Below are 47,359 nucleotides of genomic sequence, written 5' to 3'. Positions count from 1 at the left end.
CAAGGTCGAGCGCGATCAGGTCGAGGATTACGCACGCCGCAAGGACATGCCATTGGCTGAGGTGGAGCGCTGGCTTGGACCGATCCTCAACTATGTTCCCGCGCTCTATGCCGAGGCGGCGGAATAGAGTCGAGAAACACTGTCGTCTTTTGCTTCGGGCAGCGTCGCTTTCCTATGAACGGCAGCCAGGCATCGGTGAATCTAGGCGACCGCCAGTTGCGCGATGTTTCGGATGCTCGGCGGCCGAGGCTCGTCGCTGCTGTCTGCGCCATCATTACGGACGCCGCTAAGGCGGCCATCGCGAGGATTAAGTCCGCGAATTCCGACCCTATGTGATCGGGACCGCTCGCCGCCACAGTTATCCAATTGGGTAGTTGCGTATGCTCGATCGGCCGGCTGACAGTCAAATCGTCGACTTGAGCGGCCCGGCAAGGCCGAGAGCGTTTTTCACCAGCTTCGCGCAAGCCCGGTTGAGGCCTTCGATCGAGCGCGTGGGCGAAGCCCGACGGATATCGACTATCCGCCGGGCGAGCCGCCCTTCAGTGGTGATGGGCGGAAACGCTCTTGACGTATTCGGACACAAGTTCCCTCGGCGCCGACTGACCGACGTCGCCGACGCTGAGGATGCCGACCATCCGCATACTCTTGTTGATCACCGGCAACCTGCGGATTTTCAGTTCCTCCATGTGCCGCATGGCCTTGGCCAGATCATCGTCTTCGCGGCAGCAGTGAATGCCGGTCGTCATGACATCGCGCGCCGTCGCGGTGCGGCTGTCGAAACCATCCTCCGCCAGTCCTTTGCAGACAATGTCGCGGTCGGTCACCATTCCGATCAGCCGGTCGTTCTCTCCGATGGGAATCGAACCGATATCCTCGGCTCGCATCAATTTCGCCAGTTCGGTGACAGCGATTTCGGGGCTGACCCAGTCGACACCCTTGTGCATTGCGTCTTTGACTTTCATGGCGCACCTCCCTTTCTGAGGTTGTGCATGTCCCCTCTGTCTCATGTTACCGCGGACTGGATTTTCTGGAAACATGAGAAGGCTCGATGGCACTGAACCGGTGGAGCATCGACGAGTAGGTTGAGTGCGTGCCGATCGCCTTTCTCTTCGGACGGTCCAGCCGCTATTTCTCCTTCGGCACCTCTCTATGCTTCCGGTTAGAAAAGTTCCGCACATTCGACACCTGCCAGTGACCGGCCCGAGTGGCGCGGACGCGGCGTTGGTTCAGCGCCATGGCGATGCTTCGAAGGTTTGTGATACCGGATCGCAGGATGGACGGGACAGCCGGCCGAATGGCTTCGGCGAAGCGGCAGGTTAACGGAAGGAGACGGCGCGCCCACGTGCAGCCGCGTTGTCTACACACGGTCTGGCACTCAGGGTGTTAGAGGATGGCACATAGTTAAGTCATTCTCCGAAGGACCCAGAGCGACCGGCCGGCATGGGCGATCCCGGACAACAGTCGAAGGCGAGGTTCATCTTTGAGCCGCTCAGCCTCGACCACATCAAGAAGCAGGACCTGCTGATCGGTCTCGTTGGCGTTAGGCGTAATCCACCAGCGCCGATCCTCGCAGCAAAGCCCGGCCTCCGGATGTTCCTGGAGGTATTCAATCGCATATTCGGCGTCCACTTTTCTCGGTGCCGCATCCACGGACATTTGCTCTTTCCTCCGCCGTCGGCGATCGCTTAGGGACTATACCCTGATGATGGAGTCTGTTGCAGTGAGAACCCATCACGTCCGGCGGCCGGATGGATCGGGCGCACTATCAGCTGCTGCCCGGTCGGCGCCCGGCGCCATTGCCGTGAAGGAACTACCGCGCCGGCAAAGCACAGGAAGACTGGGTTCCATTTCGCGGAGAAAGCTTCTACTCGAAAAGCGGCCCATGGAGCGGTCCCGGGGCAAGAATCGGGAAAAAATCGAAATGAAAGGCATGCGAGTGCCCCAGGTTCCGTTTCCGCCAATGATTGGTGGCGCCGCCCTGCCTTCAGCGCTCGGTTACCGCAGGGGAAGAAATTCATGGTGCGGCGCACAAAAATATTGCTATTGGGTTGTGTCGGTTTCATAAATGAACGGGGCGTTTGGGGTGTTCACTGAAGGATGGAAACTATGCCCACCACTGAAAAAACCCCTGATACCGCCTTACCGACCTTCGATCCGTCCAAGGCTACGGCCGAGTTTCGCGCTGCCGCTGAAAAGGGCGTCGAAAAGTCGAAAGAAGTTCTTACCAAATTCAAGGCCGACTCTGAAGACGCCCAGAAGGCTCTCGAGTCGAGCTTCGAAACCGCCAAAGCCGTTGGCAGCGATCTGTCGCTGAAAACAATTGCCGTTCTGCGCGCCAATACTGAAGCCGCCTTCTCGCACTTTGAAGCCCTAATCGCCGCTAAGTCGCCTTCCGAATTCGTTGAGCTGCAGACCGCCTTCGTTCGCAAGCAGGTTGAAACGGCCGTCGAGCAGGCCAAGGAGCTCCAGGCCGTCACGACCAAAGCCGTTGAGGACGTATCCAAGCCGATCAAGTCCGCCTTCGAGAAGGCGGTCAAGGAACTCAAAGTCGCCTAATTTTTTTTCGGGCGGAGCCTTGGTCGTTAGCCGCACTTGATTTTCCGCACCTGGTGGTCGTCGCGAAAACTGACAGAAAGGGCGGCAAATCGGCGGGACGCACCCTAGGCTGAATCAACCCGGCGCCGCCGCCGTTCTCGGGGATGCACTCGACGCCGGCGACTGAAAGCGCCGCGCGGATGACCGCAAGGGGGGAACCGTTCGGGGCTGTCAGATTCTCAGGCAGATCCGGCAGGCGCCGCTCGGGGCCGAGGTGGCCAGCTCGGGCAAGGCGTGAAGAGCCAAGATCAGCGAAGGCGAGAAGCGGGCGGCGTAGGCATAGGGCAGGTCACAGGCATGCCTCAGGACGCGCGAGGGGGGACGGCGGCCGGCAAGAACGCGCGCTGGCGAGGCTCAGTGGCCGGTCTTTTACGATCCCGGCTGGATCGACTTCGCCTTCCCAAGGACTTCCATCGTCTCTTCGACGGTCTCGCACGAGCTGAGCGCTCCCCCCGCACCGATGGCAAGCACGACCGATGCCATCGACACGTTGTCTGGCGCCTCCCAAAGATTCCAGCCATCATGCCCTCCGAAAGCATACCAGAACCCGTGCAGCTTTCCGCCCACCGACTCGATGTACGAACGGGCCGCCTCGCGTCGATCCTCGGGGTTTTTGATCATGCGCGCCCAGGCAAGCTCTGGCGGGGAGGGATTGAAGAGGAAACGGGCTTGAACTCAACGCCCGGTGATTCACTCAGCCTTCAGCACCTGGTGCCTGGTCAGCCAGTCACGAATGATCAATCGAACGGCTTCAGGTCGCGAAACGTCATGTTCGGCAACAAATTGATCGACGCCAGCGAGCATGTGAGACGGGTCACCCGATCCCCAGGCGAACACTTAGTCTTGCAGCTGGCCCTTCAATTGGGTTTAGTTGCTACTCACTAAAGCTTATGGCGCTGATGCCCGCGAACTTGATATGGTTGGTCCGAACTGACCGGTGGCGCGATCAGTCAAACTGGGGGGCGATGTGGCGGAGTACGAATCATTACCGTCTCATAACGCGTGAGCGCATTTGAATCAGCTGCGGACTGCTTCACCTTGGCCGTCTCCCTCCAGCGCAGCCGTCGCCGTCACGTCGATGAGCGACAGTACGTCCGTCCTCCAATGGTCGGCAGCCGCCTATGACGTTACCCTCAGGCGTCCTAGACCCGGAAAACGCTAGGGTAAAGGAGATTCCGATGGCTGGTACCAAACCCGTCATCACCAACTTCAGCGTCGATTCCAGCATCAAAGGTGACCGGCTGACCAATGACAGGTCGATCACGCTGATCGGAAGCGCCGATCCGAGTGTGGCGGTGCGTCTTTATGCCGATGGCGTCCTCTTGGGGACGACAACGTCGGGCGAGAGCGGCGCCTGGAGTTTCACGACCCTTGAGCTTGCCGACGATCGCCATAGGTTCACTGCCGAAACTGGCGAAGGCAGCGACCTGCAGGCCTCAGATCCGTTCGAGATCACGATCGACAGCGTCACTGCCGCACCGGAAATCACCTCGATCAATCCGGCCGAGAGCGGCTTGCGACTCGTCGGCACCGCCGAGGCGGGAGCCAGTATCGATATCTATCGCGATGGCGCCTTGCTCGGTATCGTGACGGCGACCGCCTCCGGTCTGTGGGAATATCTGGACACCGACTATGGAGGCGGTAGCGTCGCCTACAGCGCCCGGGCCACCGACGCGGCCGGGAACACGGCGGAGACGGCGGCTGACTATGCCTATCCGCCGCCAAACGAGGCGCCGGTGCTGGATTTGGACGGCTCGGCAGACGGCACCGGCTATGACGTCACCTTCGCCCCAGGCGGCGCGCTGGTCGCGATCGCTGACACGGATGCCGTCATCAGCGACGGCGACGACACGCATATGAGCGGCGCGACGGTCACGCTCACCAACCCGCAAGCGGGTGACGAACTCATCGTGAATACCGCTGATCTGCCCGCTGGCATCGCTATCGATCCGGCCTCCACATCGACCACGATCATCCTCACCGGATCGGCGACACGCGCCGACTATGAGGCCGCCCTGCGGCAGGTCCTGTTCAACAATGCCAGCAAGGATCCCGGCGCCGAGACGCGGACGATCGAGGTCGCGGTGAATGACGGCGCGGCTTTATCCAACATTGCTGTCACCAGTGTCACCGTCGACAGCGCACCCGCGACCGCCGCGATGGCGACCACCAGCAACACGCCGATAATCTTCGAGACAAGAGTGGCCGCCGCTGGAGATGACGTCGAGGAACGAGGCACAGGCTCGATGTCAAGCAACGTTTCTGATCTGGAGTTGGGCTACGACGGCAGCAGCCGTCAGACAGTGGGGCTTCGCTTCACCGGTATCGACCTCCCCCCCGGCGCAATTATCACCAACGCCTACATCCATTTCACGGTCGATGAGGTGAAGACCGGGGCGGTATCACTGCTGATTCAGGGGGAAGACACGGACGATGCCGCCGCCTTTGCCAGCGTCCAGTTCAACGTGTCCTCGCGCACCAGGACGGCCACGTCCGTGACTTGGGAACCGGACCCTTGGACGACGGTGGGCGAGGCCGGCCTTGCCCAGCGCACGCCGGACCTTGCAGCGATTATCCAGGAGATCGTCGACCGTGCCGGCTGGGCGGCCCTCAACGATATGGTGTTCCTGATCACCGGCACCGGTACACGCACGGCGGAATCCTTTGAGAGCAGCGCCGCAGGCGCGCCGCTGCTGCACATCGAATACTATGTGCCGCTGTCCAGCGATCCGGTCGCCTTCAACACCCCGGCCGACACCGACACGGCCGCCAACCAGATCGCTGAACTCGCTGCCGCAGGGACGCAAGTCGGGATCACCGCCTCGGCCAGCGATCACGATGCCGGCGATACGGTCACCTACAGCATTGACGACCCACGCTTCGCCGTCGACGCTAATACCGGCGTCATCACGCGCTCGGGCACCGGCATCATCGACTTCGAGACCGAGACCTCGATCACCCTCACGGTGAAGGCAACCTCGTCCGACCAAAGCAGCGCAACCCAGACCTATACCCTCAATATTCTTGACAGCCCGGAATCGATCGCCTTCAATACCCCGGCCGACGCTGACCCTGACACCAATCAGATCGCCCAGGACGCGGCTGAAGGCACAGAGGTCGGAATCATCGCATCGGCTACGGATCCCGATGCCGGCGATACGGTCACCTACAGCCTCAACGACAATCGCTTCTCCATCGATGCCAACGGCGTCATCACGCGCTCGGGTACCGGCACGCTTAATGCCCAGTCCCAGCCGTCCATCACCCTTACCGTCACGGCGAGCTCGTCTGACGGAAGCGGTGCTACCCAAACCTTCGACGTGAGTGTCACGACCGGCACGAACAATCAGGTGCCGACGTCGGTGACCTTGGTGCATACCATCTTGACCTCACAGTGGTCACCGTCGAGCCCCGACCCTTCGGGGATCGCCTATATCTCGCATCTCGGCACGCTGCTGGTTTCCGATGGCGAAGTCGATGAAATGTCGATATTTACGGGCAAGAATCTCTTTGAGATGAGTCTGAGCGGCGAGCTGGTGAGGCCGCTCACCACCATCAGTTTTTCGGATGAGCCAGCCGGACTTGCCTACAATCCAGCCAATCGGCATCTCTTTTTCGCGGACGACACCGGTACAAGGAGCGTCTACGAGCTCGACCCCGGCGCGGATGGACTTTACGACACGTCGGACGACATCGTGACCTCGTTCAAGACAGCCGCATTCGGCAGCAAAGATCCAGAAGGGCTAGCCTATGACACCAAGCGTGGGGTCCTGTACCTCGCGGGTGGGGCAAATGACACCATCTACACGATCGACCCGGGCTCGAACGGCAAATTCGACGGTGTGCCGTCCGTAGGCGGCGATGATATCGTGACGAGTTTTGTCGCGACTTCACTGGGCGTCCACGATCCGGAAGGCGTCGAGTATGACCCTGTCCACGACCTGCTTTACATTATTGCGTCGCGCAAGTCGGTGGTCATGGCGACACCGACGGGGGATTTATTGGGCACGCTGGATATTTCGGCGGCGGGTGCGCGCAAACCGGCGGGATTGGCGCTGGCGCCGAGCAGCGAGGATCCGAACCAGATGAGCCTTTATATCGTCGATCGCGCCGTGGACAACAACTCGAATCCGAACGAGAACGACGGCAAGGTGTACGAGTTCTTGTTGAATTTCGACAATCTATTGCTTGTCTGATCGGCAAGCTGAACAAACAATTGGGCAGCAGCCGAACGCGTGCTCCGAGCGAGCGCCGTTTCCTGAGCTGAACGACCTCCTGCACGGGCTGCTGAAATAATGGGACAGGCCAAACAAAGGAAGAGCCGCTACCAGCAACTGCTGGAGGACAACCCGCTGTGCTGCCTTTGTGGAGGCGTGACCAAGTCGTCCACGGTCGACCACATCCCGCCTCAGGCGTGCTTCCCGCGTGGGTTCTTCCCGGAGGGTTTTGAGTTCCCCGCGTGTGGGGCCTGCAACGGCTCGACCAAGACGGGGGACCAGATATTCGGCTACTACATGCAGATGGGAAACCCCGACCTGTTCACCAAAGACTTGTGGTCGATGTGGCGGCTGCAGGATGGCATCAAGAACAACTATCCGGCCGCGCTCCTGAACACCAAGCTCAGCAATCAGGCTAAGGCGGCGGCGCTGGCTGAAATGGGGATTCATGTGCCAGCGGACGCCGATTTGTCGAACATGCCGTTGGCTGGTGTGCCTGCAGAGTTTCCTGCGGCGGCCACGACGATCGGGCGGAAGATGGCGTGTGCGATCTACTACAAGGAATCAGGCGGCAAGTTCCTTACGAAGAAGCACTACATCTGGACCGCAACGGTTCACAGCAGCCATCCGCGCGCGTCGCAGCTAACCGACTACGTGAATACAATGTTGCCTGAAAAAGAGGTTGGCGGCCGGGGCAACATCAAGGATTACGGCAGGCGGTTCGGTTACCGTTACGGGTACAAGGAGAAGGAGGACTTTATGATCTCCACCTCCCAGTTCGGAGTCGGGTTCATCACGATCTGTACCAGTGGCATCCTTGAGAAGCGCAAAGAGCGGATACCACCCGAGGAGCTTCAGACCATTTTCCCGACGCCCAAAGAGCGGGCAGCTGCCGCTGATGCAAAGGAAGCGGAGAAGTCCGCAGCTGCCCCAAAGGCTTGATTGAGCCTAGTCCTCTACGCTGACGCTCACTTTGCCCGGTCCGTCCTCGATATGTCGGCGTATGACCTGCCCGATGTCCGACCTGCCCTGCATCTCAAATGACAACGCGAGCTGTGGCAACTGGTGAGCATTGCCGTTATCTTTCATTGCAGCGGCTGCTGAAAGTCCTGAAACCCGGTGAAGTTGTCCATGCCGTCGTCAGCGACCGGATGGCGCGCGATCCTTTCGATATGCTGCAAATCGTTAGGACGGCTACTTCACTGGCGCAGAGCCTCGCTTGTTGGATGAGCCCTTTATCGACACCACCTCGGAATAGTGTTTCTCGTCGGATGGGCCGCCAAATGGCAGCGGCGCAGGTTCCTGGAGAACACTTCGAACGGCCGCGCTCGTGCCATGGCCAGAGGTGTTAAATTCGGCCGCAAGCCGAAGCTCTCTCAGCAGCAGCGACGGGAGGCGCTGGCGAGTTTGGCAACCGGGGAGGCGATGCGTGCAGTCGCCGAGCGCTACAATGTCAGCAAGAGCACGATCTCGCGGCTGTACCCGGCAGAGTCCTAGAGACGCACTAGCGCTCTTGGTGCCGTCGAATTGGGCAGAGATGTCCGGCGCGTGCGTTGCCGCAAGTGAGACGGGGTCTTACAAACGAGTGTGGCGAGCAATTTCGAGCAGGGGCTAAATGGGCATCGGTAGGGGACGCAATGAGCCGTGCTGGTGCGGCAAATACAAGCACTGCCACCTTCATCGCACCAGTTCGTTGACGGACCGCCGCGATACTTGCTGTCCTTCCGTTTCGACACCATGCCTTGGAGGCCGGCCTGATCGACCAAGTGAAAGATCGACTTGTCTTCGACGGGCAGCGCCTGGCTAAACTGGATGCGGATGTCAGGCGGGATCATGCTCGCCAATATCTCGCGGCGATCCTCCAGCGGCATGTCGCGCAGATCATGGCCGTTGAGGTGCGGCAGATCGAAAGGCGACGATAGGTCATGCTGGCGCTTGGTTATCGCCTTGCGGAGCGCAGCAAAGTCGGAAAGACGCGCATCGTCAGAACGACCACCGTCGATGATGGCGTTCTGCATGCTCAGGCTTTTGGCGGCGTCGGCCAGATCGCGGTACTTCGCCGTCCAATCGAGGCCTCGCCGCGTTAATATCCGAACGGTGTCGCGTCGATGACGATCTCGGACCGGTAGCCGTCGAACTTCACCATGAATCCAGGCGCCCCCCCTCGGGCGGTTCCTCGACCAGGGTTGGCATCAAAGGCTCGATGAACTCCAGCCGGCCGGTGCCGGCGCCTGCCCGCTTGCGCATGGAACCGAGTCTAGATCGCCAGCGTATATTAGCCAGAGCATACATAAAATTTTCTGCAAATCTTAAGGAGTTGCGGAAGCCTGACATGACCAAAATCTCGGACCTCGGCCCACCAATCGTCGGCACGCGACACGAAAAACCGACGGGCGAATATCCGGTTTGCCATTTCTACTTTTGCCCGCGCTGCGGCCAGCCAGTCGACTTGCGGGATCTGCGCCAAGTCATATGGCACCAAAAGCCCGAGCATGATCGGCTCGAGATGGACGCAACAGAAGCGGACAATTGATGTGCTACCAAATCAGACAACTTGATTAGCTACCGACATTGATGCCAAAGAGGCGGCGGCCGAGCCCGTCAACGACATCGACCGAGGAACTTGGAAATAGGCATTATGTGCGGGGCATCGAGGACGGCACGGTAAGCATCAAGGGCTTCCGTTCCCAGGCAGATGCCAAAGTCTTCGCCCAAGGCGAACAAGCGCGGCTCGGCCAGGAAGACTAGCCCGGCCTGTTTGATGTGACACAGGGTTTGCCTCACGCCAGCGCTTGTGGAGATGAGCGCCGGTAGACTGGCAGCTTTTGGGGACTTCCGTATCAACCGACGCTCACCGGCGCGATGGAGTAGATCGCGCCGGGTATCAGAATAGCACTAGTCCGCGAAGGGCTACCCCGATCGAGATGTACGACACGGCTTCATCTATATTGGCTACTGGCGGCATGCACGGCGCGCTCGCTCATCAAGAAGCTCATTCGCAGTTCGTAAGGCGAGCGCGCGACATCCTGTGAAAAGGCTGGTGCAGCCAACCTACCCCCCGAGACACCCCCAACTGCACCGGCCATGCGAGTCCAGGAACCCCGCTCTGATCCCAGTTTATAGCAGATTAGCAATCCCTCAAATGAGACCGAGGGCACAAGCCGCTAGGCATAAAGACGTAAGGTGAGCCAGCGGCTAGCCAGCCGTAGGGGCCAAACTAAAAAGCCCCGGCGCTTGGGTCTGCACCGGGGCTTTGGGCATGTACGAGCTACCTAGCATGTCCACTTATGAACGTGCGCTAATATGGTAAAGGAAAGGTGAAGCGCATCTTCGGCGGATGCGCCGGCGCCCTCTGATTGCTGAATTAGCAGCCTGTAACGTATTAACCAAAATTTAGACCGCGCTGTCCTATTCTGAGACAGCGCGGTCAACTACTACCCCTGGCTGCGCAGGCGGCTCCGGCTAAACCCAGCCCCCAAAGCCGGTCGGAGCCGCCACTCTGCTAATTACTAGCAATGGTTGAATCAACGGTTACCACACGTGCTTTCTAGTGCGCTGTGCAGATCGTTAGACTTTGATTGAACCGCCGTCAGAGAAGCCCGCCAGCGCGCGTTCCCGCTGGCCGCTGTCCTACACCGCCGATGCTCCTCGCGGGTCCTGCCGAAGCTCTGCCATCGCCTCTACACTTTCGCCTTCCGCCAGCCAGCCCACCAAGCTTCCCATTGCGAGCAGAACCAGAGCTCGCCTCGAGATGGATTGACGCGCGTCGCCAGATAATACTCCTGGCCTGGCATGTGATAGATGTGCTCGCCCCGAGATAGCCCTCCTTGGCGAATTTGAAATTCGGCGAGATCGCCGCGGCCGCCTTGTCGCTCTTTTCGGTATGGATGCGGCCTGGCTGCTCGGGGGTGAGATCGAATTCCGCCGCTGAAGCGACGGCGGTGAAGGCGATGGCCGATAGGACCGCGCCGAAGGCGAGGGATAGCGGCTTCCTGTACAATGTCATGGGTTTCTCCTTTGGATGATGGACGTGCGGGCTCGACGCTCCCGGCAGGGAGCCTGGAAAAGCCGGCGGTTCGCACATGTCGCCGGCCAGATAGCGGCTAGAGAACCTTGGCGAGGAACTCGCGCGTGCGTTGGTGGGTGGGTGTGGTGAAGACCCTGGACGGCGTTCCGACCTCGAGGATCTTGCCGCCTTCCATGAAGACGATGGTGTCGGCAACCTCGCGGGCGAAGCCGATCTCATGGGTGACGATCACCATCGTTGTGCCTGACGTCGCCAGTTCCTTGATGACGTCAAGCACCTCGCCGACGAGCTCTGGATCGAGCGCCGAGGTCGGCTCGTCGAAGAGCAGCACCTTCGGCTTCAGCGCCAGCGCCCGAGCGATGGCGACACGCTGCTGCTGGCCGCCGGAGAGGTGGCGCGGATAGGCATCGGCCTTCTCCGGCAGGCCAATGCGGGAGAGCAGATCCCTTGCCAGTTCCACCGCCTCGGCGCGCGCAACGCCCTGCACCAAGACAGGCGCCTCGATGATGTTTTCGATCACCGTCAGATGTGGGAACAGGTTGAAATTCTGGAACACCATGCCGATCGCGGCGCGCCGCCGGCGGATGGCCGCTTCCTTGAGCTCGTAGAGCGTATGCCCGTTGCGATGGTAACCCACCAACTCGTCGTCGATGGTCACGAACCCCGTGTCGGTCCGCTCCAGGTGATTGATGGTGCGTAACAGTGTCGACTTGCCGGCGCCGGACGGACCGATGATCGCCGTTACAGAACCGGGCGCCAGATCGAGATCGACGCCGTCGAGCACCGTCAGCGCGCCGAACCGCTTGGAGACGTCACGGATTTCGATGCGCCCGACGCCGCGCCGCGCCAGCCTCTCGCCCGCGCTGACCAGCGGCTTGCGAACCGCGCTCGCAAGTGCGGGGGCGACGTGCGCTGGTGTGACCACCGGTGCGGCGCCGCGGCCGGACAGGAAGGCAAGCACGTTGGGCAGGAGCGGGCCGGACGGCGTGCGAACGGCGCCGCGCGAGAAGCGCCGCTCGATGCCGAGCTGGACGATCGAGAGCACGCTCATGATGATGAGGTACCAGGAGCGGGATCACTTCCAGGTTGCGCTTATAGATGACCTGGACGGTGTAGAAGAGCTTGGGCAGAGCGAGCACGTAGACCATCGAGGTCGATTTGGCCAAGCCGATCATCTCGTTGAAGCCGCTGGGCAGGATGGCGCGCATGCCAGCACCAATCCGGGCGCGATGCACGCATGCGGGCACGATGGCCACACAGCGATCCTGCTGGCCGCCGCCCACCATCTGAACGCGGCAGAGCCGTCGCGGCATTCTTCGTCTCTCTGAGATCTGACCTTCGTGCAAAAAGCAGCGACGGGATGCCTTCTGTACCCCGTCGCTTTGATGTTCATTCGCTGTGCGACTTGAGGAAGTCGACGGTCCTCGTAATCAAGGCGTCAACTGTCTTGGCGCTCTGCTCGACGCCGAAGCCATGATCGACCGGTTCAGCCCACAGTTCTTCCGGGCCGTCGTGATAGGACAGCAATGAATTCGCGAGAACCGGTTGCGGAAAGACGATGGTATCCTTGGTACCAACGGCCAGCAGCAGTGGACCGTGATAGCGTGCAATCTCGCCGGCGGGTTGCACAGCGTATAGGCTCTCAAAGAAGCGACCTTTGAGCGGAATTTCCTTGCCATCGCCGACGCGCTTCGCCGGATAGACTTTATCGCCCGCTTTCAAGGCTTCAGCCATCTGCTTCTCGCCAAAGATAGAGATAAACGCCGCCGGAAGATTGATGCCGGGGTTCCAGAGCACGACGGCCTTCAAGGGTGTTTTTGTCCGGCCGGCGACCGCGGCCGAGACCGCCCCGCCCAGGCTCATCCCCATCAGCGAAATACGCTTGCCATCGACACTTTCAATCGTGGATAGGAAGTCGAGCGCGGCTTGTGCGTCCGTTATCTCGGTTTCGACGGTCATGTCTTCGAACTTGCCGTCACTGTCGCCGCTGCCGCGAAAATCGATACGAAGCGAAGCTATGCCATTCTTTGCGAGCACAGGCGCGGCACGCCCGAACAGCCCTTCCTTCACCGCCTCCGAACTCCATTCGTTGCGGCTGCCGGTGAAGCCGTGGAGCAAAAGCACGACGGGGGGACGCGTGGCGTCATCTGGTGTCACCATCGTGCCCACTATTGTCTGCCCTTCGACCTGGAACTTGACGATGGTCTCCTTGGCTTCGGCCGAAGCCAATAAGACTGTCATGAGCATTCCCACTGCCGTGGCAATGGGTCGGTGTAGCTGTTTCATAGCTGCTCTCCCTTTGGTTGATTGGCTGAATTTGAGAAAAGCTCGGTGGCGTGGCCGTGTTGGACTGGCATCGCACGAAAATGTCTTTTCACCGCCGCCGGGGGCTGGACTTCAATGAAGTTCGTCAGTGATGAATTGAGCGCGTCCGAGCCCGAAGGACCAGTCCGCATCGCCATTGTCGACCACGCTGACTACGACATCCGCCGGGTCGATCGTACAGATATCCGAAAGCCCCGCAGCAACGAAGCGATAGAAGGCCTGCTTGTCTTCGGCGGACCTTTCTCGTGAGATCACCTCGATGATGATCAGCTTGTCGCTTCGAAATAGTCCAAGACCGGTGTCCTCTGCGCGGACGTGCGATCTCTCGTGTTCAAAAAGGATCTGGTACCGATCGGCCGTTGGCACATGGAAGGCCCTCACCACCGCCTCATGGATGCAGTCGAGGATCTTTTCGTGTTCCTCCGGCGATCTGCCTTTCAAAAGGTTGATTTTTATCAGCGGCATGGGTCGTCCTCGCGAATGGGAAAGAGAGCGGGGAAGCGCACTCGGCGTTCCCCGCGAACATTTAGTTTGCCTTCGCCAGTAGGCCGGTTGCGGCAGGCCCGGACTCTTCTGCCAGGGCACGGGGGAAGCACAGCAGGTTAACCCCTGCGCTTATGGCCGCGATGGCTATCGGATAGGTCAAACCAGCGTAGATGTTGCCCGTGTAGGCAACGAGCGACAGGCTAATGAGGGGGACAAAGCCACCGAACACTCCCGTTCCGATGTGGTAGGGAAGCGAGAGCGACGTGTAGCGCAGCTGTGCCGGGAACAACTCGACCAGGAAGGCTGCCATGGGCCCGTACACCAGTCCGACGAATACGAGCTGCACAACGATCAGGGCGGTGACAAGGACAAAGTTCTGGGCAGCGACTGCCGCGGTGATGCTCTGATAGATCGGAATGTAAAACGCGGCCGCAAGAACAAAGCCCGTGACTATCAGCTTGCGACGGCCAATGCGGTCGGACAACGCGCCGAAGAAGACAATGAGCGGCGTTCCGATCACCAAAGCGGCCGCCAAGCAAAGGTTTGCCGTCAGGAAGTCTAATTTCAGCACGCTCTGCAGGAAATAAAGCGTGTAGAACTGTCCCGTGTACCAGACGCAACCCAAGCCGGCGGTGGCTCCGAAAAGGGCGAACGCCGCATATCGAAGGCCATGGCCAGTGGCAAAGCTCTCACGGATCGGGCTCTTTGCGGTCTTTCCACCCTTGCGTAGTTCCTCAAACACCGGCGACTCGCTCAGCTTGAGGCGCAGATAAAGGGACAGGACGATCAAAACCGATGACAGCAGGAACGGAATTCTCCAGCCCCACTCCTTGAAGAGTTCTTCGCCAAGCGACAGCCGGCACGCAAGCACGACGACAATCGCCAGAAAAAAGCCGACGGTTGCCGTTGTCTGGATAAAGCTCGTGAAGAACCCGCGCTGGTTTGCCGGTGCGTGTTCTGCAACGTAAACGGCGGCGCCACCGTATTCTCCCCCGATCGCCAATCCCTGGATCAGCCGAAGGACCACAAGAGCGATCGGCGCGAAATACCCGGCGGTCTCGAAGGTTGGCAAGACGCCGACGAGCGTAGTCGCAATGCCCATCAGAATAAGCGTCATCAAAAACGTTCTCTTGCGTCCCACGCGATCGCCGATGCTGCCGAACAGCAGGGCTCCCAATGGGCGCACGACGAAACCTGTGGCAAAGGTTGCGACGCTGATCAGAACAGCTGCTGTCGGTTCATTGGCAGGGTAGAAGAGCGTCGAGAAAAAGATCGCCAGACTCCCGTAAAGATAGAAGTCATACCATTCTATGACCGTGCCTGCGCTTGATGCGAGAACGACGGTCCAGATGCCTGGTTTGCGGACGGACCCGTCCCTTTCTTGTAGCTGTTGCATACTGCAGTCCCCTTTTATTTTTGAAAGCAGTCGGTCCTGTCTTCAGGGCGTTCCAAGTCAGCTCGCGATGCGCTGATCGAACGCGTAGAGACCAAGCCTTTCGCTTGCCTCGCGCACGGTTCGGCGGACGATGTCCTTCGCCGACGGCAGATCATTGATGAGGCCCACCGCCTCACCGACAGTCACGTTGGCCGTGTCATAGTCACCAGAGACCCAAGCCGCCTCGACCTTCGACAGTTCTTCGGAATGCAGCGCGCGCAGCTCGTCTTCCCGGCCCTGCCATTTGTCGATGAAGCCGTTTTTGAGCAAACGCCCGGTGTATCCTTCGGGCCAGGCTTTCTTGCGGACGATATCGTAGATGGAGGTGCGGATGGTTTCGTCGCCGGTCGCGGCGACTACCTTGTCCTTGGCTGCCGGATGAATCAGCGACTCGCGAGTAGCCCAAAACCTGGTCCCCATGAGGACGCCGTCGGCGCCGAGCATCAGCGAAGCGGCCAGTCCTCTGCCGTCGGCGATGCCGCCCGCCGCTACGACAATGACCGAAGGGGCGATCTTTGCCACGAGGTCCGCGACCGCGGGTACGAAGGGCATGGTTGACCGCGCCACCAAGCCATGGCCGCCGGCTTCGGTACCCTGAACGATGAGAACGTCGGCGCCGATATCAATCGCGCGCCGGGCGTGTTCGAGGGTGTGGACCATGCAAATGAGCGGGACGCCAGCCTGTTTGACCCGTGCCGCGAGCTTCGCTGGATCGGAAAACGAAAGCATCATCGCGGACGGACGCTCCGCAAGCGCACGGTCAAACAGCTCAAGGTCGGATTCGACCGCCCAGGTGATGAACCCACAGCCCACGCGCTCATTGGTGATCAAGGCTGATTCCGTTTCGTACCACTGGCGGTCGGCATATCCGCCGCCCAAAAGGCCCAAACCGCCGGCGTCGGCGACCGCGGATGCAAGCGCGCCACCCGCAGCCGGGGTCATCGGGGCAAGGATGATTGGATTCTCGATTTTGAAAAATTCTGTCAGACGCGTTCGTATCGTCATCGATCCTTCTCCAGTTTGAGGAATGTTCCCGGTAAGTTTTCTTTGGAAGCTATTGTGACGCTTGACTTAAGACAAACGATTAGATCAGATGTTTTTCATCTGAAAAGGAGATGGCTGATGAACAGCGTCGACCTCAAGTTTTTCCAGGCGGTAGTGCGGGCAAACAGTATCGGAGGGGCGGCCGGTGCGCTGAACACGGTGCAATCCAATGTCACCGCGAGAATAAAATCGCTCGAGGAAGAGATCGGCGTACTGCTTTTTCACCGTTCGCGCCGGGGGGTGACGCTGACAGCTACCGGCATCCAGCTTGTTCCTTATGCCGATCGTGTGGGAGAACTTCTGGACGAAGCCAAGCGCGTCGTCACGGATCGCGGGACGCCGAGCGGGGTGCTCAGAATCGGCTCGATGGAAACCACCGCCGCGCAACGCCTGCCGCCGATCCTGATCCGCTATGCTGCAGACTATCCTGACGTGGATGTGCAGGTCGAGGCTGGCCCGACAGAACAACTCGTCGGCGAAGTGGTCGCAAGGAAACTGGATGGGGCTTTCGTGTCCGGCCCCATCGCCCATCCCGAACTGGAGAGCATCCCGATCATCGAAGAGGAGTTGGTGGTGATCTCCTCACCGCGGATCCGCGACCTAGCAGACTTGAAAGCGATGGCTGGATCACCTGCTCTAAAGGTTCTCGCGTTTCGATCGGGCTGTTCTTATCGGCGACGCATGGATGCCTTCCTGGCGACGTGGGGTGTCACAAACGTCCGATGGATGGAACTCGGAACGATGGACGGAATCGTCGGCTGTGTCGCCGCCGGGGTCGGGGTGGCGATGTTGCCTCGTGCCGCTGTCCAGGACGCGGCAGACTCCGGGCAGGTCATCGTGCATCAGCTTTCTGACAATCTCCGACTGGCAGCCACTGTTTTCGTGACGCGAAGCAATGAGTATCTCTCCGCGGCGCTTCTGTCTTTCATGACAGTTGCGTCTGAGGCGCATTCAAGGCCTGCTCAGGCACAGCCGGTGCCAATTCGGCAGTTGCAGAATGCGTGAGGCGGGCTTGGCTCCAGTACATTATAGGGACATCTGTGGACGCCCCGGTGACCGCAAGAAGAATCTTTGAAGGGCGGTACCGCTGCGCGTAGTCGGGCGCTGACATTTGTCCGGCCTCCGATGCGGCCTTCCATTTGCCGCGGGCCCGTATGGGAGTTCGCGGATCAGAGCCAAATCACAGATGCGCGCTCGTGGCGCTGCCCCAATATCTGGCTTTCCGATCCTGTCTCTCATCGACTGTTGCGCCATACCATCCTTCGACCATCCTACGCTCTCGACGACCTCAAACGGGCAGCTATGCCGCCACGGTCGGGCCCTGTAGATTCCGCCCCTCGCCGTGAGCGCCCAGACGATACGGGCCGGCGCGGCGGATAGATACCAGTAGGTGTCGCGAACATTGGCGTGGCCGAGAAAGGTCGAGAGGACCGGCAGTTTCCGCTCGACACTTCGCCCGCACGATACCAGTTGGTCAGGGCCTGGACGGCGAAACGGTGACGAAGATCGTGAACCCGCGGACCATTGCGCTGCCCCCGCTGCCGCAGACCGATCTGTCGCGACAGCTGCCAGAACACCCGGTGCACATATTGGTGCAGCAATCTGCCGCCCTGCTCGGCGACAAAGAAATAGGGGCTACGAGGCGCGACGAGATGCGCGTCGCGTCGCGCGGCATAGTCCGACAGCACGGCGACCGTCGTGGCATGAAGCGGGACCAGCCGCGACTTGCCGAACTTCGTCTCTCGAATGGTGAGGATACCTTGGTCGAGATCGACGTCGTCCCGGCGCAGGTCGAGCGCTTCGGAATGGCGTAGCCCGGCGACCGCTATCAATCCGAACAGACAATGATATGTCCAGCGACGCAGGGCGTTGGCCGGCGGCAGCGATAGTGCCGCCGCCAAAAGCGCCGTGATCTCAGCATCGTTATAGATGTAGGGCTTTGCACGCCGCGCCGGCGACACAGCGTCTTGAGGTGGCACTTCCGTCATGGGTCGAAATGAGCGAGGTGCTGAGCGAAGCAGCGCACATCGGTCAGGCGGATGGACCAACTCGGTTGCCAGCCGATCGACGTCACCCACTTCATTGCCAGCGCCGTGATGATGGTCTCGGCGCCGCGAGCCTCCATGAAGGTGACGAAATCCGACAACCGTCGAGCGGGGCCATGATACTTGTACCCCAATCCCTGGCGCATACCCACATAGCGCTCGAGCGCTGTTTGAAGACGGCTCATTGGACACCTCCCGGCCAGGGCAGGCTGGCAGGCGAGTTAGCTATGCGGGAGGTCTGGCCGCGCTGGAACTCGGATCGTGGCTATTGGAACGTCACTATTCCGCTATTGGCGCCGACGTTCCTGCACCGCAAGAGCTTTCGGCCTCTGCGCCCGAAACCGATCAAAATTGCGGAACGAGAGAAAGTGCACTCGATGCTAGAGTGCTCCGGGCGCTCAAAATCATCGAAAGAAATCCGGGACGGTCGTCGAAGGTTAAATCGCTTGCGTCGTCCTTGGGAATTTCTAAGCGTCAGATGGAACGTCTGTTCCAGCAGGAAATGAAGCAATCTATCCAGCAATACTGTCGTTAGCTTCGACTCGGTTATGGTTATTGGCTTCTTTTGAATACCCCAAAGTCAATTGCCGAAATAACCACTGTAACCGGTTTTTCCGATAGTTCACACTTCAATAGGTGTTTCCGGATGCGATTTGCAACAACCCCGTCACAGGCACGACAATCGAAAGTTTGCGTGGATGACGCCATATCACCGGAATGGGCTTCGCTCTACGAGAGAATTGTAAAGAGCGAACAGGACTTGGACTTAGCCCAATCGAGGAAGTCAGTTTACACAAATCTGGCTCACTCAGTCGTTGGCACTTCGCGACTTACCCGTCCGGAGTTGGCTTTCACTGAAAACTGATGGCGTGGAAGCCCTCTCCGTAGGTGCGGGTTTCTCCGCACATTGAATCGCGTATAGAATCTGCCACCGTCTGTAAGGGGGTCTGCGCGGAGATTCATGCCGGGGTGGGGGATCGATTGCTCGTGGAAGCTTTCAATGCTTGGCCACATTGGGTCTCGGTGCCCGGCACATGAATTCGCGGCATAGCAGCTTGCGACCCGGCCGGCTCGGGACTTCAACCCCGTTCGGACTTGCTGGCTGCGGCCGCCAGCATCGCCTGACCGACGCCCGTGTCGCCCTGGGCGACAAGCACTTCGCCGGCATTGCGAATATCGCGCGGCTCTTTGGTCTGGCTCAGCTTGGCTTTGCCGACCAGACGAGTAATCTCGATCTCCAGCCCGACGATCTCCTTGACCAGGGTGTCAATGAAGTTTCTCGGCGCATCCCCCATCTTCCACGGGACAGGCTGGGTTGCCTCATGCCGACGGGTCAGCTTCGCTACATTGCGACGCACAAAGCGCTCATCGTCGTGAACGGTGATTCGTCCGTGTGCATGTACGACGAGGTAGTTCCAGGTCGGCACCTGCTTGTGGAACTCGTGCTTGCTCGGATACCACTGTGGAGAAATGTAAGCGTCGGCGGCCCGGAACACGACGAGGACCTCATCGCCGGTCGACACGTCCTGCCAGACCGGGTTGCTGCGCGCGACGTGACATCGAAGCGTGCCGAAATTTCCTGCCGAGCTGTCGAGTTCGAAGGGGATGTGATTGGCGTCGAGTCCACCTGGTCCATGTGTGATCAGCACGCCAAGTGCGTTGTTCTGGATCAGATCAAAAAGAACCTCTCGGCTGGGCTCTTCGTTGTGCGGCGGAACATACATGGTTGTTACTTTCAATGATCTCGAAATTCGCGGCTCACGACACGGCAGCTGCTCGCAGACGTGCCAGTGCGTCGGCTACCTGGTGCTTCGCCGCGATGGGAAGCGGCATGATTGGAAGCGGGGGCTTGGCCCGGCAGATGTCGAGGAATTCAGCGAGTGCATAGACGACGCGAAGGCTCGAATACGCTTTGAAGAGTTCCCATAGCGGAACCAGCGCGCCGTCGATGCGACGCGCTTCCGCGTGGTCGCCCCTGTTGAGCGGCCCTGACGATCCTCATGCAAGGTTCGGGCAAGATGCCGCCCAGCACGCTGTACCAGGTGTCGGCGCCGGCAATCATGGCCTGGGTGGCGTTCCAGTCGCCGCTGTAACCGATCGAGAATTCTTTCGGCGCGATTTGCCTCTGATCCGCCAAATGGCCTGGGATCGCATCGCCCCCGTCGGTCGGGTTCTTGATGGCGACGATGCCAGGCACCTGCGCCAGACGTCCGACGAGCGCGGGCGTAAAGCGAAAATGCGTCGTTCCAGGATTGTCGTAAATGATGATCGGCAGTCCGCTTCTGCGCGCTACCGAGGAGAAATGCTCGAACACTTCATCATCAGTGAGCGGGGCATAAGAGACGGCTGCGAGCAAGCCTGCGGCCGCGCCGAGGGCCTTTGCGTCTCTTGCGTGTTTTACCGCCTCGTCGGTGCGCAATGCGCCGACGCCCACAATGACCGGGATACCTCCGCCAGCCTCGTCTAGCGCCTCGGCAAGGGTCCGGCGTCGTTGCTGTCGCGACAGATACATGTAAGTGCCGGTGCTGCCAAGAAGTCCGATGGAATCCACGTTTGCTGTGCAAAGCCTTGCAATCAGCTGGCGCAGCGCCAAGGTATCGACCCGGCCGTCAGTGTCGGCAGGCGTTATTGGGAAGGCGCAAAGGCCGCTCAAGAAGGCCATGTTCAAGCTCCCATGGTCTGATTGGTTGCGGCGCTGGGCATCAGACCGCGTCCAGCCCCTGCCGCAGATCGGCGATCAGGTCGGCGGCGTCTTCGAGCCCCACTGACAGGCGCATCAGGTCTTCGCCGACACCATCGGCCAGATGCGCATCCTTGCGGATTGCCTTGCGCGCGCGGGTCAGGCTCGCAGGATGATAGATGAGGCTGTCGGCGTCGCCGAGGCTGACCGCACGAGTGATCAGCTTGAGCTGGTTCATCATCTGGCGAGCGCCCTCGTAACCCGCGCGCAGGCCGAAAGCCATCATGCCCGAGCCCTGCGACATCTGTCTGCGCGCGATCACCTGATCGGGATGAGAGTCGAGAAATGGATAGCTTACCCAGGCCACGGCCGGATGCGCCTCGAGTGCCTGTGCGACCACAAGGGCAGAGGCGCTGTGACGTTCCATACGCAAGGTGAGCGTTTTCAGCCCGCGCAAGATCAGGAACGCTGACATCGGCGAAAGCGCTGCGCCGGTAATATAGCGCAGGCCCGTTTCATGCAGGATGTGAAGTGTTTTCGCATCACCCAGGATTGCCCCGCCCAGAGCATCACCGTGGCCGTTGATATACTTGGTCAGCGAGTGGATCACGATGTCGGCTCCGTGTTCCAGCGGCCGCTGCAGGGCGGGCGAGGCAAAGGTGCTGTCGACCGCGACCTTCACGCCGCGCGCATGGGCGTGTTGGGCAATGGCCGCGATGTCGAGGATGCGGCTCAGCGGGTTGACCGGCGTCTCCAAGAAGACAAGCCGCGTCCTGTCAGCGATGGAGCCATCGAGATTGCTGGGTACGGACAGATCGACCGCGACGACCTTGATGCCAAACCGCGACACCGCCTGTTCGACCATGGCGAGCGTGTTGGCATAAAGCGTCTTGTGGACGATGAGTTCGTCGCCTTGCGACAGCAGCGACAGGATCAGCGTGCCGAAAGCCGCCATCCCTGAGGCAACGACCAGCCCCGCTTCGGCACCTTCGAGATTGGCGAGCCGCTTTTCAAGAATGTCGGTCGTCGGATTGTATTCGCGTGCGTAGAGTCTTCCGCCCCCTGCTGCCGCGGCCTCGTTTGCTTCCACACTTTCGAACCCGTAGGTCGAAGTCAGAAACACAGGCGGTTGAACGGCATTGGAAAAGCTGGCCGGATCATAGCCATGATGGATGGCCCGTGTAGCGAATGCGAAATCGGCGTCGTGAGGGGACGGCGTCGGTGCCCCGGTTTCGGATTGATTTGTGGTGCGGGGCATCGATGTTTTGAAATCCTTTTGGTTTTGAGAAGATTGCCGCCAAACTGGCTTGGATGTAACGTCCAGTTGGTGATGAAACAAATGGTCCAGTCTTCTCGTGTCGTGTCGGCAGGTCCCGCGCCGGGTCTGGGCGCGCGCCAGATCTACGAAGCTCTTCGCGAGCAGATCCTCCGCGGTGTCTATGAAACCGGCAGTCAGCTGCCGTCGTCTCGCGGCCTCGCAAATGACCTTGGCGTTTCGCGAACGACGGTCACCGTCGCCTACGAACAGTTGGTCGCGGAAGGTTTCATCGAGGTCAATCAAGGCGCACGGCCTCGCGTTGCAGCGTCGCTGGTCCGTCGCGAGGCCAGCAGCGCGGTCCCAAAACGGACTGGCCCGATCCATCTTTCCAGCTACGGCGAGCTACTGCGTGGCAGCCCGCCATGGCCCGATTACCTGCCCAACCGGTTGAAGGTCGATTTCCGTTATGGCGACCTTGCGCCATCTGATTTCCCAGCGCTGACCTGGAAGCGTGCGATGAACACGGCGATGTCACAACGCCCAGGAAGGCTGGCCTATGACGATCCACGCGGGTCGCCTCGCTTGCGCCAGGCTCTGCAGGGATATTTGTGGCGCGCTCGAACACTAAGCTGCGAGGTCGAGCAAATCCTCGTCGTAAGCGGCTCGCAGCAGGGCCTCGACATGTGCGCGCGTTTGTTGCTCGATCCTTCAGACAGCTTCGTCATCGAGGACCCGTGCTATAGAATGGCGCGCCAGGTGTTTGCCAGTACAGGGGCGACGCCTGTCTCTGTTTCCGTCGATAGCGACGGCATGAAGACGGAGCTTCTTGAGGGGATCACGGCGCGGCTGGCCTACGTGACGCCGTCGCATCAGTTCCCGCTCGGCGGCGTCTTGCCGATCTCGCGGCGGTATCAGCTCCTCGAATGGTCTCGGCGCAACGACGCCTATGTGATCGAAGACGACTACGATGGCGAGTACCGATACGACATTCGTCCGGTTCCCCCACTGCACAAGCTGGAAGACCGTAGTTCCGTCATCTATCTCGGCACGATCTCCAAGACGCTGTCGCCGATGCTGCGCATCGGCTACCTCGTGGTCCCAGCGGAATTGCAAGACGTCTTCGCGACGGCCAAGCAGCTTCTGGACAGGCATTCTCCGGTTGCGGAACAGGAGGCCCTGGCCTCGCTCATCGAGAGCGGCGGCTATGAGAGCCATGTGCGCCGCGTTCGCCGTCTGAACGGCGGGCGTCGAGGAACCTTGCTTGCCGCCCTTCGGCGCGCGTTCGCCGACCGCATCGTCATCGAGGGTGCCGACGCCGGGCTGCATGTCGTCGTCTGGTTCAGGGATCTCTCTAGGTCATTGGAAGACGTCTTGGTTGAAGAGGCACGACGAGCCGGCGTGGGCGTCCATCCAATATCGCCGCTCTATGCCCGGGAAACGGATGAACGCCGTTCCGACCGGATCGGACTGGTGATGGGCTATTCCGCCTTGACCATGCGGCAGATCGAGAACGGCGTCCGGCTCCTGACCGGCGTTGTCCAACGGGTAAGCAGGAGCTTGCCCCGTCAGTTCAGCAACAAGCTCCGCAAGGACAGCGACTGACCGGGTGCTGCCGCCGAGCCAACAGGTTATCGTCGACTGGAGTAGCAAGACTCGCGAAAACTGGCTCTGTCTGTCGGGCCAGTGTCCGGGCAGAGGGTGATGCCGGACCGGGCTGCGACGCTGCCCCTGAAGCGTGGAAGCAGACATGGCAAATGGATATCATCTCGATGAGACCCTCGCATCCGGCCGGAAGCTGGGCGCCGCGACGGCGGTCTTGGAGGGCGAAGCATGACCTGGAATGGAACGCTGCTCCACATCCACGTCGCGCCGGCAGCCTCCTACGAGATGGAGGAACTGGCTCAGGCACAGCTCGTTCCCGGTCGCGGTATCGTCGGAGATCGATATTTTCTGGGTACGGGGACTTACTCTCCGAAGCCGGACGTTCGCGAGGTGACGCTGATCGAGGTCGAAGTCCTGGAAGCGATCGCTCGCGGTGAGCCGAAGATCCCGGGCCTAAGAGCCAGGCTCGCGCCGGAAGACCATCGACGCAACTTGACCACCCGGGGCGTGCCGCTCGGCCACCTCGTCGGGAAGCGTTTCCGCGTTGGCGAGACCGTGCTGCGAGCGGCGCGGATGAACTTCCCCTGCAAATACATCGAAGAGCTGCTTGGCATTCCCGGGCTCTACGAGGGCCTGTTGAACCGTTCCGGTCTGAATTGTGCAATCGAGCTCGGCGGCGTGATCCGCCCGGGCGATCCGATCCTTCCGATGGATGAGTGAACCTTGCATGGCTGCGCCCCGCATCATCATGAAGTTGACAGTGACCGCCATCCGGAAGGAACCCGGCGACGTCCTCGTCATCGATTTGAAGCATCCGCGCAAACCGTCGCTGCCGCCCTTCGAACCTGGCTCCCATGTGGATGTCCATCTGGCCAACGGGAAGGTACGTCAGTATTCGCTTTGCGGCGACCCGACCGATTTGAGCCGCTATACGATTGCGGTGAAGTTCGAGCAGACGGGTCGTGGCGGATCAAGCTGGCTCCACGGGACGGTTTGCCCGGGGTTCACACTGCCGGTCTCCGTTTCGCGCAATCATTTCCCCCTCGGCGAAAGCCGCGGGCCGGTCCTGCTTCTGGCGGGAGGTATCGGGATCACTCCGATCCTGGCGATGGCGCGGGCGCTGGAGCGTCAGGGCAGACCTTACGAACTGCACTACTTCACCCACAGCCTCACGCTCACTCCCCTCTTGTCGGATATCGAGAGCGCCCTCGACCCAGCCAATGTGCGGCTGCATTTCGACGATGAGCCCGAAACCCGGCAAGATCTTCAAACCTTGCTATCGACGCGTTCGTCCGACGCACAGCTCTACTATTGCGGGCCACCCGGTTTCATGGCGGCCGTGGACCGGGCGAGCGCCCACTGGCCGCAGGACACGGTGCATTTCGAAGCCTTCCAGCCGCCGGAGCGCGACGACACGCCGCCCGAGCCTTTCACGATCATGCTTCGCGACGGGACATCGGTCCCTGTCGCGGCCGACACCACGGCGCTCGCGGCGCTGCGGGGGGCGGGCGTACTGCTCATGGCTTCGTGCGAGAACGGCGTTTGTGGGACCTGCGAATGCGGGATGCTGGAAGGCCAGCCGATCCACCGCGATGCTTTCCTGTCCAGCAAGGCTCGGGACCGCCGGTTTATCCCATGCGTGTCTCGCGCGAGAGGTGCGCTCAAGCTCGATCTTTGAAGGTGATCCCCGCGATCTTCCTTCTCAAACCACTTAAGGACGTTTTCAATGCACATAGAAACAAAGGCAATACATGCGGGTCGGGGCGTCGATCCTTCCACCGGGGCCGTCACAATCCCCTTGCACCCCAGCACGACCTTCGAGCGCGGTGCGGACGGGCCCTTCCCATCCAGTTACGAATATATCCGGGACGACAACCCGACGCGGCACGCCTTCGAGACGGCTATGGCGGCACTCGAAGGGGGCCGCGCAGCTGTTGCCTTTTCCTCCGGCATGGCCGCCATCACCGCGGTGTTCGAGGCGCATCCCAGCAGGGGCAATCGCATCGTCGTGCCGGATGATATGTATTTCGGCATCCGGTCGCTGATCGATGAAACCGACATCGGGCGCCGGTTCGACTTCGTCCCCGTTGACATGCGCGACATGGACGCCTTGCGCGCGGCGGTCGTTGCCGCACCCACTGGCCTCGTCTGGATCGAGACCCCCTCGAACCCGCTCATCCGTGTGGTGGACATCAGGGCGGTTTGTGACCTCGCGCACGATGCCGGTGCCCTTGCGGTGGTGGACAACACCTGGGCGACGCCGCTCCTTCAGCGGCCGCTCGAGTTCGGGGCCGATGCCGTCATGCATTCGGCGACGAAATACATAGGCGGCCATTCCGACCTGATGGCAGGGGTCGTCGTCCTGCCGGGCGCGTCCCCGCTCGAACGCCCCCTGCGCATGATCCAGCGGCACAAGGGCAGCGTCGCCGCTCCCTTCGACTGCTGGCTCGCCCTTCGCGGGCTGCAAACCTTGCCAATTCGCATGCGGGCGCATTGTGACGGCGCGTTGAAGGTTGCGGAAGCTCTGAGCAAACATCCAAGGGTCGAAAGCGTTCTTTACCCGGGTCTACCAGGTGATCCCGGTCATACGCTCGCGAGGCAGCAGATGGCCGGCTATGGCGGCATGCTTTCGTTCATCATTCGCGGGGGCGCCGAGGCAGCGATGACGGTTGCCGGTCGGCTCGAGCTCATTGTGCGGGCCACAAGTCTGGGCGGTACGCACTCGCTCATCGAGCATCGCGCCTCTGTCGAAGGGCCAAAGTCGATGGCGCCGGCCGGGCTCTTGCGTATCTCGGTAGGGCTCGAGCATCCACAAGACATCATTGACGATCTCCACCAGGCTTTATCGGCCGTCGAATGACAGAACAGTCTGGTGCATTGCGCAAATTGAACCCAAAACAACTTATTTGACCGGCTAACAGGTGGCTGATGGTCGCCGCAGCTATCGCAGGCTGGTGCGCACGCTTAACTTTGCGCTGCGCTCATTGATCGTTTCGGTCGTGTGCTGAGGGGTGCCAGTCCGCGACGGGCCGTCCTCCCGCGGATACATGACGCATCTTCTTGCTTCCTCCGTAAGCGTCCGGTCTGAGGCGTCTCCGCGCGGAACAGGTCGGCAGGGGCCATGACCTCAACCGGCAGTGTTCGACCCCTTTGTGGACGTTGGAGGGTCCGCTATCGGGTCGCTGCTCCAGCTCGCGCAATCACGATCCATACGGAAGCCAAGAGATGCACCCTGGAGGGGTCGTCCAAGGCAGCCAGGGCCTCACGCAATAGAGGCTCGGCAGTCGCTCGCAGTGCGGGGTTCTCGCGAACGATCTTTCCGAGCGGCCCCACGTTCAGAACCACCCAAGTCATCGCGTCGAGATCACCGCTAGACACCTTTTCATCGTGCGATTGGATGATGATCTCGCTGAACCCAGTCGCCTCAAGGGTGCGGCATATATGTTCGGGGTCGGCGAAGCTGAAGGGACTCTCGTCGACAGGCAACTGGAATCCCGCCGCGGAGAGCGGAAGGTAATCCAACTCGTTCTCCTCAAGGGAACGCCAGCAACTGAACGCCAGCGCACTTGACGGCTTCAGAATTCTACGGAAGTTGGCGAAAGCCGCGACCGTATCGTTGAAGGTCATCACACCGAATCGAGAGAACACGGCATCCGCACTCTCAGACGGCAAGTCCAAGGACTGAGCGTCTGCCTGGATCAACCTCACCTGGCTGAGCGGCTCGGTCCTCCGTGTGGCGATTTCTAGGAGCAACGGGGCCACGTCCACCCCGATTACCTGCCCTTCAGTTCCGACCCGCTCGGCGAGTTGGAGAAGGGTCTGCCCAGCTCCGCATCCGATATCGAGAACAATGTCTCCCGAACCCAGCCCCAGGGCTTCGATGGCCCTCAGCCCCAAGGGAGAAAGCTGAAGGTCAATTAGCTCATACGCCTCGGCCCACGCCTTTGCGTGGAGGAGCCCTGGAGACGAGATGTTCGCTGAACCTTGGCCAAGCATTGGAGGTCCATAGCAGGCGCGAAGGGCCACGTCTGCACCCCATCAAGTTGGGGTCAGAACAAGAGCAGTGCGAAATCGTACGCTAACGGGGAACGGAGCGTGAACCATGCCGTAGTGTGGAAACCGGCGCATACGATCCCTGTGGACTGCCGTCGCATCGGGTCAGATTTGATTTCTTCGTGCGCCCGACTCGACAAAGCTCCCGGCCCATTGGTCGTGCACGGAGTCGGGCGATGGGTAAACGGAGGCTTCTCAAGGCTCAAGAACGACTGAAGCTCTTCGATGTGCCGGCTGACGAGGACAGCCTAATCCGACACTATTCGTTGTCGCCGGCCGATCGCCTTGAAGTTGGACTGCGAAGGCGAGAGCACAATCAGCTTGGCTTTGCCGTTCAGCTCTGTCTGATGCGATATCCAGGCAGAGTGCTAGGGCCCGCCGAAATTCCGCCTCGCGCAATGCTCAAGTACGTTGCTGAACAGATCGGCGTCGACCCGGGGCACTTTCGCACTCTATGCGCGCCGTGAAGAAACCCGTCGCGAACACACGGCGCTTGATGGTGTATCTGGGTATGAGAAGCGCGACAGAACAAGACCGTCGAGCTGCTCTATTGGCCGGGATTCAAACGGCCACGATGTCCGACGACGGTGCTGCGATAGTCCGTTCCATTGTTGCGACGTTTCCTGAACGTGGGTCTCTTCTGCCCGCCATCGACACGATCGAACGCATTGGTCTTGCCGCCCGTGCCATTGCTCGTCGACGGGCAGAAAGAGCGCTGATCGAAGAAATTTCGGTCGATACGCTTCAATCATTGGACAGGCTGTTGGAGGTTGATCCGGCGATCGACCAAACCCGCTTTCATTGGCTGCGATCGGCGCCGGATGCGCCTGGTGCGTCAAACCTGGTCCGGCTGACAGAACGCATTGCCTTTCCTGCGTACATTGGAGATCGATCCGAAATTGCAGATGCGCATATCATCTGGACGGTGGGACCAGATGATCCGTGAGGGTAACGCCACGCCGGCATGGTTGGCCAACGATTTCAATGCCAGTCGCCGGCACGCGTTGATAATGGCGCAGGTCATCAAGCTTGATGACCCGAAGCCGTCTAGAGAGGCTAGTGTCTATGAGCCGAACGGCCGTCTTATCGGCGAGGAGTCCTGACGAGGAATTCAGCGTGCCAAGTAGCCGCTCGTGCACCAGAAGCAGACGTCAGGCGCGGCCTGTTGGCGACCTTCATCAAGGGCCGCCGCCGCCAATATTCGATCAGGAATCCAGCCTCCGCTCGGCAGTCGATCAGCCGGACTTACCGCAGCAAGCTCGATCTCTTGTGAGAAGCCGATTCGCTGCGCCGCGGGACGCCCCGCACCGTTGAGCCGATGACTTTCAGTGAACTGTCTGGTTAGCGCTTCCGCTTTGTTGCTCTGTCGCTAAAGGTCGTCGCCTACATCGGGTATAGGCATTGGGACTCTTCGCAATGACATGGACGGGCGCGGGCGCGCTTTTCATTCTCGTGCTCACCTATGCGGGCGTCGCGGTTGGACGCATTCCCGGACTCAGGCTCGACCGCGCCGGCATCGCGCTGCTTGGCGGCGCCGCTATGATCGCCATCGGCGCGATCGGCATCGAGGACGCTTACCGCGCCATCAATTTCGACACCATCACGCTTTTGCTCGGCATGATGATCGTGGTCGCCCATCTGAAGGTGTCCGGCGCATTTCGGGCGCTCGGCGGCTTCGCCATCGAGCACGCGCACGCGCCTTTCATGCTGCTCGTCATGGTGACGCTACTGACCGGCGTGCTCTCCGCCTTCCTGGTCAACGATGCGATCTGCCTGGTGATGGCGCCGATCGTCGTCCACGTCACCCGTGTAATCAGGCGCAATCCGGTGCCTTATCTTATTGCTACCTGCACGGCCTCCAACTGCGGCAGCGTCGCCACCATCACCGGCAACCCGCAGAACATGGTGATCGGCGCGCTGTCCGGCATTTCCTATCCGGCCTTCACCGCAGCACTTGCACCCGTCGCGCTGTTCAGTCTTCTCGCCGTCATCGTCATCATCCGCATCGTCTACCGCGCCGAATTTTCGCGCCCCGCGGAGCTCAGCCCCGAGGTCAATCGCGGCCGCATGCTGCCGGGACAGGTGCTGAAGGCGGCCATCGTCTGCGTGGCGCTTTCTTCGCCGGCGTGCCCGTCGCCAAGGCGGCGCTGATCGCCGGCGCCTTCCTGCTCGTCACCCGCGCGATCAAGCCGCACCGCATCTACCGCGAGATCGACGGCCCGCTGCTCTTCATGTTCGCCGGCCTTTTCGTGGTGGTGGCCGGGGCCGAGCGCACGCTGCTCACGCCCGACATGATCGACTGGGCAAAGACCATCGGCCTGGACGATATCTGGCGGCTCTCCGGCTTCACCGCGGTGCTTTCCAACATCATGAGCAACGTGCCGGCGGTGCTGGCGCTCAGGCCCTTCATCCCGGGCAATCCCGAGCGCGCCTGGCTGGTCGTGGCGATGAGCTCGACGCTCGCCGGCAATTTCACGCTGCTGGGTTCCGTCGCTAACCTGATCGTCGCCGAGCAGGCGAAGGCGGCGGGCAAGGAAGTGTCTTTCATCGCCTTCTTCAAGGTCGGCTTGCCGCTGACGCTTGTGACCCTCGCCGCCGGCACCAGCTGGCTTGCGTTCGGGTTCTAAGATCGACCGATTCCCCGCTCAAACTGGCCCCAAGCTTCTAGATCGTCAACTCCTTAGCGGTTTTGCCGCGCCCCCACATGACGACATGTGGTGTCCACCTTCGGAGTCTAGGACAATAGGAGTCTATTGTCTAATCTACGCGGGTGCACGAAACAGTCCGCTGCGCTCATCGTTAGACACAAAAGACAGCAGCCTGCGATCCATTTGTTCGGGCTGCAAGTTAAGGGCAAATCCTGTCCCCGCAACCAAATACCAAAACGGCCCGCCTCGTGCGGGCCGTTTTGGTATTCGGCTGTTGGTGCCGGTTGATTTTAGCCCTCATCAGGGGCCTGCAAGGAGGCGAAGCCGACGCCGCGGGACTGAAAAAGTCAAATCCTGTCCCCGCAACCAAGTTTCGAAAACGGCCCGCCTTGTGCGGGCCGTTTTCGTTTGTGAACATGCAAGAAGGAAACTGCGCAATCCCAAGTGGAGCAGGCGACAGTTCCCCGTACGCATGCAGACAGGAGCCGTCATGGACACCAGACGCAATTCCCCTGAAGGCCGTGACATACGCTATCATCTGCATGGCTATACCAATGCTCGCAAGCATCAGGAATCGGGCCCGCTCGTCATCGAGAAGGGCGACGGCATCTATGTCGAGGATGTGGCCGGCAATCGCTACATCGAAGCGATGGCGGGCCTGTGGAGCGTAGCCGTCGGCTTTTCGGAAAAGCGCCTGGTCGACGCCGCCACAAGGCAGATGTCGAAGCTGCCCTATTATCACGACTTCGGTTCGAAATCGCATTCGCCGCTGATCGACCTGGCTGAAAGGCTGGTCCAGATGGCGCCGGTCCCGATGAGCAAGGCGTATTTCACCAATTCGGGTTCCGAGGCCAACGACACGGCCATGAAGATGATCTGGTACCGGTCGAATGCGCTCGGCCAGCCGGCACGCAAGAAGATCATCAGCCGCAAACGCGGCTATCACGGCGTGACGATTGCCGCGGCAAGCCTGACCGGGCTGCCTAACAACCATCTGTCATTCGACCTGCCGATCGCCAACGTGCTCCACACGTCGACGCCGCATTACTGGCGCGAGGCCGCGCCGGGCGAAAGCGAAGAACAGTTCGCGAGCCGTCTTGCCGGGGATCTCGAGAAGCTGATCCTTGCGGAGGGACCGGAGACCATCGCCGCCTTCTTCGGCGAACCGATCATGGGCGCCGGCGGCGTTATCGTTCCGCCTGTCGGCTACTGGGAGAAGATCCAGTCGGTGCTGTCGAAATACGACATCCTGCTCGTGGCCGACGAGGTCATCTGCGGCTTTGGCCGGACCGGCGAGATGTTCGGCTCGCAGACCTTCGGCATCAGGCCCGACATCATGGTGCTGTCCAAGCAGATCTCGTCGTCATACCTGCCGATTTCTGCCCTGCTCATCAATGAGGGGGTGTTCGAGCCGATTGCGGACGAGAGCGAACGCATCGGCACGTTCGGGCATGGCTTCACGGGCGGCGGCCATCCCGTGGCCGCCGCCGTGGCGCTGGAGAATCTCAAGCTGATCGAGGAGCGCGACCTTGTCGGCAATGCGCGTGCGGTCGGTGCGCACCTGCAGGCCCGGTTGCGCAGGCTCGCTTCGCATCCGCTCGTCGGCGAGGTGCGCGGCGTCGGTCTGATCGCCGCCGTCGAGCTGGTCGCCGACAAGGCCGGCAAGGCGCCGTGGGGGAAGCCCGGTGCGCTCGGCGCCCAGGTCAACGGATTGCTGCAGCAGAATGGCGTCATCTCGCGCAACATGGGCGACGCGATCGCCTTCTGCCCGCCGCTGATCATCACCGAGGCCCAGGTCGATACGCTGGTCGATGCAGTCGAGCGGTCGCTCGCCGCCGCACTCCCGCAGGTCCGGGCGCAGGGCTGAACAAGTCTGCGTTGCCTCCGGGTTTCATGTGACCGACCGTCGGCGGTGCGAGGCAATGCGCCGGCTAGGGGCGCTGTCGCGCCCATTTTGGAGGGCCGCTCGCCGCATGTGGTCACGGCCGGGGCTTTCGACGGGGGTGTTCAGCTTCCTAGTGTGGCACTCGACGGTGCAATGTAAGGTTGTCATCCTTTCGGATTACATTAGTCACCTAAGATATAATTACCAAATTGTTAACCGGGATTAATGCGAGTTTTCCACAGCACCCTTAGTATGGATTTAGGTAGGTCGGGCTGGGCTACCTAAACGGAGCGTGGCGGGTGGCACCGTACGTCGAGCGTTGGATCGGCGTTTATGCCTACTCCTTGAGATTTACTCCCAGTGAACGTGCAGGGCTGATATGCCGTGGATGAGGCTTATCGGTTCACACGCACGAGAAGCTTTGCGTGGAGCGCAATGCAAAGAAAAAGAGAGGATATAGAGAAAGTAAATCGGCAACGGAGAGGAGGAGTAAGGCTATGGTGTACTCTCAAAATCCCGATTTCTCGAATGGTGCCACAGGGGGCGCAATACACAATGGACATAATGGGCATCTGGCGGATAGCAGTGGTGTCGGCAAGATTGGGCTTGAAGGCGGGAACGAAGGTCTTGTCGTAATCATCGACAAGCGAGCACTTGAGCGGGAATGCCTCGCTCGCGGCCTTGTCGAACACAATCCTAGTTTACGGGTCAGTGCCGTGGGATCGCTCGACGAATTCCACAACATCGCCGACGCGGCCGAACCATCAGCTTTCCTCGTGCTCCTGGGAGCTAAAAGAGTCACCGACCAGAGCGTTCGGGCGGAGCTCTTGCACTTCGTTTCCGAGGTCGGCGCCGTGCCCGTCATCGTGGTCGCGGATTCCGATGAGCCAGGCGAGATTCTCGCGGCGCTCGAGAGTGGTGCTCGAGGCTACATTCCGACAAGTGTGACAGTGAAGGTTGCTGCCGAGGCCACTGGTCTCGCTCGCGCCGGAGGAATCTTCGTACCCGCCAGCTGCGTGCTGGCGCTTCGGGAGATCATCCACGCGACCGCAAGCAGCGCCCGTCCACTCACCGGCATGTTCACCACGCGCGAAGCGGCTGTCGTGGAGGCGCTCAGAAAAGGCAAGGCGAACAAGATAATCGCCTATGAGCTCAACCTTTGCGAGAGTACCGTCAAGGTCCACATCCGCAACATCATGAAGAAGCTGAAGGCTACGAACCGCACGGAGGTAGCCTACAAGCTCAGAGAGATGATGCTTTGAGGCCTACTGGGCCGGCCTGCCAGACCGGCCCCAGGTGATCTGACGCTGGACATTGTCGCCTCGATTTTGGGGCGGTCATCCTTGAGGTCCGGATCGCAGACCTGATGCTCGGAGGTTCCCTCCGGGCCCTCCAACTCTTTACGCGATTCCGGACGGAAAACCGCGACGCACTTTTCCTGGAATCGCCTTAGCGCAACAGATGTGCGCTGGCGCGTGTCCCAGCGCGTCCCCGCTCGATCGTCCCGGACCTTGCCTTCACGATAAATCCGACGCTATCGCGTCCCAGCGCTTCGCCGCGATATGCGGCTTCGGCGGCCTTCAGCCCGCCTGTCAGCTTGCGGATTGCCGGCGCCGCTCCGAGCACGTCCAGCGGCAGGCCCAGTTGACCGCGGGCGGGTCGCTTCGGCGGCCACACCCTCAGGCCGAAGTAGCTGGCGGCCGAGCGGTCGATCTCGCCGCTGAACTGCACCAGCAAGGCGTGGCGCGAGGTCTCCGAAATGCGGCCCAGGCTTTTGATATCCATTGGCGGTCTGTCGGAGGGCCGCATCGCGGCAACGATCACATCCCATTTGCTGTCGGTCAGCAGCGACGGATGTGCAAAAACGCTCACTCTCGCTCCACGATCGCGCAGAGCCTGCTCGATGAATGGTGCACAGGGCGTATCGCAGACAAGAGCGAGTCTTGCGCCGGCTTGCTCGACGCCGGCCTCGTCGAGCATGATGCAGCATAGCCGTGCGAACTCAGGCAGCAGGTTAATGGCCGGATGGCCGAGGTTGGGAGCCACGACCTTGATGCCGGCGTCATCACAGCTGTCGAAGTCCACAATGCCTGGCCGAAGCTCCCATGGTTCGGCCATCAGCGAAACCACAGCATGAGGGGGCAGGAGCTCGATGAGCGATCTCGAGATCGGCCCAACCTGGAGACCGTTGACGAGGAGATCGACGTCATGCCATCCGCGGCTGTCGATGCGGTTCAGCACTTCGACGCGCTTGGAGACGTTGGTGTACTTGGCAAATGCCAAGGTGGCGTCGGCGGCCGTCGCCAGGCTCGGATGTCTTTGGAATTCGCCGGCGAGCGCTATGACACGGCCGGCATCGGCCAGCGCAGCGGCTGTCGCGGCTACCGCCTGGTATCCCGTCGCGGTCCCAACGACCACGGTGAGCCCGGAGAGATCGAGATCGAGCAAGGCTATTTGCTCGCGGACGATGGCAAGTGCTTCCGCGTGGTCGATATCGGGAACATGGCGGGCGACCGGTCTTGCGGGGAACTCAAATGATGAGGGCATGAAGCTGTCCGTCACGTTGCGCGCTCCCCATAGTCAAAATCGGCCGGTAGCGTCCTTTGACGCAGGAAGCCCTGCTTCACAGGATTTCGTCCTGGCGCGGTGCGCACGCCTTCACGCATTGCGTTCACTGACCACCTTAGCCGGCCTGCGCATTTGCAAGCACGGTCCCCCAGGTTTCCTGTCTGCGGAGGAAAGTGATGGCCTGTATCAGGATGGCACTCTCGGCCGCTTCATGACGGATCCAGTTTCAATGCGTCATTCCTGCAAGTAAGGCTAAATTTGCCCGAACCGCTACCACGGCAATCGGATGCCGGTGATACGCCGTTTGGTCGGAAGACTTAACGCCGCAATGGCTGCAACGCACGGACCTGTCCGAACGAATAGGGAGGCGCCATCGGCGCCTGGCCGGCTACCGGTATTGCGCTGGCCGCGTCCGCGCAGCGGCAACAGTCCAGGCCCAGTTTGAGACGGTCACCGTCAGTATTCGGCTGTGCGACGCGGTTCTGGCCTCTCCTGAACGTTCATCTGCGCCTCCCAGGGTGTTGCATCGGCAGACGGCTCTCTACGGCTTGGCTGCCTCCACGGGGCTGACCGCCGCATGACATCGGTTGCCTTGAAATAAGGCTAAGGGGGTAACCGGCAACCGTTAGCTGGCTACCTCCTTTGCGGCTCTTGTCGCGGATGATCCGTCGCTGTGAAGTTGGGCGTTGCAACAGCACTCAAGCTGCAGCAGCACTCAAACAGCGTTCCTGGGCGAAACCCATGACAATCAGTGCATTCGACATAAATCCCCGCAGACCCGGCCTGCACGTCGGCCGGAGCCGTCGTCCACTCGGAGGCCGACGCAAGAGGATGATGGACGTAACGGTCGCTCTGGTCGCGCTTGTCCTGGCCGCTCCGGTCATGCTGATCGTTGCCCTTCTGATATGGGTAACCGATGGCGGGCCGGCGATATTTTCCCACACCCGTGTCGGTTTCAACGGCAAGCGTTTCGCCTGCTACAAGTTCAGGACCATGGTGGCCAACTCCCAGCAGGTTCTGGCCGACTATCTGGCGAACAACCCCGAAGCCGCCAAGGAGTGGGAGCAGAACTGGAAATTCAAGAACGACCCGCGCATCACATTCCTGGGGCGCATCCTCAGGAAGTCGAGCCTGGACGAGCTGCCGCAGCTCATCAACGTGCTGCGCGGGGAAATGAGCTGTGTCGGTCCGCGCCCGGTCGTTCCTGACGAGCTGCAACGCTACGGCGCCTGTGCGGCCGAGTATTTGCAAGCCCGCCCAGGACTGACCGGCCTGTGGCAAGTGACAGGCAGAGACGCAGTAGACTATGCCAGTCGCGTCTCCATCGACAGCCGCTACATCCGAAACTGGTCGGTATGGGCCGATGTCGTCATTCTCGTACGGACGATCTTCGCCGTGATGAGATTCGACCATGCGTCTTGATTGAAGGCGCGTCGCGTCTGAACGGCTTCATGTGGGGCGCCTTGCGGATGCCACGCTCCGTCATTGCTCATGGGTCACGCCACGACGCCATATGGCGCCGAGCAAGAGGCCGAGCACATAGGCGCACTGCAGCGTGGCAACGAGGAGCAGGATCGAAAGCAGGCGCTGCCGATCAAACGGATCGTCGGTACCGCTTGCCACGGCGCTGATGACGACGGTCACGGCCGTGACAACGATAAGTGCAGGTGCGCGAAAGCGAAATCCCAGCAAAATGCCAGTCACGCCGACGGCGACAAGGCTCCAAAGCACGGCGATCTCCTATGAGCGGAAGAACCAATGTGCCGCGCAAAGTCTCCCACATTTTGCGAAGCCGTACCAACATTCAATCCGGTGCACGCCTATCGTCTGTGGTCTGCGCGCCTGGGGCTGCCCTACGCAACCCTCCTCGTGGCAATAAAGGCCTCGGGAAACCGCGCCTCCGTCCCTTGCACAAAAGGCGTAGGTCACCTTGCACCAATGTCACCCTTTCGCTCATTTCCTTGGCTGTCGGCTGAGCCTACGCTGCTTGCTGAAGATATGCGGAGTATTCACCCGCAGTGCGGCAGCATGCCTTGAATTGTTTTACTCGAGCGAATGCTGAGCCACGAACGACCCCTCTCATGGACCGCCAAAAAACGCAGGAAGTAGCGCTTTCGGTGCGACATTCCGCAGACCAACATCCCTTGCTGCAGGCATCCGTTCTGTTGCTTATCGTGTCAATCTGGTTTCCTGGCGCCACGCGGATTGCCGGAACCGATGGGTCGCTTTCCTTCCTGCTGGCTCTGTTCTGCGCTCTGGTAAGCGTCGTCTGCTATGGCGAAACGGCAAGGCGCCTTCATCAGACCGAAGCTGCCCTGGCGGCTGCCGTGCTGACGACATCTGCCTTCATCATCGTTCTTTCCCTTCTATCGATGCTCTATGCAGACAGTCCGCTCCGGACAATGCGCGCAGTTTTCGCGCAGATATTCGGATTTGCCACTATCCCGGCGGTTGCAGCGATCTCTACCAGACCAAAGGGTTTCGAGGCGGTCGACAGACTTGTGATGGCGATGATCATCATGAGCGTCGCAACATCGTGCCTTGTGACGATCGGCCTGGGCGACGCCAAGTTCGCCGACCGGGCTGAAGGATATTTCAAGCATTCGAACCAGTTGGGAATTGCGCTGTCGGCGGGGCTGCCGCTGATCGCCGCGCGGCTGGTCACTGCTCGCAGGCACCGGATTCTCCTGCTGGGCTGTCTTGCGGCGGTGCTGCTGGGCCTGGTGAAATCAGGTTCAAAGACAAATTTCGTTGTCGGCGTGGTCGGTCTCGGAATTTTCTTCGCGCTGTACAGTATCTATCTGGTGATGCGAAAGCAGAGGCCGATAACGGTTATCCTTGGCGTGGTTGCGGCTCCCGTGTTGATCCAGGTGTGTCTGGTCACATTGCAGTCCCTCAATCCACGGGCTTACAAGCTGCTGTCGGTTCAACTCTCCGGAGGTGAAGCGCATTCGATCGTATCGCGGCAGCGATTGTGGTCGATGTCCATCGATCTCGGCATGACGCATCCCTTCATCGGGGTCGGGGCAGGGCAGCCGGTGGGCGACATTGCTCCCCATAGCCACAATCTGTTCATCGATTACTTCAGAACGCTCGGGGTGCCCGGCGTCGCGCTGGTAGCGGTCATCGCCCTGCTGGTCACGGGATATCTGGTCACCGCCGTTCTTTCCACACTGTTCGGCAATGACAGGAGTGAGGACGCGACGGAAGCGAATGTGATGGTGCTCGGTTCATCGGTTTCGGTGTGGAATTACCTCGCCGCAAACCAGATGAGCGATTCCTTCGGCCCATCAACCGCGCCATTCTTCTGGCTGCCCTTGGCGCTGCTCATGGCCTATCGCGGCATGCAACGATCGCTGCAGACCGGCTCTGACGGGCATACAAAGCTCTACGCCACCACTGCGCCGCAGCTATTCGAACGCTGAGGAACAGAAGAGTGGAGGCCTTTTTCCCTGTTTCGTCGACCTTCCAAGAGTCAACTTCACCGGCTGAATCCAAATGACTTCGCATCGTGACCTGGCGGCAAGCCTCCCGCCAAGCGCTGAGGCACGCGCGCTTCTGACAGACATTCGATTTGTGGAATTCTTTGGTCTCCCCGGGATTGGAAAGACAACCGCCTCCAGCCTGCTGGCAAACAGCCTGCGACGGTGCGGTCCGCTGATAGGTGAGGTGCAAATAGCCTGGGGGACAAGAACATTCATCCGCCGGCAGATCTACAGGATCGGCATTGTCGCTCCAAGACTCATGAATCGTGAGTTTCGCTCGTTGGTTGTGCGAATTGCACGCTTTGTCTTCGAAAGCGGGCAATCATCGATCATCGACGCAGTCAAGGTCATCTGGAACTTTTCGGTTCTGGTTGCCTATGTCGAGAACGAGAGGCCAAGAAAAAATACCATCATCATCATGGATCAGGGACTGCTGCAGGGGTTCTGGTCCATCTTGCTGAAGAGCAAGCATCGGGCAACATCCGAGAAATGGCTCGATATCCTGTCCGCCATTGGCGTGCATGACATGGTTTTTGTCCATCTGCGCGGCGAGGCCGGCGTTGCACGCGATCGGCTCCTGACGAGGGGCGACCGGACTTCGCGGATGCAGAGGACGTCTCCCGATCGCGACCTCGATCTCTGGTCGTCGGCCGACCGTGCCTGCCGCGAGATGGCGGCCGTTCTCGAGACGGGAATGCGGACGGAAGATCACGTATTGGCGGCAGTCGACGTGGACAGGTTGGCCTCGCCCGAAGACGTGGCAGAAAGGGCACTTGAGGTCGTGCTTTTGGCCTGCCTCGACAGGCATCGGCTATGCGGTTCGGCTGGCCAATGAGCAGGAGGATGGACCGCCGTTCGTTCATGAGCCTTGCCGGCATGTCGCCCGTATTGGCCCTGTTGCCGCGGTCGTCCAAGGCAGAAGGTGGGCAGGCGCCTCTCCAGTCGGGTGGCAGCGGTACGCAGGTCGTGCTGAGAGGTGAGTACGGCTACGAACAACAGTCAGTTCGGGACCTACAGGCCGGAGCAACAGTCGACGCGCGGAATGCGTCCTTCACAGTCGCCAACAGCAGAAACAGCGACCCAAGTGCTATCATGGGCTGCGATGCGGGGGCGCTGCCGGTCAATCGCTATCCATTTGTCATCCGCAACTGCCCCGACGTCCACTTTGTTGGCGGGCGCTTCAACGGCGAGGTGCCGCTCACGTCGGACTGGCAGGACACCTACTGCAACAGCGCGGCCCTACTTGTCAGGGACGGAAGCACCAATGCGACGATAGAAGGCGTCCGTGCACGCCGCTGCTGGGATGGCATTCGCTTCGCCGAGCGGGCCGACGGTTTTCTGCTCAAAGGATGCTGGCTCAGCGAAATCAGGGATGATGCGGTCGAAAACGACCATCTCTCCAGTGGCACCATCGACGATTGCCTGTTCGACGGTTGCTTCTCGGGGATCAGTCTGGATCCCGCATCGAACGAACGCGACGGGACACAGGAGATCGTGCGGATCGACGGGACACTGATCCGCATGCACGCCTATCTGGCCAAGGGCGACATCACACATCAGGCACCGGTCAAGGCTTCCGACATGTCGCCCAGCCTGAGGATCGCTGGATCGGTTTTTGCGCTGGCTTCGGCAAACATGCGGGGATTTCGCCGCCTGGAACGCACCTGGAAAAAGACCATCGAAAGCCGCGACAATTTGTTGTTGTGGCTGCCCGACGAGCCAATCCCGTCCGCGCTGCCGCTGCCGCCGTCCGGTTTCAGAGTGCTGACGGGCAGCGACGCCCGCGCACACTGGGACAAGGCTCATCTCCAGTGGATCACGGCGCATCAGGACGTGGCCCGGTTTTCCGACGAAGTGCTGTGAGACCGTGCGCACCGTCGGCAGAACCGCGTGCCTGGTCCGGGCCGGTTCACCGTTTCATCAAGTGCATCGCGCAACAGTGAAGACAAAGGTGGGGAGCCATGAAAGCCAGGGAAGTCGAGCTTCTGTGCACGCTGGGTCCGGCGTCGCTCAATGACAAGGTCATCCATTGGTTGGACCGGGTCGGCACTTCGCTTTTGCGCGTCAATTTATCACACACGAAGATTGAGGACCTCGAGCGGATCATCACCTTCATCCAGAAGCGGACGCGCATTCCGATCTGTCTCGATACCGAAGGCGCGCAGGTTCGCACCGGTCCGCTGGTCGAAGGCAAGGTCATGGTGCATGAGAACCGGTTCCTGACCGCCCGTGCGCGGCCGGTGGCGGGCGACCAGTTCAGCATCAGCTTCTACCCGGCATACATCGTCAACAAACTTCAAGTCGGCGATTTCATCAGCATCGATTTCAACGCTGTCCTGACCCAGGTCGTGGAGAAGGACAACGAGGCAGTGATCCTGAGGGTCCTGAACGGTGGGGAGCTCGGTCAGAACAAGGCAGTAACGGTGCAGCGCACGCTCGATATGCCGCCCCTGACCGAAAAGGATGTGGCCGCCATCGCGATCGGCCGCCGGATGGGGATACGCCATTTCGCGCTTTCCTTTGCGCATCGCGCTTCGGACGTCGATGGGATCCGGGCCAAGGCCGGGCCCGGCGCGATCATCATCTCCAAGATCGAATGCCTGAGTGGCTTACGCAATCTCGCAGCCATAGCCGAGAAGTCAGACGCAATCCTGATTGACCGCGGCGACCTGTCCCGGGAAGTCCCGATCGAGCAGATCCCCGCAGTTCAGAAGATGATCATCCGAAATGCGAAGGCGCATGGCGCGAAGGTCTATGTCGCAACGAACCTGCTGGAGTCGATGACGAGCGCGCCAACGCCGACCCGCGCCGAGGTCAACGACGTCTACAATACATTGGCGGACGGCGCCGACGGCCTCGTCCTGGCGGCGGAAACAGCCATCGGTCAATATCCGGTAGCCTGTGCCAGGATGGTCGTCAAAGTCGCCGAGCAATTCCGGCGGAATATGGCCGGCGGCGCCCACGCCATCCGAGTGCGTCCGTCATCGCTGCACGCCGGTGTCGAGCCTCATGGCGGGCGCCTGGTCATTCGGACGCTGGGACCGGCGGAAGATCTGGAAATCAATGACTTGCCGACGGTCACGGTCGCAGATGAGGACTTGACCGACGTCGAGCAGATCGCCCGCGGCACCTTCTCGCCGCTGTGTGGCTTCATGGACAAAGGGTGCCTGGAAAGCGTACTTGAACACAACCGGCTTCCCTCGGGATTGGCCTGGACGATGCCGGTTGTGCTGGCTGTTCCCAAAGAAACCGCAAGCCGATTTTCGAATGGTGACCGCGTTCTGCTTTGCAGCAAAAGCGGATTGTCGCACTCCGTTCTCGACATCTCCGAAACCTACGAGTTCGATCCGGAGCTGCTCGCGCGCAAATGGTTCGGCACGGACTCGCGCGAGCATCCAGGTGTCGCCCGCGTGCTTGCGCGCGGCGGACATTTCCTCGCCGGCGGCATCACCCTCATCCAGCCGCTGCCTTCGCCGTACCGGCGCTACGACCTGACGCCGGCCCAGCTGCGCACGGTCTTTGCGCACAAGGGCTGGACCCGGGTGGTGGCCTTCCACAGCCGCAACCTGGTCCATCGTGTCCACGAAGTGATCCAGATGGCCGCCCTGGAGCGCACCTACGCGGACGGCCTGTTGATCAATCCCGTGGTCGGAAATGCCAAGCGCGGCGATTTTATGCCGCATCTTGTCCTCGACGGCTACCAGGCCATGCTCGACTACGGCATTTACCCGCCGGGCAAGGTGGTGCTCGCAAGCTTCATCACCTACCCGCGATTTGCCGGTCCTCGCGAGGCGGTTTTCACCGCCCTTTGCCGCAAGAACATGGGCTGCAGCCATTTCATCATCGGACGGGATCACTCGGGTGTCGGCGGTTTCTACGGCGCCAACGAGAGCAGGGAGCTGTTCGATGAACTGGGCGACATAGGCATAGAGCCGATCTTCTTCGATGCCATCGGCTACGACAGCCAGTCCGAGAGCTATGTCGACCTGAACGCCTGCAAGGCCGCGACGCCCATCAGCGGCTCGGAGATTCGACGCGCCTTGCGGGCGGGAGAAGCGCTGCCGAACTGGATGATGCGATCCGAGGTGCAGGAGGTGGTGCGCGCCGAGGTGATGATGAAACACGCGCTGTTCCAGGAATAGGATGGGAACGATGGCCAACGGAGTGAAGCATTTCGGGCTGCCGCGGCCGGACCGCGAATATCCTGAACCGGGAACGGTGCTATGGCTGCTCGGACCAACCTCCGCCGGCAAGACGACGCTGGCGATGCGCGTCGTTGCGGATTTGCGACGGCTCGGGGTTCCGGTCATTCTCTTTGACGGCGACGAGGTCCGCGGGTTCTTCGGAGCCGACCTTGGGTTTGGCACAGACAGCCGGTTGCGCGTGGTCTCGGTGCTGGTGCATCTGGCCAACAAGGCGGCCGATGCCGGCCTGCACGTCGTGGTCGCCGCGCTGACCGCAGGGCAAGATGCTCGCGAGCATGTTCGCGAAAATGTCAGAAACCTGACGATCGGCTACGTCGCCTGCTCCGTCGAGACCTGCGCGCAACGGGACCCGAAGGGCCTGTATCGCAAGGCAATTAGCGGCGAGATCGATACCCTCATCGGCTACAACAGTGAATATCGGCCGCCAGACAGCCCGGACCTCGTTCTCGATACCGAGGCGCATTCCGTGGATGAGCTCTCAGCGCGGATCGTTGCCTCGTATGTCTGGAACTGACCCCGGTGTGCCGGCCAGTGGCATCCCATCTTCATCCTCTGAGCGCGTCGGCAACTGAGGCGGCGGCATGAACGATTCCGAACTCGCGCGTTTCTTTCTTTCCCTGGTTCTGCTGCTCATCGGCGCATTGGGCGGTGGCCTTGTGTTCGAGCGACTGAAGCTGCCGCGCGTGATTGGCGAAATCGCCGGCGGAATTGTGCTCGGCCCGTCCGTGCTGGGGCTTGTCTCGTCCGAAGCGCACAAATGGCTGTTTGCCGGGTTCCCCGCGCAGGGTGCCTTGCTCTCCGCCTTCTACTGGCTGGGCCTGGTGCTGCTGATGTTCACCGCCGGCTTCAAGATGCAGGCGGAAGGCATGGAAGGATCGGGCCGCATCATACCGGCGCTGGTGATCGGCGCGCTCGTGGTTCCGTTCGCGTGTGGCTATGCGGGCGCGCCGCTGTTTGCGGACGCACAGGCGGGCGATGACCTTGCGTTCAAGCTGGTGATGGGTATCGCTGTGGGCGTCACGTCGATCCCGGTCATCTCGCGCATCTTCCTCGATCTTGGCCTGATGAACAGCTCCTTCGCGCGCAACATCATCGGCGCCGCGACCATCCAGGATCTCATCCTCTGGAGCATGCTTGCCATCGCCACGGCGGTGCAGAACGGTGACGCCGCCGACGCGGGCGGCATCGGGCGTGTGATCGCCGTCAATCTCGCCTTCGTGATCGTCTCGCTGTTCTTCGCTCCGGCAGCGGCACGTGCGATTCGTCGAAGCGTCTTCGGCAAGTTCAGCGAAGCGTCTCTCACCGGCTACACCATGCTGCTGTGCCTGGTCTTCGTCGCGGCCGCGAGCCTCTTGAAAGTGAACGTCATCTTCGCCGCGCTTCTGGCGGGGCTCGTGATGGCGCGTTTTCCCTCGCGGCATCTTGCTCCGGTGAAACAACATATCGCCGACATCTCGATATGGTTTTTCGTGCCGATCTACTTCGCGCTGGTCGGCTTGCGGCTCGATCTGGCGCATCAATTCGACGGCCTGCTCACGCTCTTCTTCATCGTTGCCAGCACGGCCATCAAGCTGGTGAGCTGCACCATTGCCGCCAGAGCAGCGGGTACCGACTGGGCCAGGGCTTTCGACTACGGCGTCGCCATGAACACGCGTGGCGGACCCGGCATCGTGCTGGCGAGTGTGGCGTACGCCGCCGGCATCATCGACGAGCGCATGTTCACCGCGCTGGTGCTGGCGTCGATACTAACCTCGCTTGCCACCGGGCTCTGGTTGCGCTGGCGGCTGGCGCGTGATTCCGAAGCGTTCGTCGAATTGGCGAGACCATCACCTGCCGGCATGCGCGGGGCGGCGAGCCTGGCATCGACGATCGCAGACTTGCTGGTCCGGTTTTCCCGGTCGTCGTCAGGCCGAGACCGGCACGCCGCTGCCAACCCTTCCGGTCCGGGACCGGATGGACCTGAGCTTTCAAAGCAATCGAATGAGCGAAATGAACTCCTGCCGAAAGGGCGCTTCGCCCATTGAATGCGCCTGCCCAGCGACAGATCAGATCGTCGCATTGGTTGACTGGAGGACGACCACCCGATGAATCAGCACCAGGCGGTTGACAGAACCGTGGCGTCAGGCGCCACCGATTACAGCGCGGCCGCGTTCGTGATCCAGGGGCGCCTGACGCGCATCCGTGGGCAAAACATTCTGTTCAGCTCCTGCCGGCAGGCCATTTTCGCCGTCAACGATACGGCTGCCGACATCTGGCGCTCTCTGGAAGAAGGCATGCCACCGCACGCCATCGCGTTCGAGATTGCGCGGAGCGGCGTCGACAGGCGTGAGGCAGACAGGCATGTCGAGGCGGCGCTCGAGGATTGGCAGCGGCTGGACTTGATACGGCCCTGTGCGCCATTGTCTCCACCATCGGCCCGCGAGCATATAAGCCAGGTGGTCGGCGTTGCGGGTCTTTATGTACGCATCGTCTATCCGGCAGCCCGCGCCTTCCCCGCGATCACCGCATTTCGCCATCTCGAGGTTGAAAGAGAGGCTGCCGACGTTCTGCTCCGGGTCGTCGAGGGCGAGGGGCGGATTCACCTGTTTCGGGATCGCGACTGGATCCTGTCCTGCTCGCCCGACGAACTTCCCGTTATGCTGAAAGGGCAGCTGCTGACCGAGGTTCTCGATCACGGCGCCTATGAACTTGCTGTCCATGCGGCTGCGCTTCTCCGAAATGAACGTATCGTGCTTCTTTGTGGCAATCCGGGCGCGGGCAAGACAACGCTGACCATGGCCTTGGTCCACTCGGGGTTCGGCTTCGCCGCTGACGATGTGACGCTGCTTGACTCAAAGGGCCATGGCGTGGGTCTCCCGTTTGCTCCCGCGGTCAAGGCCGGAGCTTGGCCCCTCCTGGCCGAATACTGCCCCGATCTCGGCGCTGCTCCAGTCTTTCGCCGTCCGGACCGCAGACGTGTGCGCTTTGCCGTACCCAGGGAGTTCGTCCCGGCACCGGCTTCTCCTCTACCCATCGGCTGCGTGGTGCTGCTCCGGCGAGGCCGCGACTCGAAGGCTTGCCTCGCGCCGATCGACCCAGCCAGCGCATTGCGTGGCTTGCTCAACGGCGCCTTTTCGCCCGGCGGGGATTTGAGCGGCACGGCGTTCGACGTGCTGACCCAGATCATCGGATCGGCGCAGACCTATTGCCTGACCTATTCGAGGCTCGATGATGCAGTCGAGCTGATCACGAAAGCCTGCCGATGATGATGCGCAGGGGCAACGCACTTGAGGCATTGATCGCCGGGCTTCGCGGTTGTCCGGCCGACAAGGCCGACTGGCAGGCAGTGATTGCGCTGGCAAATCACACTCTGCTCACACCCGACTTGTTCTCGTCCCTCGCCCGTGCCGGCCAGATCCACCGGCTGCCGCAGGAGGTGCGCGAATACCTGGAGTTTGTTCACGACTGCAATCGGGAACGGAACCTGCGCCTGCGAACCCAACTGAGTGAAGCCGTTGCTGCCCTCAACCGCCGTGACATCGTTCCGGTCCTGCTCAAGGGAGCGGTTCCCCTGTTTCTATCCCCGGCAGGACAGGTTCCCAGCAGGATGACCAGTGATCTCGATCTGGCTGTGGCGCCGGCCGAAGAGGCAGCCGCGCAAGCCTGCCTTGAAGAGCTAGGATATGTCCAAGTTCCGGGCGATCGAGGCGCGACCCGCCAGCAAGATGCTGGAATGCTGGAGCTTCGGCCGAGCCGACCAAACCACCTTGAACGCCCCAAGCCCGTCCAGCGAGACGGTCTTCGGGTGGAAATTCCTCCCGCGCAGTCGCGGGCCTTGCACTGGATCGTGCACGATCTTCTCAAGGAGGGGGACTACTGGCGCGGACGGATTGATCTCAGGCACCTTCACGATCTGGCACGATTGGCGGAAAGCGATCACGTGGATTGGACGGCACTGCAGGCATCGGTGTCGGATCAAAGCGCCCGCAATGCGCTCGATACTCAGCTCCTGGCCTTGCACCATTTCTTCGGGACCGGGATTCCGGCAAAGTGTGCGCAGCGCCCGATGGTCCGTTTTCAGCACTGGAGGCGCATCTTCACGGCGACACACCCCATCATTGGCGCGCCCTTGCGCCTGGCCGGCAATCTGGCGTGGGGCGCATGGCGGCTTTCGCGTGCCGACGGTCTGGCGCGACTTGGTCCGTTCGATCTCGCGCGCCGCATCGCTCGCACGCTCTTGGAGGCGCGCACGAAAATCTAAGCCTTTTGGAGAGCTTGTGCCTCTATTCTGGAATTCCTAAAGTAAATTCGTCAAAATACGGGGTTATGACATGGCACCCGAAAGTAAAGGGCAATCGGAACGGACGCAGGAGAGCCTGGTCTCAGAAGCTCAAGCGCGCCGAGACTTTCTCAAGAAGGCAGGGCGTTTTGCTGCGGTGACGCCGCCGGCCATAACACTTTTGCTCGGCACAAGCTTGAACTCCAAAGCGATTGCCAAATCGGGTGGATCACGCCCGGGTCATGGCTGGGGGGACAAGAACCACGTTCACCTCGGCCCTCCGGGCCAGCTCCGCAAGCTCTTCAACCGTCGTGGTCATGGTCACGGAAAATAGGGATTTCGAGGTAAGGCATTAGAGCGGTTCATCGTTTCACGGAACCGCAGAACCGCTCTATCTATTTGTTTTGACGCAATTTCGGACGGAAACTGCCACGCACTTTTCCTGGAATTGCTCGGGTCTTTCATTTAACAGCCCGGACCGCTCGCGGCACACCAGAGTGCCGCGAGATGGCTCTTCTCTCCCCCTCCTCGCCCCCAAAACAG

36 protein-coding genes and 7 pseudogenes are annotated in these 47,359 nt (G+C 60.8%); 27 read left to right on the top strand and 16 right to left on the bottom strand.

From position 1 onward, the window contains the following. Positions 1-539: 539 nt before the first annotated feature. Together ACFX5Q_RS13145 and ACFX5Q_RS13140 are read right to left on the bottom strand one after the other, a co-directional pair. On the bottom strand, positions 540-962 hold the full coding sequence (locus ACFX5Q_RS13145) for a CBS domain-containing protein (protein ID WP_404278400.1): 423 nt from the start codon (positions 960-962) through the stop codon (positions 540-542). 439 nt (positions 963-1,401) lie between these two features. Then, the gene (locus tag ACFX5Q_RS13140; protein WP_404278398.1) at positions 1,402-1,656 is read right to left on the bottom strand and encodes a hypothetical protein; all 255 of its coding nucleotides are present in this window, start codon (positions 1,654-1,656) and stop codon (positions 1,402-1,404) included. A 441-nt stretch (positions 1,657-2,097) separates the two neighbouring features. Here ACFX5Q_RS13140 and ACFX5Q_RS13135 point away from each other — a divergent pair, with 441 nt between their 5' ends. Continuing rightward, positions 2,098-2,556, top strand: a complete 459-nt coding sequence (locus tag ACFX5Q_RS13135) for a phasin (RefSeq protein WP_404278396.1) — start codon at positions 2,098-2,100, stop codon at positions 2,554-2,556. Positions 2,557-2,964: 408 nt separating this feature from the next. Here ACFX5Q_RS13135 and ACFX5Q_RS13130 read toward each other — a convergent pair whose 3' ends face one another. After that, entirely contained in the window at positions 2,965-3,216 is a 252-nt protein-coding gene (locus ACFX5Q_RS13130) for a GYD domain-containing protein (protein WP_404278394.1), read from the bottom strand. Positions 3,217-3,773: 557 nt separating this feature from the next. On the opposite strand from ACFX5Q_RS13130, the gene ACFX5Q_RS13125 reads away from it, so the two are divergent. The 3 genes from ACFX5Q_RS13125 to ACFX5Q_RS13115 all read left to right on the top strand — a co-directional run bounded on the left by ACFX5Q_RS13125 (position 3,774) and on the right by ACFX5Q_RS13115 (position 8,309). After that, on the top strand, positions 3,774-6,791 hold the full coding sequence (locus ACFX5Q_RS13125; RefSeq protein ID WP_404278392.1) for a hypothetical protein: 3,018 nt from the start codon (positions 3,774-3,776) through the stop codon (positions 6,789-6,791). A 99-nt stretch (positions 6,792-6,890) separates the two neighbouring features. Beyond that, the gene (locus ACFX5Q_RS13120) at positions 6,891-7,754 is read left to right on the top strand and encodes a hypothetical protein (RefSeq protein ID WP_404278390.1); all 864 of its coding nucleotides are present in this window, start codon (positions 6,891-6,893) and stop codon (positions 7,752-7,754) included. Between the two features lie 393 nt (positions 7,755-8,147). After that, positions 8,148-8,309, top strand: coding sequence for a helix-turn-helix domain-containing protein (locus ACFX5Q_RS13115; RefSeq protein ID WP_404278408.1), 162 nt, complete (start codon positions 8,148-8,150; stop codon positions 8,307-8,309). On the opposite strand, the gene ACFX5Q_RS13110 is transcribed toward ACFX5Q_RS13115, so the two are convergent. Further along, the gene (locus ACFX5Q_RS13110) at positions 8,306-8,902 is read right to left on the bottom strand and encodes a hypothetical protein (RefSeq protein WP_404278406.1); all 597 of its coding nucleotides are present in this window, start codon (positions 8,900-8,902) and stop codon (positions 8,306-8,308) included. The two genes, ACFX5Q_RS13115 and ACFX5Q_RS13110, sit on opposite strands and share 4 nt — an antisense overlap. A gap of 242 nt (positions 8,903-9,144) precedes the next feature. Between ACFX5Q_RS13110 and ACFX5Q_RS13105 the strand changes: the two genes are divergently transcribed. Continuing rightward, positions 9,145-9,345 carry a hypothetical protein gene (locus ACFX5Q_RS13105; RefSeq protein WP_404278388.1) on the top strand — a complete coding sequence of 67 codons (201 nt, stop codon included), beginning with the start codon at positions 9,145-9,147 and terminating at the stop codon, positions 9,343-9,345. A gap of 1,294 nt (positions 9,346-10,639) precedes the next feature. Then, the gene (locus ACFX5Q_RS13100; protein ID WP_404278386.1) at positions 10,640-10,837 is read left to right on the top strand and encodes a hypothetical protein; all 198 of its coding nucleotides are present in this window, start codon (positions 10,640-10,642) and stop codon (positions 10,835-10,837) included. 78 nt (positions 10,838-10,915) lie between these two features. Here the strand turns inward: ACFX5Q_RS13100 and ACFX5Q_RS13095 are convergent. Beyond that, positions 10,916-12,047, bottom strand: a pseudogene (locus ACFX5Q_RS13095) (ATP-binding cassette domain-containing protein); the annotation flags it as partial. Between ACFX5Q_RS13095 and ACFX5Q_RS13090 the strand changes: the two are divergent. Next, positions 12,042-12,137, top strand: a pseudogene (locus ACFX5Q_RS13090) (M20/M25/M40 family metallo-hydrolase); the annotation flags it as partial. The pseudogenes ACFX5Q_RS13095 and ACFX5Q_RS13090 sit on opposite strands and share 6 nt — an antisense overlap. 91 nt (positions 12,138-12,228) lie before the next feature. On the opposite strand, the gene ACFX5Q_RS13085 reads toward ACFX5Q_RS13090, so the two are convergent. From ACFX5Q_RS13085 to ACFX5Q_RS13070, 4 genes are all read right to left on the bottom strand, one after another. Continuing rightward, entirely contained in the window at positions 12,229-13,125 is an 897-nt protein-coding gene (locus ACFX5Q_RS13085) for an alpha/beta hydrolase family protein (RefSeq protein WP_404278384.1), read from the bottom strand. A gap of 111 nt (positions 13,126-13,236) precedes the next feature. Further along, positions 13,237-13,629 (bottom strand): tautomerase family protein, encoded by a 393-nt coding sequence (locus ACFX5Q_RS13080; RefSeq protein ID WP_404278382.1) that lies wholly within the window; start codon positions 13,627-13,629, stop codon positions 13,237-13,239. 61 nt (positions 13,630-13,690) lie between these two features. Beyond that, positions 13,691-15,046, bottom strand: coding sequence for an MFS transporter (locus tag ACFX5Q_RS13075; RefSeq protein ID WP_404278380.1), 1,356 nt, complete (start codon positions 15,044-15,046; stop codon positions 13,691-13,693). A 57-nt stretch (positions 15,047-15,103) separates the two neighbouring features. Next, positions 15,104-16,090 carry an NAD(P)H-dependent flavin oxidoreductase gene (locus tag ACFX5Q_RS13070; protein WP_404278378.1) on the bottom strand — a complete coding sequence of 329 codons (987 nt, stop codon included), beginning with the start codon at positions 16,088-16,090 and terminating at the stop codon, positions 15,104-15,106. A 117-nt stretch (positions 16,091-16,207) separates the two neighbouring features. Here ACFX5Q_RS13070 and ACFX5Q_RS13065 point away from each other — a divergent pair, with 117 nt between their 5' ends. Then, complete coding sequence (locus tag ACFX5Q_RS13065) at positions 16,208-17,134, top strand: LysR family transcriptional regulator (protein ID WP_404278376.1); 927 nt, start codon at positions 16,208-16,210, stop codon at positions 17,132-17,134. A gap of 360 nt (positions 17,135-17,494) precedes the next feature. On the opposite strand, the pseudogene ACFX5Q_RS13060 reads toward ACFX5Q_RS13065, so the two are convergent. Further along, positions 17,495-18,359: pseudogene (locus ACFX5Q_RS13060) on the bottom strand (tyrosine-type recombinase/integrase); the annotation flags it as partial. 200 nt (positions 18,360-18,559) lie between these two features. Between ACFX5Q_RS13060 and ACFX5Q_RS13055 the strand changes: the two are divergent. After that, positions 18,560-18,709, top strand: coding sequence for an AraC family transcriptional regulator (locus tag ACFX5Q_RS13055; RefSeq protein ID WP_404278404.1), 150 nt, complete (start codon positions 18,560-18,562; stop codon positions 18,707-18,709). A gap of 18 nt (positions 18,710-18,727) precedes the next feature. After that, positions 18,728-19,039 (top strand): annotated as a pseudogene (locus ACFX5Q_RS13050) (helix-turn-helix domain-containing protein); the annotation flags it as partial. Positions 19,040-19,253: 214 nt separating this feature from the next. Here the strand turns inward: ACFX5Q_RS13050 and ACFX5Q_RS13045 are convergent. The 3 genes and pseudogenes from ACFX5Q_RS13045 to ACFX5Q_RS13035 all read right to left on the bottom strand — a co-directional run bounded on the left by ACFX5Q_RS13045 (position 19,254) and on the right by ACFX5Q_RS13035 (position 22,112). After that, on the bottom strand, positions 19,254-19,898 hold the full coding sequence (locus tag ACFX5Q_RS13045) for an FMN-binding negative transcriptional regulator (RefSeq protein WP_404278374.1): 645 nt from the start codon (positions 19,896-19,898) through the stop codon (positions 19,254-19,256). 34 nt (positions 19,899-19,932) lie between these two features. Then, positions 19,933-20,836 (bottom strand): annotated as a pseudogene (locus ACFX5Q_RS13040) (dihydrodipicolinate synthase family protein). 40 nt (positions 20,837-20,876) lie between these two features. Further along, positions 20,877-22,112: a trans-sulfuration enzyme family protein gene (locus ACFX5Q_RS13035; protein WP_404278372.1), complete on the bottom strand. Its 1,236-nt coding sequence runs from the start codon at positions 22,110-22,112 to the stop codon at positions 20,877-20,879. A gap of 72 nt (positions 22,113-22,184) precedes the next feature. Between ACFX5Q_RS13035 and ACFX5Q_RS13030 the strand changes: the two genes are divergently transcribed. The 4 genes from ACFX5Q_RS13030 to ACFX5Q_RS13015 all read left to right on the top strand — a co-directional run bounded on the left by ACFX5Q_RS13030 (position 22,185) and on the right by ACFX5Q_RS13015 (position 26,574). Further along, positions 22,185-23,714, top strand: a complete 1,530-nt coding sequence (locus ACFX5Q_RS13030; protein WP_404278402.1) for a PLP-dependent aminotransferase family protein — start codon at positions 22,185-22,187, stop codon at positions 23,712-23,714. Between the two features lie 228 nt (positions 23,715-23,942). After that, on the top strand, positions 23,943-24,434 hold the full coding sequence (locus tag ACFX5Q_RS13025; protein ID WP_404278370.1) for an MOSC domain-containing protein: 492 nt from the start codon (positions 23,943-23,945) through the stop codon (positions 24,432-24,434). A gap of 7 nt (positions 24,435-24,441) precedes the next feature. Beyond that, positions 24,442-25,392, top strand: coding sequence for a PDR/VanB family oxidoreductase (locus ACFX5Q_RS13020; protein WP_404278368.1), 951 nt, complete (start codon positions 24,442-24,444; stop codon positions 25,390-25,392). Between the two features lie 48 nt (positions 25,393-25,440). Beyond that, a complete protein-coding gene (locus ACFX5Q_RS13015; RefSeq protein ID WP_404278366.1) occupies positions 25,441-26,574 on the top strand; it encodes a trans-sulfuration enzyme family protein in 1,134 nt (377 codons plus the stop codon). A gap of 311 nt (positions 26,575-26,885) precedes the next feature. On the opposite strand, the gene ACFX5Q_RS13010 is transcribed toward ACFX5Q_RS13015, so the two are convergent. Beyond that, positions 26,886-27,710 (bottom strand): class I SAM-dependent methyltransferase, encoded by an 825-nt coding sequence (locus ACFX5Q_RS13010; RefSeq protein WP_404278364.1) that lies wholly within the window; start codon positions 27,708-27,710, stop codon positions 26,886-26,888. A gap of 233 nt (positions 27,711-27,943) precedes the next feature. Between ACFX5Q_RS13010 and ACFX5Q_RS13005 the strand changes: the two are divergent. The 4 genes and pseudogenes from ACFX5Q_RS13005 to ACFX5Q_RS12990 form a co-directional block, all read left to right on the top strand. Then, a pseudogene (locus ACFX5Q_RS13005) lies at positions 27,944-28,798 on the top strand (DUF4158 domain-containing protein); the annotation flags it as partial. Positions 28,799-29,183: 385 nt separating this feature from the next. Continuing rightward, positions 29,184-30,394: pseudogene (locus ACFX5Q_RS13000) on the top strand (anion transporter). 511 nt (positions 30,395-30,905) lie between these two features. Further along, positions 30,906-32,282, top strand: a complete 1,377-nt coding sequence (locus ACFX5Q_RS12995) for an aspartate aminotransferase family protein (RefSeq protein WP_404278361.1) — start codon at positions 30,906-30,908, stop codon at positions 32,280-32,282. A gap of 515 nt (positions 32,283-32,797) precedes the next feature. Next, a complete protein-coding gene (locus tag ACFX5Q_RS12990; protein ID WP_404278359.1) occupies positions 32,798-33,562 on the top strand; it encodes a LuxR C-terminal-related transcriptional regulator in 765 nt (254 codons plus the stop codon). A gap of 187 nt (positions 33,563-33,749) precedes the next feature. On the opposite strand, the gene ACFX5Q_RS12985 is transcribed toward ACFX5Q_RS12990, so the two are convergent. Further along, positions 33,750-34,847 (bottom strand): hypothetical protein, encoded by a 1,098-nt coding sequence (locus ACFX5Q_RS12985; protein WP_404278357.1) that lies wholly within the window; start codon positions 34,845-34,847, stop codon positions 33,750-33,752. An 852-nt stretch (positions 34,848-35,699) separates the two neighbouring features. On the opposite strand from ACFX5Q_RS12985, the gene ACFX5Q_RS12980 reads away from it, so the two are divergent. Beyond that, positions 35,700-36,290: a sugar transferase gene (locus ACFX5Q_RS12980; RefSeq protein WP_404278355.1), complete on the top strand. Its 591-nt coding sequence runs from the start codon at positions 35,700-35,702 to the stop codon at positions 36,288-36,290. A gap of 60 nt (positions 36,291-36,350) precedes the next feature. Here ACFX5Q_RS12980 and ACFX5Q_RS12975 read toward each other — a convergent pair whose 3' ends face one another. Then, positions 36,351-36,599 (bottom strand): hypothetical protein, encoded by a 249-nt coding sequence (locus ACFX5Q_RS12975; protein ID WP_404278353.1) that lies wholly within the window; start codon positions 36,597-36,599, stop codon positions 36,351-36,353. Positions 36,600-36,949: 350 nt separating this feature from the next. Here ACFX5Q_RS12975 and ACFX5Q_RS12970 point away from each other — a divergent pair, with 350 nt between their 5' ends. The 8 genes from ACFX5Q_RS12970 (at position 36,950) to ACFX5Q_RS12935 (ending at position 46,798) form a co-directional block, all read left to right on the top strand. Beyond that, a complete protein-coding gene (locus tag ACFX5Q_RS12970) occupies positions 36,950-38,293 on the top strand; it encodes an O-antigen ligase family protein (protein ID WP_404278351.1) in 1,344 nt (447 codons plus the stop codon). 340 nt (positions 38,294-38,633) lie between these two features. Continuing rightward, the gene (locus tag ACFX5Q_RS12965) at positions 38,634-39,188 is read left to right on the top strand and encodes a hypothetical protein (protein WP_404278349.1); all 555 of its coding nucleotides are present in this window, start codon (positions 38,634-38,636) and stop codon (positions 39,186-39,188) included. Between the two features lie 8 nt (positions 39,189-39,196). Beyond that, positions 39,197-40,216 carry a hypothetical protein gene (locus ACFX5Q_RS12960; protein WP_404278347.1) on the top strand — a complete coding sequence of 340 codons (1,020 nt, stop codon included), beginning with the start codon at positions 39,197-39,199 and terminating at the stop codon, positions 40,214-40,216. A gap of 98 nt (positions 40,217-40,314) precedes the next feature. After that, positions 40,315-42,495 carry a pyruvate kinase gene (locus tag ACFX5Q_RS12955; RefSeq protein ID WP_404278344.1) on the top strand — a complete coding sequence of 727 codons (2,181 nt, stop codon included), beginning with the start codon at positions 40,315-40,317 and terminating at the stop codon, positions 42,493-42,495. Position 42,496: 1 nt separating this feature from the next. Beyond that, positions 42,497-43,072: an adenylyl-sulfate kinase gene (locus tag ACFX5Q_RS12950; RefSeq protein ID WP_404278342.1), complete on the top strand. Its 576-nt coding sequence runs from the start codon at positions 42,497-42,499 to the stop codon at positions 43,070-43,072. A 67-nt stretch (positions 43,073-43,139) separates the two neighbouring features. Further along, positions 43,140-44,582 carry a cation:proton antiporter gene (locus ACFX5Q_RS12945; protein ID WP_404278340.1) on the top strand — a complete coding sequence of 481 codons (1,443 nt, stop codon included), beginning with the start codon at positions 43,140-43,142 and terminating at the stop codon, positions 44,580-44,582. Positions 44,583-44,642: 60 nt separating this feature from the next. Further along, positions 44,643-45,803 (top strand): PqqD family peptide modification chaperone, encoded by a 1,161-nt coding sequence (locus ACFX5Q_RS12940; RefSeq protein WP_404278338.1) that lies wholly within the window; start codon positions 44,643-44,645, stop codon positions 45,801-45,803. Next, positions 45,800-46,798 (top strand): nucleotidyltransferase family protein, encoded by a 999-nt coding sequence (locus ACFX5Q_RS12935; protein ID WP_404278336.1) that lies wholly within the window; start codon positions 45,800-45,802, stop codon positions 46,796-46,798. Before ACFX5Q_RS12940 ends, ACFX5Q_RS12935 begins: the two co-directional genes overlap by 4 nt. Positions 46,799-47,359: the final 561 nt, after the last annotated feature.

Origin of the sequence: Mesorhizobium sp. IMUNJ 23033 (genome assembly GCF_044778005.1) — a bacterium.
In the GTDB taxonomy this organism is placed as follows: domain Bacteria; phylum Pseudomonadota; class Alphaproteobacteria; order Rhizobiales; family Rhizobiaceae; genus Mesorhizobium; species Mesorhizobium amorphae_A.
This window is presented reverse-complemented; position numbering and strand designations above follow the sequence as displayed.

Coding starts and splice junctions, on each gene's coding strand:
- ACFX5Q_RS13145 (WP_404278400.1), bottom strand. CDS start 962: ATGAAAGTCAAAGACGCAATGCACAAGGGTGTCGACTGGGTCAGCCCC.
- ACFX5Q_RS13140 (WP_404278398.1), bottom strand. CDS start 1,656: ATGTCCGTGGATGCGGCACCGAGAAAAGTGGACGCCGAATATGCGATT.
- ACFX5Q_RS13135 (WP_404278396.1), top strand. CDS start 2,098: ATGGAAACTATGCCCACCACTGAAAAAACCCCTGATACCGCCTTACCG.
- ACFX5Q_RS13130 (WP_404278394.1), bottom strand. CDS start 3,216: ATGATCAAAAACCCCGAGGATCGACGCGAGGCGGCCCGTTCGTACATC.
- ACFX5Q_RS13125 (WP_404278392.1), top strand. CDS start 3,774: ATGGCTGGTACCAAACCCGTCATCACCAACTTCAGCGTCGATTCCAGC.
- ACFX5Q_RS13120 (WP_404278390.1), top strand. CDS start 6,891: ATGGGACAGGCCAAACAAAGGAAGAGCCGCTACCAGCAACTGCTGGAG.
- ACFX5Q_RS13115 (WP_404278408.1), top strand. CDS start 8,148: ATGGCCAGAGGTGTTAAATTCGGCCGCAAGCCGAAGCTCTCTCAGCAG.
- ACFX5Q_RS13105 (WP_404278388.1), top strand. CDS start 9,145: ATGACCAAAATCTCGGACCTCGGCCCACCAATCGTCGGCACGCGACAC.
- ACFX5Q_RS13085 (WP_404278384.1), bottom strand. CDS start 13,125: ATGAAACAGCTACACCGACCCATTGCCACGGCAGTGGGAATGCTCATG.
- ACFX5Q_RS13080 (WP_404278382.1), bottom strand. CDS start 13,629: ATGCCGCTGATAAAAATCAACCTTTTGAAAGGCAGATCGCCGGAGGAA.
- ACFX5Q_RS13075 (WP_404278380.1), bottom strand. CDS start 15,046: ATGCAACAGCTACAAGAAAGGGACGGGTCCGTCCGCAAACCAGGCATC.
- ACFX5Q_RS13070 (WP_404278378.1), bottom strand. CDS start 16,090: ATGACGATACGAACGCGTCTGACAGAATTTTTCAAAATCGAGAATCCA.
- ACFX5Q_RS13065 (WP_404278376.1), top strand. CDS start 16,208: ATGAACAGCGTCGACCTCAAGTTTTTCCAGGCGGTAGTGCGGGCAAAC.
- ACFX5Q_RS13045 (WP_404278374.1), bottom strand. CDS start 19,898: ATGTATGTTCCGCCGCACAACGAAGAGCCCAGCCGAGAGGTTCTTTTT.
- ACFX5Q_RS13035 (WP_404278372.1), bottom strand. CDS start 22,112: ATGCCCCGCACCACAAATCAATCCGAAACCGGGGCACCGACGCCGTCC.
- ACFX5Q_RS13030 (WP_404278402.1), top strand. CDS start 22,185: ATGAAACAAATGGTCCAGTCTTCTCGTGTCGTGTCGGCAGGTCCCGCG.
- ACFX5Q_RS13025 (WP_404278370.1), top strand. CDS start 23,943: ATGACCTGGAATGGAACGCTGCTCCACATCCACGTCGCGCCGGCAGCC.
- ACFX5Q_RS13020 (WP_404278368.1), top strand. CDS start 24,442: ATGGCTGCGCCCCGCATCATCATGAAGTTGACAGTGACCGCCATCCGG.
- ACFX5Q_RS13015 (WP_404278366.1), top strand. CDS start 25,441: ATGCACATAGAAACAAAGGCAATACATGCGGGTCGGGGCGTCGATCCT.
- ACFX5Q_RS13010 (WP_404278364.1), bottom strand. CDS start 27,710: ATGCTTGGCCAAGGTTCAGCGAACATCTCGTCTCCAGGGCTCCTCCAC.
- ACFX5Q_RS12995 (WP_404278361.1), top strand. CDS start 30,906: ATGGACACCAGACGCAATTCCCCTGAAGGCCGTGACATACGCTATCAT.
- ACFX5Q_RS12990 (WP_404278359.1), top strand. CDS start 32,798: ATGGTGTACTCTCAAAATCCCGATTTCTCGAATGGTGCCACAGGGGGC.
- ACFX5Q_RS12985 (WP_404278357.1), bottom strand. CDS start 34,847: ATGCCCTCATCATTTGAGTTCCCCGCAAGACCGGTCGCCCGCCATGTT.
- ACFX5Q_RS12980 (WP_404278355.1), top strand. CDS start 35,700: ATGATGGACGTAACGGTCGCTCTGGTCGCGCTTGTCCTGGCCGCTCCG.
- ACFX5Q_RS12970 (WP_404278351.1), top strand. CDS start 36,950: ATGGACCGCCAAAAAACGCAGGAAGTAGCGCTTTCGGTGCGACATTCC.
- ACFX5Q_RS12960 (WP_404278347.1), top strand. CDS start 39,197: ATGGACCGCCGTTCGTTCATGAGCCTTGCCGGCATGTCGCCCGTATTG.
- ACFX5Q_RS12955 (WP_404278344.1), top strand. CDS start 40,315: ATGAAAGCCAGGGAAGTCGAGCTTCTGTGCACGCTGGGTCCGGCGTCG.
- ACFX5Q_RS12950 (WP_404278342.1), top strand. CDS start 42,497: ATGGGAACGATGGCCAACGGAGTGAAGCATTTCGGGCTGCCGCGGCCG.
- ACFX5Q_RS12945 (WP_404278340.1), top strand. CDS start 43,140: ATGAACGATTCCGAACTCGCGCGTTTCTTTCTTTCCCTGGTTCTGCTG.
- ACFX5Q_RS12940 (WP_404278338.1), top strand. CDS start 44,643: ATGAATCAGCACCAGGCGGTTGACAGAACCGTGGCGTCAGGCGCCACC.
- ACFX5Q_RS12935 (WP_404278336.1), top strand. CDS start 45,800: ATGATGATGCGCAGGGGCAACGCACTTGAGGCATTGATCGCCGGGCTT.